Here is a 57,671-nt window from a genome sequence, read left to right as displayed (position 1 = left end):
AGGCGATGAAGCGTGTCGGCTGAATCGTTACCGCCGATGTAGAGCAGATAGCGGATCTCATAGCGGCGCAGCAGCGCTAAAGCATGCTCCAGGTCCTCATCGCGCAGCCGGTAGCGGCAGGTTCCCAGGGCCGCAGAAGGCGTCTCGCGCAGGCGTGGCCACAGCTCTGCCGGTTGGCGGCTCAGGTCGATCAGCTCCTCTTTGAGGAAGCCCTCGATGCCGTGGAGCATGCCATAGACATTGGCCACCCGCTCACTCGCCAGCGCGGTCTCCACAGCTCCAACCAGGCTGGCGTTGATCACAGCGGTGGCGCCTCCCGACTGGCCGATGAGCAGGTTGGCGCGGGCCATCTTCGTCAAGCAAACCCCCCAAAACGAGTTGTTCTGCGGCCATTATAGCAAGAGGAACGCGCGAAAGATACTCTTCCCAGATGGGCGACGGGCTGGAGGGCAGGCAGGCCGAGGCGGCCAGCTCCACTCGCTCCCGTCTAACTCCGCTCCTTTGTTGGAGGAAGTGGTACAATCGTTCTGTCCGCCGCAGCAGGAGGAAGGAAGCGGCAGCCGCTCAGCGTCCTGGAGCTGCTCCTGTGATGTGAGAGTGACGCTGAGCGAGCCGAACGAACGCTTTCGCTCTCCTGTGGTCGGTCGACGCGACGAAGAAGAGCGCGCCTTTGCGATAGGACAGAGAGGGGAACTGCGATGGAGAAGAAGCAGAAGATCATCCTCGACTGCGACCCGGGGCATGACGACGCGATCGCCTTGCTGCTGGCGGCGCGTCACCCGGGGCTGGAGCTGCTGGCTATCACCACGGTGGCCGGCAATCAGACGCTGGAAAAGACCACGCGCAACGCACTCAGCGTCTGCACTCTGGCACACATCCGTGATGTACCGGTAGCCAGAGGCATGGCGCAGCCGCTCGTGCGGGAGGCGCGTTATGCCTCAGATATTCACGGCGAGTCGGGTCTTGATGGGCCGGCCCTGCCACAGCCCGAGCGGGAAGCGGTGCCCGAGCATGCCGTCGATCTCATCATCGATCTGGTGCGCAGCACGGACGATGTGGTGCTTGTGGCCACGGGACCGCTCACCAATGTGGCCAGTGCCATCACGCGCGAGCCTGCCATTCTCTCGCGCCTCAAAGGTCTCTATTTGATGGGCGGCGCCATTGGCCTGGGAAATGTCAGCCCTGCCGCCGAATTCAACATCTACTTCGATCCCGAGGCGGCGGCCATCGTCTTTAACAGCGGCTGCCCGATCACTATGATCCCGCTGGAAGTCACCCATCAGGCTCTAGCCACCCCGGCGATCCTTGAGCGCCTGCGCGCCCTTGGGCGTCCTGTGCCGTCCTTCGTCTGCCAGTTGCTCGAATTCTTTGGAAACACCTATCGTCAGGTCTTTGGCTTCACGGCGCCGCCGGTGCATGATCCCTGTGCAGTAGCGGCTCTGATTGATCCGACCCTCGTCAGCCAGCACAGCATGTACGTTGCTATCGAGACGCGCGGCGAGTACACCCTAGGGCGAACCGTCTGCGATGTCTATGGGGTGCTGGGCCGACGGGCCAACGCCTGCGTTGGTTACGGCCTCGATGCGCCCCGTTTCTGGGAGCTGCTGATTGAAACCCTGGCCAGCTATGGGGAGGAAAGCGCCAGCGACGGCTAAGGTGAACGGTGAACGGTCTGCGTGGTTGATGTGATGCCACGGCTGGTCAGGGTGCCAGGATCGGGAGTCACAGCGACCCGGCCCGGGGAGCGGAAGAGGGAGGGAGGAAGGAAGAACGCGGGCGGGCCGCGGGTGCCAGGCCAGGCCCGCCCGCTGCAACAGGGAGAGAGAGCCTGTTTTCGTAGCGAGACTGCCTGGCCGGTCTGGCCAAGTGAGCCAGGACGGTCAGCCGATTGGTCGGATAGGCGGCAGACCAGACCTGACCAGGCGCACTGCTCGCGGTCGAACTTAAATCTGATAATCCATCTCCCAACCCTGGGTTAGTTCCTCGTGCTTGGCCAGGGGCTCGCCACTCTTCACCAGCAGCTCAGCTGGCTTGGCTGCCACCACGGAATTGGGCGGCACCGATTCGAGTACCAGGGCCATGGCGCCGATCTTGCTTCCACGCCCGATCGTAATTGGCCCCAGAATAGCGGCCCCCACGCCGATCGTCACATCATCCTCGATGGTTGGATGGCGCTTCTGCTTGCGCCCAGGACCTGGACGCCACCAGCCGGTGGCGCCGAGCGTCACCTGGTGATAGAGCATGACATTGTTGCCGATCTCGGCAGTCTCGCCGATCACCACGCCAGCGCCGTGATCGATAAAGAAACGCTTCCCGATCTTGGCGCCCGGATGAATCTCGATGCCACCGGTGACGAGGCGCGCGAACTGCGAGATCAGGCGAGGAATGACAGGGATATGCAAATTATAGAGAAAATGCGCGATGCGGTGAAAGAAGATGGCCCACAGCCCCTGGTAGAGCAACGCCTCAAAAATATTGTTACAGGCAGGATCTTTCTCAAAGATCACATCGATGGCATCCGGCCAGCGCGTCCGCTTGCGTGGCGTGCTGCTGGGGGCCGGAATCAGCATGCCAGGCGGTACTTCCGGCAACTGAGAGAGATCGGTTTCCCCCTCCCTGACCTGGTTGCTCTTGATCTCCTCTGACGTGTGATGAACCATGTAGCCACGTGCCCTTTCTGCTACAAAGAACCGGCCTGTTTGCTCTACTAGCGCCTTTGTTTGGAGTGTATGGCACGACCAGACCGATGTCAAGTCTTCTCCTGTTGCCAGTGGTGCCTGCGTCCAGGCATGCCCAGGAAAGGAGAAAAAGACAACCAGACTGCCTCTTGTCTCTCTGCTTGCCGCTCCCTCCCTTGACAGCGAGGGAGAAGCACAGGTACAATTGTCTAAAACAGGCTGCTTGCTCATAGATCATCGGGCCGGCGGAACATACCTCATCGGGCCAGAATGAACGGATTGTAGCAGCGTTGCTCAATATATTCTGGCTGATTGGCTGGCTGACAATGACAGCCGCGCCTGCGCCAGGGAGGGAGGCAAGTATGGCTTCCGAAGCAGGCAAGCCCTCGCGGCCCGTGAGTGGTGCCAGTAGCACAGCCGCTGCTGTAGTAGCGCGCCTGGACCGTATCCCCATCTGGGCCTTGCCCTATCTCTACATTGGTATCATCGGGGCTGGCTTCCTCTTCACCTTCTTCGACATTTTCGACATCAACGTCTCCTTCATCCAGACCTGTGTCCAGATCGTGCCTGGCTGTAGCCCTGCATCGGCGGCCAACTATCTGGGCCTGCCGGTGCTGCTCAACCTGGTGGGCTACGTGATTGGCACCCTCATCCTCAGTCCCCTGGCGGACCGCCTCGGGCGGCGCGATATGCTACTGGTCACGATGGTCATCACCGGGCTAGGCTCGCTCTACAATGCTCTTGTCAGTGATTATGTAAACTTTATTATTGCACGCACCATCACGGGCATTGGGGTTGGTGCGGACCTGGCCCTTGTCAATACCTATATCAATGAAGTGGCACCGAGCGGGGGACGGGCGCGCTATACCTCGCTAATCTTTATCATGTCCTCCCTGGGCGCCTTCCTCGGGGTCTGGCTGGGCCTGCTGCTCACTACCCAGCCAGAAGCTTTCCCGCTGGGACTGCCCTTTGCTCTCGCAGGCCCTGGCTTCACCTTCGGCTGGCGCCTGATGTATGGCATCGGCACCTTGCTGGCGCTGATCGGCATCCTCATGCGCTTCCAGCTTCATGAGTCGCCGCGCTGGTTGATCTCGCAAGGGCGGGTCGAGGCGGCGGCAGGCGTGGTCGCGCAAATGGAGGCGCAGGCCCTGGCCCGCGTTGGCGAGCTACCCACGCCTTCCGAGATTCCGGTCGAGACGCAGCCGGGCCGGATACCCTATGTCGAGATCTTTGGCAATCGCCTCTATCTGCTGCGCACGCTCTTTCTCTTCGTCGTCTGGTTCATTGGCTACATTACGGTCTATGCCATCGCGGCGGGCCTGACCTCGCTACTGGCGGCCCTGAAATTTCCGCCGCCCGAGGCCGGCCTAATCGTGGCCATTGGCTCAGTGGGCTTCGTGCTGGTGGCCATCTTCGACTATGCCTTTGGTGAGCTATTGGAGCGCAAGTACTGGCTACCGGTGGCGGCCCTGCTCACCCTGATTGGCTGCTTGCTAATAGCCCTGGGCGGGGCTGGCAATTTCGCGGTGGCGGTGCTCGGCTCGATCGTGCTCTTTTTCGGCTTCAATCTCTGGGTGCCAATGACCTACACCTGGTCAACCGAGCACTATCCTACGCGGGCGCGCGCCACAGGCTTCGCGCTGGTCGATGGCGTTGGCCATCTCGGGGGGAGTGTAGGCCTGCTGGTCATTCCGCCCCTGATTCCGACACTGGGTCCGCTGAGTACCTTCCTGATCATCGCGGGCTGTCTGATTGTAGCGGCGGTGATCGCTCAGTTCGGGACGGCCACGCGCCTGCGCCGCCTTGATGAGGTATCCCCTTAGCTCGTTGGCGGCTTAGCCGGGCTGCTCTCCTGGCTCTATGCGGGTCAGGCTCTCCTTGACAAACAAGCAGAGAGGTGGGCACTGCGCTGGCCTGTAAGTATTTGCAGGTCAGCGCCTGATTTTGGCCGCTGCCCTATTGACAGCCGACAAACTCTCCGCTATACTGGCTGTGCACGTAATCAAAGAAGCAACATGGTGGCCGTAGCTCAATCGGTAGAGCTCTGGATTGTGGCTCCAGCGGTTGTGGGTTCGAGCCCCATCGGTCACCCCTTTTTTATTGGCTTTGCGTTGGCTGTCAGGCGCGGGCATGACCCGTGCCTGCGCCGCCTCAGACAACGCTTCTACATGAAGAACGATGCTCTATGGTCTGCATCTCCCCAATTTTGGCCCCCTCGCTGATGTGCGTTTGCTGTGTGAGTTGGCCCAGGAGGCGGAGGCTGCCGGCTGGGACGGCTTTTTTCTCTGGGATCAGATTGCGCGCACAACCCTGGCGCCGACCAACGATCCCTTGGCGGAGGTCTGGGTAGCGTTGACAGCGATTGCTCTGCATACGCAGCGTCTGCGCTTTGGCCCTCTGGTGACGCCGCTGCCGCGACGCCGTCCCTGGGAGGTAGCCCGTCAGGCGGTGACGCTCGATCATCTTTCGGACGGACGTCTGGTGCTGGGTGTGGGCCTGGGTGGTGGCTACTTCGATTTTGCGGCCCTGGGGGAGCCATCGGACCTGAAGGTGCTGGGGGCCATGCTCGACGAGGGCCTGGCGATCCTCAACGGGCTGTGGAGTGGTCAGCCTTTCCATTTCGAGGGACGCTACTACCGCATCCAGGAGGCGCACTTTCTCCCTCCACCTCGTCAGCAGCCGCGTATTCCAATCTGGGTGGCCGGGATGTGGCCCAATCGTGCCCCGCTGCGCCGGGCGGTCCGCTGGGATGGTTTCATTCCTATTGGGCGCGATCTGGCTCTGACTGACATGCTCTCAGCCGAGACGATGGCTGAGATTGGGGCCGCTCTGCAGCAGCAGCGCTCGCAGCCGAGTCCCTTTGAGGTGGTACATTTCGGGATCAGCTCCGGCGAGGACCCCGAGGCCGATCGGACGCTGGTGGCCGCCTACGCCCGCGTCGGGGTGACATGGTGGGTCGAAAATATCGTACCAGAGCGCTGGGGAACCTGGCAGCAGTGGCCGCTGGAGGCAATGCGCCGCCGTATTCGCCGGGGGCCGCCCCGCTAGGGCCTCGCTTCTCGCTTCTTGGCGGCTTCGCCGGCGCTCCGCTCTGCGCTTTCCTCCTCCGCTCTCCGACTGGGCTGTCCTGATGCTCAGCTCCTGTCTCCCTCACCGCGCCATCGTGGTGCGCACCGCCTGGCTGTGGTCGCTAGCAGGCGGTTGCGACAGAATTGCGACAAAGATCGGATACGGCGATGACAACTCAGGATTAAGCTCTTCTCCTGTAATAGCTAGCAGCCTGCGTGTGCTCATTGCTGTGAGCGCGCCGGGCTGAGACCATGTCGCTGTGGCGCGAAGAGGAGAAAGGAGCATCGTTCTCGTGTTGGATGACAAAAGAAAGTATTATGCCACTTATGCCACTGCTTGGCAGACCAGGCCTCCTTCCGAGGGCCTGCAGGGAGAAAAGGGAAGCGTTCAGCAGCAGGAGCAGCTCAGGCAGGCAGCTGCTGCTGACTGGTTGCCTCTAACAAGCTACCACCCCGGGATTGAGCAAGCCTCAGACGAGCCATCATCCTCTACGAACGCCGATTCCGTCTTGGGCATGCTCTGTTACCTGGGGGGCTGGCTCTCTGGCCTGCTAGTCCTGTTCTTCGGGGGCAGGAGTCGCCTGGTGCGCTTCCATGCCCTGCAATCCTTGTTCTTCTTTGGACTGGTGACCATCATCGATATATTTATGATGATGACGCCTATCTATGTGAGTCGCCTCGCCTTGTGGTGGCTCCCACCCGAGATGGATACTCTTGCTGTGTGCTGCTGGCTGCTGCTGTTTGGAACGCTGCAGGTGGTGACCCTCACGGGCTGGCTCGTTGGCCTGATTCAGGCGACCCGTCGGCGCTTCTACCTGATGCCCCTGGTAGGCCGCCTGGCTCTGGCTCTTGTTGGGCAGAAGCAGGAGATCATACTGAAGTGATTGAAGAATGGCCATGAAGAAGCTCTTGCTTGTTGAGGATGCGCAGGATCTGGCGCAGCTTATTATTCGCGAACTGAAAGCGGACGGCTACGAGATCCTCTATGCCTCCGATGGGGTAGAGGCTTTGCGCTTGCATGAGGAGCAACGCCCTGCGCTCGTTATTCTGGACTGGATGCTGCCACGCATGGATGGTCTGGAGGTGCTGCGCCGCCTGCGCCAGCAAGCGCCCACCCCGGTGCTCATGCTGACGGCACGGAGTGAGGAGACCGATCGCGTGGTGGGCCTGGAGCTGGGAGCCGATGATTACCTGACCAAGCCCTTTAGCATGCGTGAGCTGTTGGCGCGGGTGCATGCGCTCCTGCGCCGTGCCGAGCTGATTCAGCAGATGCTGCAGCAGGATCTGGCGCGGGCCGAGCGACCCCTTATCGATGGACCGCTCTGCCTCGACGCCCAGGCCCATTTAGTGACCCTGGACGGCCAGCCGCTCGATCTCAGTCCGACTGAGTTTGAACTCCTTCATCTCTTCCTGCGCAGTCCCGGGCGGGCCTTCAGCCGCGCTTACCTCCTTGATACGATCTGGGGTGAGAGCTATGTCGGTGGCGATCGCTCGGTGGATAATACCGTCTTGCGCCTGCGCAGGAAGCTGGGAGCGCTAGGGGAAGCCATCGAAACGGTCTGGGGCGTAGGCTATCGCTGGCGTGCGCATAGCCCCTCAAGAACAGGAGGAGGGTGATGAAAGAAAGATGGGCGAGCCTCTGGTTGAGGGCCAGGCGCAGACGCGCTCTGCTCGAAGCTGTCTTGTTTGCTTTGCTGCTGAGCGGCTTGATCTGTCTGACGTCTGCTACAGAGACGGGACGTGAGTTTAGCCTGCTGCTATTGGCGCCTTTCGGGCTGGGCTACTTTGCCCTGCGCGCCGAGGTCGGGCCCCCACCCTGGTGGCGGCGCTGGACGCGCGATTTGGCCTGGGGACTGCTGCTTCTCTTGTTGCTCTGTGGACTGCCCTTTCTCCTGCTGAGCCTGGAGCATTGGCTGGGGGCCACGTTCTTCTTTCCCCGACTGGCCGCGTTCCCTATGGTCTTGTTGGGAATGGCGCTGGTCGCTCTGGTTGGTTATATTGTCTGGCGTGGCTTCCTATGCCTGCTCTCTCTGTGGAGCCGCCTGCGGCGCAAACAACTCTTGTGGGCCTTGACTCACGCTCACGCCATGATGGTCCTGCTAGCAGCGGGGCTGGTCATTCTCCTCTTCGACCTGCTGGCCCTCTCCAACGTGAGAGATCTGGCCCTGCTCATCTCGGTCACGATGATGCTCGGGCTGATGTCGTTCATCGCCTTACTGGCGGTGATTCCCCCGACGGCTTTCTTTTCCTACCTGGTGGTCCGCCGGACTACGGCCCGTCTGCGCGCGCTGACGGAGGCCGCCCATGCCTTGCGCCAGGGCCATTATGAGGTGCGCGTAATCGTCGAGGGTGAGGATGAGGTAGCTCAGCTGCAGGCCGATTTTAACGCAATGGCCGCCGAGCTGGAGCGGGCCCTGCGCGAGCTGAAGCAGGAGCGCGATACGGTGGCTGGACTGCTCAAGACCCAGCGCGAGCTGGTGGCCGCCGTCTCCCATGAGCTGCGCACACCCGTTGCTACCGTGCGGGGCTATCTGGAGGCGGCGCTGCATCGCCTGGACCGCGGCGAGCTGCCCGAATCGCTGCCGCGGGACCTGGTGGTGATGGAGGCTGAGGTGCTGCGCCTGCAACGGCTGGTGGAGGACCTCTTTGCGTTGGCCTGTGCCGAGGTTGGGCGTCTGACCTTGCGCTGCGTGCCGACCGATGTGGGAGAGCTGGTACGCCGCCTGGTAGAGGCACGCGCGCCGCTGGCCTGGCAGAGCGGACGGGTGCAGGTGGTGGCAGAGACTCCTCCAGTGGGGCCCCTGGCTCTGGTTGATCCCGAGCGCCTCGCTCAGGCCCTGCAGAATCTGCTGCACAACGGCATTCGCCATACGCCGCCGGGGGGCATTGTGGCCGTGGCAGTCTCTCAGAAGGAGCATGAGGTGGTGATTCTGGTGCGCGATACGGGCGAGGGTATCCCCCCCGAGGAGTTGCCGCGGATCTGGGAGCGCTTTTATCAGGCTTCCAGCAAGCTGCGTCGCGATGGCAGCGGCAGCGGCCTGGGCCTGGCCCTGGTCAAGGAGTGGGTAGAGGCGATGCAAGGTAGAGTGGCGGCAACCAGTGTGCTCTCGGAAGGCAGTTGCTTTACTCTCTACCTTCCCGCTGCTCCCCTCGATGCCGGCCCCGCCTCCCAGCGAACGACAATGGCTCCCCTTGAGCCGGAGCTGCCCCAGACGGGCGGGCTGAGGACGCAGATAAGGAAGACGAGCGAGCGTGAGGACCTGCTTGTTCTTCATGAGCGGGTGGAGCAGCAGTAGCTACTGCTTTTCTTGTAGCCTGCTTTTGCAATGTAACGCCTTGTTATGGAAATAAAGTGTGCGTTTGCCGTGTTTTTCTTAATGGATGGAGTGAATGCACTGAAACCGACGCCGGTAATGGTGCGTGTGGCTAGATGAGAGCAGGTTGTGCCCGGCTCGCTGACGCGCGCGAAGAAGGAGGGGGAAAGAGGCCTGTCGGGTGGATGCGCAGCGCACGGAGTGGGCGGGTGGGACTGGCCGGCTGCGAGTGCACAGTCTTCGTCAACAACCCCCGGCTCAAGCCAGGGGCTTGCCCGCAGCCGCATCGGCCCGGGCTTCAGGGCTGGTTGACGGCAGCCCACTGCCCCGCAGGACAGGAAAGCACTGTGGCTGGGTTGACCCGCCCCCCTGCCAGGTGAGACGAAGCCGTTGCTGACCGCATGTCAGTGCCTTTGGTCTCACGAAGAGTATGCTCCCACGGGGAGACTGAAATGTCAACGGCGCAAGCAGAGAGCCGTTTTCCCCCTGGATTCATCCAGGGGTCCCCGGCGACACGTCTTTATGGAGGTGCCTCATGCCAGAGCGTGTCCTGACCATTGCCGACCTCTGTACTGCCATTGCTGAAGGCCGAATCCCTGCCACGGTCAAAGGTTCCACCTATCATGTCAATGCCTTGGAGCTGCGTCGCTATCTGAACCGGTTGCGCCCGCTGCCTTTTATTTCGGTCAGGCATTCGCTTCGCTGCACCCCCGAGTCCGGTCGTTGCCGTACCTCTTAGCCCAGGCTGGGGGTGGGTCGCAGGCGCCATGCAGAGTTGAGCCTTTGCGCTAGCTGCCAGGTGACTGTCAGCAGAGTTGCTTTCCTGCCCAGGAGACACTATAATAAGGGCCGGTGAACCGAACGAGACGAGGCCTCAGCACGAGGCTGCCCATTTGGCGCCGCTGGTTCACCAGGAACTGAGCTGAGTGATGAAATCATCCGCTGCGGGCGCAAGTCGACGGCGCGGGCTGGACAAGATGCCGGTCCCTGGTGGCACGGCCTGCGTTCGCAGCCGTAGAAAGGCGTTTCATGGAGCCACTGGAGTCTGATTATACACCGCTACCGAGCCGGCGCCGGCGGGCCGCCGATCCAGCGCGGCGCTACAATTGGCTTTTCCTCTTCCCCATTGTGGGAATTTGTGTCGTCCTGCTCTTTGCCGCCGCCGGCCTCTTCCAGTTCAGCCTGGCCCCCATCGTTGACGGTCTGATGGGGTTCCTGGTGCTGCTGTTCGCCCTCTTTGTCGTCGTTATCTTCTGGGCCTCTGCGCCCAGGCGGGGCGAGCAGTCGTAGCGTGTGCCGGTCAACTGGCGCTCTGGCTCTTGCGCCTGCCGCTGGTACGCTCGCCAGCGACAGGAGGTAAGAGCACACAGCAAAGGGCCGCCTCTGGTGCTTGCCGTCTTCTTTCTTGCCCTGCGCGGGCTGATCCAATGCCACTCGGGTGAGGACGTTAGCCGCTTCCCGATCAAGAAGGCTCTGTTGGGACGGCTGGCAAGCCCTGGGGGACGGCCCTGAATTGTGTGTCTTTGCTCCACTCCACTGGTGGCTGACGGGCGACGCTTAACGCAAAGGTTGCCAGCCCTCTGCCGGCAGTGGTATTCCCGCGTGCTCCCCCCATAGCGCTCGGGCAATCAGTTCCGCCGACTCGACCAGGCGAGGCCCGGAGCGGTTCAAGTAATGGTTCCCATCGATGAGATACACGCGTCCCTCGCGCACGGCCCGCAGCTCCGACCAGGCGGAATGCTGTTCAAGCAGAGCGGCGTCTTGCCGCGTGCGCTCCACATCGAAGCCACACGGTGAGAGGATCAGCACCTCTGGATTGGCCTGGCGCAGCTCGTCCCAGCTGATCCAGGGCGCATGTTGCCCGCTGGCGCTCAACACTGGCTCGCCGCCAGCATAAGTGATCAGCTCAGGCGTCCAGTTGCCAGCTCCCATCAGAGGGTCGAGCCATTCCAGGACAGCCACGCGGGGAGCCTGGCCGCGCTCGGCGCTCAGGCGGGCGCAGCGCTGGCGCAGCTCCTCCAGGCGTTGCTGATAGCTGGCGATCAGAGCCTCAGCCTCTGCCAGGCGTCCGAGGGCGGCCCCGACACGCCGCAGATCCTCCCAGACATCGCTGAGGCGATAAGGGGCCAGAGAGACAATGCGTGGCTGCAGTCCGGTAAGCTGCCGCACGGCCTCGCTGACATCGCGCTCGCTGACGGCGCAGACCTCGCACTGAGTTTGTGTCAAGATGACGTCTGGTTGCAGCTCCTGGAGGAGGGCGACGTCGATCTGATAAATGCTGAGCGCCTGGAGGGCCGCCTCGTCTCCGGTCCGACGCGTGCCGGCAAGCTGGCGGACCTGGGCATCGATACCGGCGCTGTTGGTATTGATGTCAATCACCGGACGGCTCAGGGCTGGCAAGTGCTGGACTTCGGGCGGATAGTCACACTCGTGGGAGCGCCCCACCAGTTGCTCGGTGCAACCAAGGGCGGCCACCATTTCCGTGGCGCTGGCAAGCAAGGAAACGATACGCATCGTTGCTCACTCCCTTCTTCTGCCGGCGGCCTCCTCTCTGCTCCTGCCTGCGCCTGGACGGTTGCCTTCCTTGTGGATGGGAGCAGCCGGCGTCGCCGGGCACAACCAACAACAGGTCACGGCCACCATCTAGCCAACTGCGACAGAGCCTCCGTTGTCTGGTCTGGTACTGGCCTCTTTTCACGGCATCGCCGGGCAGTTCACCGGCTCTTCCTCGCCGCTGTGCCTGCTCTGCCCGGCCTGTCCGCCCCGCTCATGTGCCGGTCTCAGCAGTCGGAGCCTGCCAGGTTGTGGGTACCAGGACCCGCAGCCGCTCGGGGGCAATGCGTACAGTAATGGGGGTTTTTCCTTTGACCTCGCCATCCAGTGTCACCTCACAGGGTCCCGCCGGCGTGCTGATAGTGACACCGGAGGCCCGCCAATGATGCAGGCCCGGCAAGGCTGTCAGCTCAGCAGGGTGGCCAGTCGCTCCTTCGTCTGCCTCGCTCTGCTCGCTCTCGCCGCCAGCGAAAAGCTGGCTGATGGCCGCCGCAATTTCCTTCCAGTCCAGTCCCTGGACCACGACGATATCGAGTAAGTGATCGGTAACGCTGGCGCCTGGAATGCTCAACTGAAGCGGGCCGCCAAAGATGGGGGCATTGATCACCGCGACCTGCAGCACCTGATAGCGTAGCTCCGCCGCCGCTTGAGCTTGACCCTGGCACTGCTGTTGAGCAGCAAGAGAGCCAGAAGGCTCCTCAAAGCCGAGAATCACCTCTAGCGGTTCGTGCGCACGCAGAGCCTCCAGCGCCGCCAGCGGGTAGGTCATGGCGCCGAAGCGCTCGCGCATCTCGCTGCTGGTTGCAAGGCGCGCGAATTCAACATTCAGCCCAATAGTGAGAGTATGACAAAAGTAGTCGCTCTCGGCCTCCTCGTCGCCGGTGCCAGAGGCTGAGGAGGAGGCCGCTGCCGGAAGGACCATGCCGACGTCGATCGCCGCCTCCAGGCCGCCCACGATTACCTCAACGGCACCAGGCAGGTCCTGGGGAATGGCCAGCGAACGGGCCGTGTCGTTGGCGGTACCCAGTGGTAGGATGGCCAGCGGCGGCCCTTCTTTGATAACATGCCTGATCATCCCTCCAACCAGGCCGTCACCTCCTGCTGCAATGGCCAGATCGATGCCCTGAGCAAGCCAGGTGCTCCCCTGCGATGGTAACTCATTTAAATTCGTAATTGGCTCAACCCTCACTAGCTCGATGTCCGCCTCTTGCAAGAGCTTCAGGGCTTCTTCAAGCTGCGGTGCCCGTCCCGAATGGGGACTGTGGATAACGATGGCGCGGCGTTTGCCCGGCATTGGTTCCTCCCGACTCTCGTGTGAAGTCGCCTCCTGGTGGCTTCGCTGAGGAGTATATATCGTTGCTGCCTGTTCTGTAAACAGAGAGAAAATCTGTCGGGCACTCTGGAGCCAGCGACACCGGCCTGCATGGGGCTGGCTCTCCCCCATTGGGAAGGCGAGGCAGCCGTTGCTCTTGCAGCCCCCACATTTTTGCCGGATAATAGGAACATCATTTCAGTTTGGCACCGATGCCCACGCGCAGCGCCAGGCGCGCCCATCGCCTACCCGCCGTAGGGTTAGCATCATCCGCGGCTGCGATTCTCAGGAGGTTGAGTCACTGTGTCTGAGCATGAACAGACATTCCACGCGCCCACTCCTTCCCCATCTTCGGCCCCGCTTCCGCTTCGCCTCGTTCCGCTCTCGCCCGGCCTTGCTCTTGGGCCGGTCTGGCTCTACCGCTCTCCGGCCCTGCAACAGCAGTCCCAACCTCAGCCGACGGCTGCAGACAAAGGCCGCAGGCTGACGCCGGACCAGGTAGCCGAGGAGCAGCAGCGCCTGCGCCTGGCAGTCGAGCAGGCTGTGGCCGAATTGCAGGCTTTGACCGCCCAGGTTGCGCGCACGGTGGGCAAGGAAGAGGCCGCTATTTTTGAGGCCCATCAACTGATTCTGCAGGACCCTGAAATCCTGGATGCTGCCATTGAACGCATCAGTCAGCAAGGCCTGCCAGCGGAGCAGGCCCTACGCGAGGTCGCCGAAGAGAATGCCCAGCTCCTGGCTGCCCTCGATGATGAACTGCTGGCGGCGCGCGCCAGCGATGTGCGCGACGCCACTGGGCGAGTGCTGCGCCTGCTCTCGGGCACCTCTACCACTTCCCTGCTGCCCCAGGCCGAGAGCGTGCACGAGCCAGTGATCCTGGTTGCCGATGATCTGACGCCGTCTGATACCGCTACGCTCGATCCCAGGCTTGTGGCCGGTATTTGTACGGTGTTCGGCGGCCCGACAACCCACGCCGCCATTATCGCCCGCTCTCTGGAAATTCCCGCCGTCAGCGGCCTCTCTCCCGATCTCTTCGCCCAGCTGACACCTGGCCAGCATATTGCCCTGGATGGCGGGCGTGGCCTGCTCTATCTCAACTTGACCCCTGAGCAGGAACGTGAACTGCAGCAAAGGATGCAGCAGCAACAGCAGGAACGAGCAGAGCGGCTGCAGCAACGTGAGCGTTGGCGCGGGCGTCCGGGCGCGACCGCTGATGGCGTCCCAGTTGCCATCTTTGCCAACGTAGGTGATGAGGAGGGAGCAAAGCAGGCTGCCGCCTTGGGGGCCGAGGGGATTGGCTTGCTGCGCACTGAATTTCTCTTTGGTGGTCGGGAGCAGTTTCCCGACGAAGAGGAGCAGGAGACGGCCTATCGACGTCTCTTCCACGCCTTCGCCGCCGGGCAGCCGGCAGGCAAGACTATCATTGCCCGCACACTCGACGCAGGGGCTGACAAGCCCTTTCCAGCGCTGGAGGCCCTCATTGGATCGCTGCAGGAAGCCAATCCGGCCCTTGGTCTGCGGGGGGCGCGCATCCATCTCTGTCATGAGGAGCTACTGCGCCAGCAGCTGCGGGCCTTGCTGCGCGCCGCTCAGGCTACGGGCATTACCCTGCAGATTATGTTTCCTATGATTGCCACTCTGGAAGAGGTGCGACGCCTGCGTGCTCTCACTGAGGAGGTACTCGCCGAGCTGGAGGGGCAGGGGCTACAGCTCACGCCGAGGCCGGCGGTCGGCATCATGGTCGAGACGCCCGCTGCCGCGCTGATGGCTGATGTGCTGGCGCGCGCAGTCGATTTCTTTAGTATCGGCACCAATGATCTCTATCAATACGTCATGGCAGTCGATCGCACCAATGGGCGCGTAGCCTCGCTCTTTGGGCGCCTGGAGCCAGCGGTCTGGCGGGCCATTGCCCAGGTGGCGCGGGCCGGCCAGCAACATGGGCGCCTGGTCGCCGTCTGTGGCGAGCTGGCGGGCGATCCCCTGATCGGCCCGCTCCTGGTCGGCCTGGGTGTGCGTGAGCTGAGCATGAACCCGCCGGCGCTGCTGGCTGTCAAGGAGCGGCTCGCGCGTCAACCCCTGGCTTACTGGCAGGAGCAGGCTCAGCGCCTCCTGCAGGCTGAGACCGCCGCCGAGCTGCAGCATATGCTAGAATCTATAGCGTAAGCCGGGCAGGCGGCAGCACCAGAGCAAGGCGAGCCGATAGGCTGGCAGACAGATAAGCGGAGTCTCGTGCCCGCCACGCTGGCGCCGACGATGAAGCAGGCCCGGGCCAGGCGAGGCAGTCCGCCTGTTCTCTTCCTCAGTCTGGCCGTCAGACGGCCAGACTGACTGATGGCTTGCTCCCCTTAGTAGGGGTCGAATCGTGCTATGAGAGCCGCGAGCTACTAGTCATGTGATGAGCTGTTAAGCTGTGCAAGAGGAGTAGATTTGCATGGGTGTGATCCATCGTCTCCAGTCTCAGGAGCATGGAGAGCTACGCTGGGAAGGCGTGCCGGTACGCGCCTATGGGCCAGAGAATAGCCGGGCCAAAGATGCGACGCGCCAGATTCTGATCGGAAACGATGAAGGAGCGCAGAACTTCCATCTGCGCTATTTTGCTGTGCAGCCGGGCGGGCATACCTCGCTGGACCAGCATGCCCATGATCATGGCGTCTATGTGCTGCATGGGCGGGCACGCCTGCGCCTGGGTGATGAAGAGCACGAGGTGCGCGCGGGCGATGCCATCTACATTCCGGGCAACGAGGTTCATCAATTCTTTGCTCTGGGCGACGAAGCCTTCGGCTTCCTGTGTGTCGTCCCGGCCAAAAGATGAGCGGGCGGGGGCGAACGAGCGTGATGCGTGCCGTTGAATATCACAGCAATCAGGACGTGCGGGTCGTGGAGCTGCCGCAGCCGGCTATCGGCCCCGGCGAGCTGTTGGTGCGGCTTGTGGCCTGTGGCATCTGCGCCAGCGATGTCATGGAGTGGTATATGCGCCCGCGGGCCCCGCTCTATCCTGGTCACGAGCCGGTGGGCGTAGTCGAGGAGGTAGGGGAGGGTGTGGAGCAGTTCAAGGTTGGTGATCGTGTCTTTGTGCATCATCACGTGCCATGCATGGTCTGCCACTATTGTCAGCGCGGTGCCTTCTCGCAGTGCCCGACCTTCCGCGCGACGCGTCTCGATCCCGGCGGCCTAGCCGAATACATTCGGGTCCCCGCTGCCAACGTTGAGCGTGACGTTCTGCCGTTGCCCGCCTCGCTCTCGTTCGAGGCGGCTACTTTGATTGAGCCGCTGGCCTGCTGTATTCGCGGCATTGAGCGTGCCATGATACGTGCCGGTGATCGGGTCCTTATTCTAGGGGCAGGCAGCAACGGCATCATGCTTGCCCAGCTAGCGCGATTGCGGGGGGCTGTCCGTGTAATGGTTGTCGACCCAATTGCCTATCGGCGCGAGCGGGCCTTAGAGGCAGGGGCTGATCTGGCCTTTGATCCAGAAGGGGAGCCGCTGCTGCCGCGCGTGCTTGCTGCCAACGACGGACGCAAGCCCGATGTGGTCATCGTGACGCCGTCGAAGGTGCAGGCCATGCGTCAGGGATTGGAGCTAGTGGGACCGGGCGGAACGGTGCTGCTCTTTGCTCCGCCTCCACCGGAGGAGCAGCTACCGGTGACGCCCAATGAACTGTTCTTCCGCGAGATCACGCTGCGTACCAGTTACTCTGCTGGGCCTTATGAGACGCGGCAGGCTCTTGATTTACTGGCCACTGGTCGAATCCGTGCCGAAAGCGTGATCACTCATCGTTTCCCCCTGCATGAGGCGGCGCAGGCCTTCCGTCTCGTGGCCCAACCAGGCGAGGCGCTCAAGGTCGTGATCATGGCCATCGCTCCTGATGCTGATCGAACCAGAACAACGGCCTGATCAGAAAACCAGGCAGGGAAGGAGGGCGCGGGCCTGGCTTGAGCGAGCAGGCCAACTCCCATCTCAGTGGAGCGATCTGGTGCAAGGAAGCACTATAATTCTTCACAGGAGAGGGCGCAGCCCCAGGCGAGTGCTTAGCTCAGGGAGATCGAAAGCCGGGCGTCTCCTGCGGCATGGCAGTGTGAGCGAACGAAGGAACATCAGCTTGCCCGAGGGGGGCAGTTGTCCTACAATAGAACCGTATCTGTCGAGTAGCGAGAAGAGGACGATAAACACCCATAAGGAAGGCAAGAGGATTGGCTGATGACGACAACTCAGGCACAGACTCAGGTTGAGCAATGGACCAACCTTGCTCAGCAGTTGCGCGTAGATAGTATTCGCTGTACGACCGCGGCGGGTTCGGGGCATCCGACCTCCTCGCTCTCTGCCGCCGATTTGATGGCAGTCCTGCTGGTCAGCTATCTGCGCTATGACTTTGATAATCCACACCATCCGAACAACGACCACCTGATTTTCTCCAAGGGCCATGCGGCGCCGTTGCTCTACGCTATGTACAAGGCGGCGGGCGCCATTACCGATGAGGAGTTGCTGACTCTGCGCAAGCGTGGTAGCCGGCTGGAGGGGCATCCGACGCCAGTGCTGCCCTGGGTGGAAGTGGCGACTGGCTCCCTGGGTCAGGGTCTCCCGATCGGTGTAGGAATTGCGCTGGCCGGCAAGTATCTGGATAAGCTGCCGTATCGCGTCTGGGTGCTGCTGGGAGATAGCGAGATGGCCGAAGGCTCTATCTGGGAGGCCATCGAGCACGCCGCTCACTATAAGCTGGATAATCTGATTGGTATCCTCGACTGCAATCGCCTGGGCCAGCGCGGGGAAACGATGCTGGGCTGGAATACAGCGGCCTATGCTGAGCGAGCTGAAGCCTTCGGCTGGCGCGCTCTGGTCATTGATGGGCATAACTACGAGGAGATCGATCGCGCCTATGCCCAGGCTATGAAGGCGGAAGGGGCGCCGACGCTGATCATTGCCCGCACTATGAAGGGCAAAGGGGTTTCGTTCCTGGAGAACGCTGAAGGCTGGCATGGCAAGGCCCTCAGCAAGGAACAGGAAGAGAAGGCTCTGGCCGAGCTGCCCCACGTGCGCAGCCAGATCTTTACCGTGCAGAAGCCTGAGAATCTGCAGCCGGCTGCCGCGGAGCGCAAGCCTCTAGAGTTGCCGCGCTACGCCAGTGGCCAGGAAGTACCCACGCGCAAGGCCTATGGCGATGCTCTCAAGGCTTTGGGCGCTGCCTACCCCGAGGTGGTAGCCCTCGATGGTGAAGTCAGCAACTCGACCTACGCTGAGGAATTCGCCAAGGCTTACCCCGAGCGCTACTTTGAGCAGTACATTGCGGAGCAGCAGATGGTCGCGGCGGCCATCGCCATGAGTGTTCGCCAGCGCATCCCCTTCGCGTCGACCTTCGCCGCCTTTCTGACACGCGCCTACGACTTTATCCGCATGGGAGCTATCTCGCGTGCCAATATCCGCCTGTGTGGCTCACATGCTGGGGTCTCGATCGGCGAGGATGGACCATCTCAGATGGGCCTGGAGGACCTGGCCATGATGCGGGCCGTCTTCGGCAGCACGGTACTCTATCCCTGCGATGCCAATCAAACAGCGAAGCTGGTGGCTCAGATGGCGGAGCATGGCGGGATCGTCTATCTGCGCACAACACGCGAGAAGACGCCCGTGATCTACAGCCCCGATGACGAGTTCCCCATCGGCGGTAGCAAGGTGCTGCGCCGCTCGGAGAACGACCAGGCGACGATCGTGGCGGCTGGCATCACGGTTCACGAGGCCCTCAAAGCCTATGAGTACCTGAAATCCGAGGGCATCCTGGTGCGAGTAATCGATGCCTATTCGATCAAGCCGATCGATGAGGAGACGCTTTTCCAGGCTGCCGATGAGACGAAGCAGTGCATTGTGACAGTCGAGGATCACTGGCCGGAAGGTGGTCTGGGCGAGGCCGTGCTGGAGGCCTTTACGCAGCGCGCTGGACCGCTGCCGCGTGTGGTCAAGCTGGCTGTCCAGGAGATGCCCGGCTCCGCCAAGCCTATGGAGCAGCTGGAGGAGGCCGGCATCGATGCCCACCATATTGCCCAGGCAGTCAAGGCGCTGATTCACCGCTAGCTCTCTCCGCCCGCTTCGGCATGCTCATCTTGCCTGGAGCAAGACGAGCATGCCTGGACTGCGCCGGGCTGGAGCATAGCATAAGATCAACGAGTAGTGCATAGATCTGGGGCGAAGGAGGAAACCTGGTGCAGGAGATATCTCCTGGCCCACAGCAATCCATTTCCCGTCGACCAGAGGAGCGGCTGCGACCTCCGCGCGTGGTAACGCTGGCGCTGCTCTTCGACTGGAGCCTGCTGGTACAACTGCTGGCGATGCCGCTATTGGGGCGCTGGCTAGGGCTTCCTCCTTCGCTGCGCTTGCCCTGGCTCTCGCCTGCCCTCAATGCGCTGCTCTCCCTGCTCGCCGCTCTCCCTTTTGCCTTGCTGCTGGTGCTGTGCGGAGAGGGGATACGCCGTGGCCTTCCCTGGGCGCGCTCCGTGCAGGTGGCGCTCAATACGCTGCTCGCCCTGGCGGGCCTGGCCAGTATCTATACGCTCTGGCTCGACGCACGCGTAGGAAACTACTGGCCCCTGGTGACCCTGTTAACACTGGGAGGACTGTCGCCCTTAATTGCCTGGGGCTTGCAGCGGCCAGTGACGCGCCGCTGGTTTCATCCGCCGCGGGAACTGGCGCCAGGACTGAGACAGCGTCGGGCCAGCATACCGCCCTCCTGGCCCTTGCTGGGCGCCGCGCTGCTACTGGGCCTCCTGGAAGCCCTGGCGGCCCTTCATCGCTGAGCGCAGCGCAGAGAGAAAGAATCGCCGAATCGCAGACCGCCTGACTGTCCTGCCTGGTCCGGTCGTGATGCGTGCCAGCCGATCTGCCCGCTTGCTCTCTACGGCGACTGTCTGCTTGACGACGGACCATCCGGGGCCGTATCATGGGGCCATATTGTGAGCCATCGTCTAGTGGCAGCCGTTATCCCTTCCTCTCTCTAAGCTCGTAGGGTTGGATTTCAGCCCGGCCTGGATGGTGAGCGACTGACCTGAGAGTGAGACGAGTGGAGTGGGCGCGGCCTTGATTGATTATCAGGTTGAATGGTGCAGTGAGTGAGTCAGGAGACAGAATCGCTGGAGTGGCGTTCGGTCAAAGAGGCACTAGCTGGCTTTTCGGCTGAGGCAGTCCGCTCGACTCTCAGGCGAAAACCGGCGGTCGTCGCTTATACCGATGGAGCCTGCATCAAGAACCCGGGTGGTCCCGCCGGTTGGAGTGCTATCCTGGTGCCGGTCGAGCGGCTTGATGTGCCGCTGAGCGAGATCCCTGCTGAACGCATCGAGGCCCACGGGCATATTCCGCCCGCGGCCACAACGACCAACAATCGGGCTGAGATTGCGGCCTTGCTGGCGGCCCTGAGCCTGGCCCCGCCGGATCGCCCGCTCAAAATCTGGAGCGACAGTCAGTACACTATCAAGGTGGCGACCGGTGACTACAAGGCGCGAATGAATCCCGACCTCTGGCAATTGTTCCATTGGCTGGTCAATCATCGTACGGCGCCTTTGTCCTTTGGCTGGGTACGCGGCCATGCCGGGCAGGCTCTTAATGAGCGTGCCGATGAGCTGGCTGGCCTGGGTGCCTGGCAGGATGATCGTGCCGCCTATGAGCAGTGGCTGCGCTCGCAGCAGCCGGAGGCCCGTTCAGGGGCCGGTGCCAGGAGCGAAGCCGCTCAGAGCAGGAGCGGACGGCGAGCAGCGGACGACGAGGCGCGATCCTCGGCCTCGGAGCTGGCCCTCATGCGCGATCAGGTGCAGGAGCTGCTGACGCTTTTGGAGAGCGGACGCATCGTGCTCAAAGACAACGAGCGTCAGTTTCTCTACAACATGGCTCAGCGCCTGCGCTATCCGGACTTTGCGCCGACGGCGGGCCAGCGCAATTGGCTCAAAGGTCTCTCGGCCCGTGCCCGTCGAACGCTTTGAGGGAAAGACCTGGGTGGGGCTAGCTGTTCGCCGGTCACTGAGCATGAGCAGAGCAGCTCAGGCGTTTCTGTTTCTGGCCTTGCTTGCCTGTTGCTAGGAAGGACGGTTTTGTGTGATTGATCGCAATGTGGTAGAGCGTTTTTCGTCCTTGTTGGGGCTGGTCCGGCCCCCGGTGGGACTGGCCTTTGTCGATGAGATCCCGCTGGGAGTTGAGCGGACGACGACAGGTGTTCCTTCGGCTTGTACTTTCTGGCGCCTGGCCGAGCAGGGCGTCTTTTATGCGACTGCCAGTGATCATCAGCAGTGTCCCATCGGCATGATCACTATGGGCTTTCTCTCCCCCCAGGCTCTGGGCGAGCGGGGGCGCTCTCTCGTGCAGACAATGGCGAACGTCGGCTACTTCTCGCCCGAAGAGCTGCGCGGCCTGCCGGTCGTGGAGAAGAAGCACACGGCCATTGTCTATGGACGTCTCGATCGCTTCCCGCTGGAGCCGGATATCGTGCTGGCGCTCTTGAATGCCCAGCAGGCGATGCTAGTCGCCGAGGCACAGGGAGCGGTCAACTGGCTGGAAGGGGGCCAACTCGCCTTTGGGCGTCCGACCTGTGGTATCATTCCCCGTACGCTGCGTACGGGCCAGCCCTCGCTCAGCTTCGGCTGCGTGGGCGCGCGTACCTATGTGGGCATGGAGCCGTCGCAGATGGTGCTAGCTCTCGCCGGGAGCCACTTCGCTGAGTTGGTCGCGCGCCTGGAAGGAAGCGTGACCGCCAATGAATCTCTAGCGCCCTTCCATGCCCAACAGAAGGCGAGCTTCCCCGCCTGATCGCTGGGGACTAACAATAGCACGGTTTCTGTTCTTCTCTTCTCTTCTCTCACTGGCGCTCCGGGGGCGAGTCTGCCGCAGCGGAGCGCCAGCAGCTATATCAGACCACAGTACAGCAGGCCAGAAAGGACACGCAGCGATGCCTCTCTCGGTGTCGAATCAGGCGCGCGTGCTCTTCAATCGTCGCGTCCCGTTGCGCGATGGTATCACGCTCTCCGCCGATGTCTATCTGCCAATGCAGGGAAAGGGACCGTGGCCGGCCATCCTCCTGCGCACACCCTACTTGAAAGCCCAGGCCCAGATAGCTCAGCGAGCTTTGGCCTTTGTGCGCTATGGCTATGCGTTCGTGGCGATGGATGTGCGAGGACGTGGCGACTCTGACGGTGAGTTCGTTCCCTATCGCCATGAGGGGCCTGACGGCTACGATGCCATCGAGTGGTGTGCTGCCCAGGACTGGTGCGATGGCAATGTAGGCACCCTGGGCGCCTCTTACGCGGGCCGCATTCAGTGGCTCGCGGCTCTGGAGCAGCCACCCCATCTCAAGGCGATGGTCGTGCTGGTCGCGCCCTCCGATCCTTTCGTTGAAATACCGACGGGCCTCCCCAGTCCCATGCATCTCTGCTGGGAACACTACGTCAGCGGACGCGTCACTCAGCCAATGGATCTGGTCGACTGGGAGCAGGTCTACTGGCATCTGCCCCTGCTCACGATGGATGAGCGCGCTGGACGCTTCAATCCCCACTGGCGCGAGCAGATCGCTCACGCCGCGCTTGATGACTACTGGCTACCTCTCTGCTACCAGCGCCGCTTTGAAGAGCTGGCCGTGCCAGTCCTGCATATCTCCGGCTGGTACGATGACGAGCAAATTGGTACCCCTCTTAATTACATAGGCATGACCACGCGCGCCGCCACGCCCGAAGCCCGAGCCAATCAGCGCCTGCTCATGGGTCCCTGGGGGCACCAGGTGAATACGAGCCGCAAGCTAGGAGAGGTCGACTTTGGTCCCCAGGCCTTGATTGATCTCGAGGCCGAGGAACGACGCTGGTTCGATCGCTTCCTCAAGGGACGACGTCAGGAGCCGCCACCGGCACCGGTGCGCCTTTTCATCATGGGAGCCAACTACTGGCGCGATGAGCAGGAGTGGCCCCTAGCCCGTACGCGTTGGACGCGCTTCTACCTGCACAGCGGTGGAGCTGCTAACAGCCGTTTTGGCGACGGGCACCTCTCTCCAGAGCCTCCCGCGGCTGATGAGCCGTATGACAGCTACCGCTACGATCCTGCTCGGCCCATGCCCTTCATCACTGAGCCGACCTCTACGCAGATCGGCGGCCCCGACGATTATGCCGCCATCCAGCGCCGCGATGACGTTCTCGTCTACGTCAGCGAGCCGCTCAAAGAAGACCTGGAGGTGACCGGTCCCGTGCGCCTTGAGCTGTACGCCTCCTCGTCAGCGCCCGATACCGACTTCGTGGCCATGCTCCTCGACGTCTGGCCAAACGGCTTTCGTCAGCGCCTCTGTGATGGCATGGTTCGCGCCCGCTTTCGCGAAGGGATGGATCGCCCGAGGCTGATCGAGCCGGGCCGCATCTATCGATACGAGATCGATTGCTGGAATACGGCTCAGCTCTTCAAGGCTGGTCATCGTATCGGCCTGCAGCTCAGCTCTAGCGCCTTCCCCAAGTACGACCGCAATCTGAATACTGGGGCGGCGCTGGGCCTGACCAGCGAGATGGCGGTGGCCGAGCAGCGCATCTACCACGATCATGCTCATCCTTCGGCCCTGGTCCTGCCGGTCATTCCCCCGGCTGCTTCGTCCTCACCTTCGTTCCCGTCCGAGCCGTTGCGGCAGACGAGCAAGTGAGCGGCACCTTGACAAAGCCTGGCTCGTGCAAGATGATAGAGGGCAAAGAAGCGAAGGGAGCTGAAGCGAAGCGGGCCTTCGACTCAGGTTGGGCAACTGTTGGCGCTGGCGCGTCCAGTGAGAACCCGTCTGGGGCAGCGCTAGCCTGCAAGTGGCGCCCACCAATGTTATGGGGGGAAGAGCAGTGACTACCATTAAAAGAGAGCCAGAGGCGCAAGAGCAAAGCGTAAGTGCGCATCCAGAGCAGCAGCCCACGATGGCGCAGGGGCAAGAAGACCAGCCGCGGGATGAGCGTAATCCTGGTGTGCCGCTTGATCTGGGCTGGCTGCGCGAAGTGCGCGCCAATCGCAGCGCCGTCGAGCGCCGGGCGGCCACTCTGCCGACGCGCCGCACCGTCAAGCGCGAATGGCAGGCTGCCTGGCTGCTGCGAGCCATCACCTGTCTGGACCTCACCACCCTGGCCGGGGACGATACGCCCGGCACGGTGCGCCGGCTGTGTGCCAAAGCGCGCCATCCTGTGCGCAGCGAGCTGCTGGAGGCGCTTGGAGTCCCCGAGGAGCGCATCCAGGTAGCGGCAGTCTGCGTCTATCACAACCTGGTCCCGGTGGCTGTGGCGGCCCTGCGCGGTACCCAGATTCCTGTGGCCGCCGTTTCCACTGGCTTCCCTGCCGGCCAGATCGCGCTGGACCAAAAGCTGGCAGAAATCGCGGCTTCGGTGCGTGCCGGTGCTCGTGAGATCGACGTGGTCATCTCGCGTGCCCACGTCCTGACCGGCAACTGGCAGGCCCTCTATGACGAAGTGCGAGCCTTCCGCATAGCCTGCGGCGAAGCCCACATGAAGACCATCCTGGCCACGCACGAGCTGGCCACGCTGCGCAACGTTGGCATGGCCAGTCTGGTCTGCATGATGGCCGGGGCTGATTTCATTAAGACCTCTACCGGCAAGGAAGCCGTCAATGCGACTCTGCCGGTGGGCCTGGTCATGACGCGTGCCATCCGCGAGTACTACGAGCGCACGGGCTATCGGGTTGGCCTTAAGCCTGCTGGCGGCATTCGCAGCGCCAAGACGGCCCTCGACTGGCTGATCCTCATGAAAGAAGAGCTAGGCGATGAGTGGCTCAGCGGTCGCCTCTTCCGCATTGGAGCCAGTGGGCTGCTCTCCGACATCGAGCGCCAGCTCTCCTACTTCGTCACCGGCCATTACGCCGCTGCCCATTATAACCCCCTGGTCTAGTGAGCCACCCAGCTCGCCGACCTGACGCGGGGCACCCGACTGTCCCGCGTCAGGTGATCAGCGTCGTGTAGACGACAAGGCGGAGCTGTGTCTGATGCTCGCTGGCGATCCAGTCACCAGCGCAGGTGATCAGATTGAGGTAGTGGCCGCTGGTATCGGCAAAAATCTGTTGTAGTGGGGCCTGCGCCGGAGGATAGTAGGCCAGAGCATGTACCCGGAAAGACCACCACTCTCCCTGAGTATCGAGCACCTGAACGACGGCGCCTGGCTTCAGCTCACGCAGGCGCCAGAAGACAGCCGGTGCTCCCCCAGGACGGTCGAGATGCCCATCGATCACGGCGCTGCCGCGCTCGCCAGGGCGCGGACCAAGCCGGTACCAGCCCACGTCGTCCCAGGGCTGGCGCACTGGCACCTCCAGCTCGCCACTGGCCGTTACCCCCACTGCCTCAACGATGGCATCCACGCCGATAGCCGGAATGCGCAGGCGCGTCGGCACTCCTGGCTGGCCGCTCGTCGAGCGCGGAGAGCGATCGGGAAAGCGAGCCTCCCCCATCAGCAGCGGCTGACCGTCACGGACGTGAGTGGTGGCCGCCCCGGTCGAGCCGCAGCTGTTCAGCAAGAGCAAGACAGCCAACAACAGAGAGCAGGCCCTCAGCAGCAACTGCAACCCAGGTATCCTTCTGCCTGAGAGAAGACTCCTCAGCTGCCAACGTCGACCGCGATCTTGGACCTGTGACCGCGCCTTGCGCCTCCGTCTACTCTTAGCGTCGGCTACGCAGCAAGAGAGTTGTCGATCCACCGATCAAAAGCAAGAGCAGTGTCAGGACCAGCGGCAAAGCCACAGGCACGCCGACCTGAGCAGGCGGATTGGCAGAGGTTCCGGGGTCGCTACCGGTGTCTGGCAGACCGGGCGTGCCCGCAACCTGACGCGCTACCAGCTCCAGCTTTGGCGTCCCCAGCGGTAGCCCGATGCTGAAAATACTGGTAATCTGGTTGGCAGCCACCTCCAGCGTTGTCTGCTGAGAGATGTGCTGCTGCGCCAGGTCCACATCGAAGGTGTAGCGCCCTGGGGCCAGGAGGGTGTAGTCACTGGCCTGCAGATACTGTAGATTCTTAATCAGCGGGGCGCCATTGGCGGTCAGCGTGGCCGGCCCGCCCTCGGGCGAGAGGTGATAGAAGCGCAACTTGGCCTTGCCGGCGGCCAGACTATTATCCTCCTTGAAAACCACCAGCGATAAGCCAGTCGCCTGGACACCAATAGCCGCCACCGTATAAGCGAAGCCTGGCTCAACTGACAGGGTCTGCGTAATCACCGCTGCATCTGGTCCCTTGCCGATCAGTGCCACCTGCACCTTGTGTGGCCCTGGTGGGATGGCCAGATAGTCGGTGACCGTGCCGAACTGGAAGTTGCTCAAGGCCCGCTGCCCATCGAGAAAGACGTCGGCCACACCGATATCGGGTGAGGCATGCATGATGCGCACAAAGGCCGAGGGGGAGGCCGCCGCCTTCGGAGTAGCTCTTAGCCCTGGTGCCCAGACGAGCGAAATAAGGCAGAGTATGGCGAACAGCTGCAGAAGGCTGCCCATCTTGGGGCGACAACGCATGCAGTTTCTCATAGGCTCTCCTCTTGAGATCAACTTGTCCCTGCCTTTGGCTGGGTCCGCGTGGTTAGGTCCGAGACAGAAGCGCTTTCTGGTGGTAGAACGAACGAAGATGGTTACGAGTAAAGTGAAATTTTGGCATCAGGCATTCTCTCTGTAGCCCCTGACAGCTGCAATCTGCTCTGAAAATACTGCTCTGCATAGATCACTGTGCTCTCCCTATCAAGAATGTTGAAGAGGCAAGGAGGAGTAAGATCAGCGATTCAAAGATCATCGCAGGGCGCGAGGAAGGTGGTCCAACGATACATAGCAGGCCAGGAAGCAGAAGGATGCAGAGTGGGAGGAGACTTATCACAGAGAAGCGAGCGAAGATGGAGGAACCTTGCTCAGAGCGTAGGCTGAAGATGCTCACCAGATAAAGGCTTCCCCCGAAGAGAGAGAGCAAGAGGCTCACGGCGGCTCCCGCCTTCCGAGCAACGAGCAGGAGTGGACCCAGCACGAAGAGCGCTATGCTGGCGACCAGCCCCGTCGTCGCGAGGACTTGCGCCAGGACCAGGCTCGGGGGAAAAGCAGGCTTTCTCTCTCTGAGCTGCGAAAACAAGCTGCTGACAAAGACGAGCATGCCCAGCAGCAAAGGAACCAGACCGGGCCAGGGCTGCCAGAGAACCAGAGCCAGGCCCCAGCTAGCCAGGGCCAGGCCGCCTGGAAGGCTTCCCCACCTCAGTAGTGCAATGGCCGTGTCCAGGGCTGCTCTCAGGCTGCGCTCTTTTCGATGGTGTTGCCGAAGTTCTCGATATTCCGGGTGCTGTCGAAGCAAGCGCGCCCGTTCCCGGAAGCGTGTAGCCGGGGCTGGCAATCCCTGCTCCTGCAAAGCCTGGCTGAGGGACTCGTAGGAGCGGATCGCGCTCTCATACTGCCAGAGACGCTCGTATTCCTCCAGGCGCTTATTCAGAGCGCTCGGCTCGTCTCCGGGCTGTGATGGAGCAAAGAGCAGCTCTTCATCGCCCAGGATAGTGACCTGCTCCCAATCGATGGCTGCCAGCTTAACCTGCGACCAGTCGAGGCCAGCAAGCCGTGCGCTGCCGTGCTCAGCGTCCTGCAAAAGAACTCCCTCCAATCTGATACTTGCATCGAGCCAGGAGCCGCGCAGATCCGCGCCCGCCAGAAGGGCCTCACGTAGATCCGCGCTGCGCAGATCGGCAGTTACACGGGCCCGGCAGAGATTAGCCCGCTGGAGATTAACGTTGCGCAGATCGGCCAGAAGCAGGCTGGCACCTTTCAGATTGGCCTCGCTCAGATTGGCGCCGCGCAAATTCGTATGGTCGAGATTAATGCCGGCCAGGTCTGCTTCGCGCAGATCGGCGCCGCTAAGGTCTGGTCCCTGGCCGTAGAGAGGGGATGGCCTCCAAAATACCAGGGGCTGTGCCTGCTGACGCCAATGGTTCCAGGCTTGCACTCCCTGCCTGAGTATAGCTAAATGCTCTGGATCGCTCATCTGCCCGGTCTCCGTGCAGTGATAGTGGACGCCTGTCTACAAAAGCCCAGTTTTCTTTCCTGTCATCCTGGCGGAAGCATAGCAGAGCAGAGGGTGCAACTTTGTTATCTCTGCGGTTGCAATGTCGTGTTCATGATCACGAAGCTCACATTTTGCCAGGATAGCAAGTGAGCGTTGGAGAGCAAGATCATTGCATAACCCTTGTTTATCTATCGGGCGGTTCGTATAATGGAACAGATATTGTACCCAAGCGTGTCGATAAGCTGGAGTCAGCGATGCAGAGGACACAGACCAGGCTGAGAACGGGATCTATCATTAAAGATCCCACTCAGACCCGCTATCGTGTCGAAGCTTGTCTGGGCACAGGAGGGTTCGGTTCGGTCTACCTGGTGATGGAACTGCGTGGCTCCGGCAAGCTCTTTGCCCTCAAAGAAGTTGTTACGACCACCGAGCGCGAGCGGCGCAGCCTGGCCCTGGAGGCCAGTCTGTTGATGCGGCTGCAGCATCCGGCCTTGCCGCGCGTCTATCGCTTTTTCGACGATGTGCGCAATCAGCGCAGCTATTTATTGATGGATTATATCCGCGGCGCCAACCTGGAGGAGCTGCGGCGCCTCACCCCTGGCCGGCGCATTCCCTTAGCCCATCTGCTGACGACGCTGGAGCCGGTCATTGATGCTCTTGACTATTTGCATAGCCAGCAGCCGCCCGTCATCCATCGCGATATCAAGCCATCGAATATCATCGTCCCTGCGGCGGGACGCGGTGCCATGCTGGTCGATTTCGGTCTGGCCAAGCTCTATATTCCTGATGGCATGACGACAACGATTCGCCAGGGGACCCCTGGTTACGCGGCACCGGAGCAGTATGGGGGACGAGGGCGCACTGATATACGCACCGATGTCTATGGGCTGGGGGCGACGCTCTATACCCTGCTGACGGGCCAGTTCCCCTGCGATGCCTTTGAGCGCGTGCTTCTCCTCCAAAACGGAGCGGAGCGTGATCCCCTGCGACCCGCTCACGAGCTGGTGCCCGGCCTGCCGCGTGCCGTCAGCGAAGATCTCCAGTGCGCCCTGGCGCTGAACAGCCAGGAGCGCTTTGCCAGTGTGCGCGAGTTCTGGCGCGCTGTCGTCAGCCACGCCCGCCTCGATCCAGAGGCGACCACGGCCCCCGAGGAAGCAACGCCCTCGCTGGAGGCGATGGCAGCCTCGACCGAGTTATTCCCGGAACGCAAGGTCCAGGAGAATCTCCGGCAGGCACATCGTCGGCGGCGCCGCCTGGTGCTGAGCGCACTCATCCTGGCTCTGGTGCTGACACTGGTAGCAGGCGCGGTAGCGATTGGCCTGAGCAGCCCGCTGCACTCGCTCGTCGCGCGCTCCTTAGCGCCCCGGTCGTCGACAGCCCCAGGGAGCGCGCCGGCCAAAGCCACGTCGCAGGTGCCTCTGGCAGGTGATGCCTATCCCTATCCGGCTCTCTTTGCCGATTATGTAGGCACTGCCCAGGATCTGCTGACCAGCACACGCACTCTACTGGTGCTCTCGCACCTGCAGCAGCATCAAGGACGCTTCTCGGGCTTTTTCAGTGGCCTGGGACAGAGTGGGCCTTGCTCAGGAACGCTGAATCAGCAAGGTGTCATCCATTTTACGGTGTCTATTTACGGCGGCAAGGCTAGCCTGGTTTTCGAGGGCATGATCAAGGTCGGGAGCCAGATGGCTGGGAGCTTCGAGGTTCATGATGAGAACAACCGTTTTACAGGTGAGAGCGGCCTGTGGTCCCTCTCGCCCGGCTTCCCTCCCAGCCAGTAAGTAACCCACGTAAGAACCCTGGCTGTTCTAGACTCCTCTCTCTACCCTCTGTAAACATGGTCTGGAGAGAAGAGGCGTGAGGCTGCCGTCGTCATCTTGCTCGCGGTTGGCTGCCCGGGCGCCTGCTGTGGAGGACGGGCTGGTGTGGTGAGCTGAGGACTGCTGGGGACTTGCCGCCGGGGGGCGAGGCGGGATACAATAGCCCGTGCCGATGGCCTGTCGTCGGCTCTCTTGCGAGACGTTGAGGGAGGGGGCGCATCACTGCTATGAGTATCTTAGAGCTGTTCGAATCAATGGAGTATGGGCCGGCGCCCGAGACGGCAGAGCCTGCCCTGCAGTGGCTGGCCCAGCACCAGCCCTTTGACCTGTTCATCAATAATCGCCGGGTCAAGCCGGCCAGCGCTCAGTATCTGGAGACCATCAATCCGGCCACGGGCAAAGTTCTGGCGCGAGTCGCCGCGGGCAACGCTGCTGATGTCGATGCCGCGGTAGCCGCGGCGCGGCGGGCTTTCCCGGGCTGGAGCAAGACCCCCGGTCATGTGCGGGCGCGCTACCTCTATGCCATTGCCCGCCATATACAGAAGCATGCGCGTCTGCTCGCGGTCCTGGAGACGCTGGATAATGGGAAGCCAATTCGCGAGACGCGCGACATCGATATTCCGCTGGTTGCGCGCCATTTCTACTATCATGCTGGTTGGTCCCAGCTCATGGAGAGCGAGCTGGCTGGCTACGAGCCGCTAGGGGTCGTGGGACAGATCATTCCCTGGAACTTCCCCCTGCTCATGCTGGCCTGGAAAGTAGCGCCAGCCCTGGCAATGGGCAATACAGTCGTCCTCAAGCCGGCGCGCTACACTCCCCTGACGGCCATGAAATTCGCCGAGATTGTCGAAGAGGTTGGCCTGCCGCCAGGGGTTGTCAACATTGTGACCGGCGAGGCTGGGCAGGTTGGCGAGGCTCTGGTGCGTCATCCCGATGTCAACAAGATCGCCTTCACCGGCTCTACCGAGGTAGGTCGTGCCATTCGCCGGGCGACCGCCGGCTCTGGCAAGCGCCTCTCGCTAGAGCTGGGCGGCAAATCGCCTTTCGTGGTCTTTGAGGATGCTGACCTGGACAGCGTGGTCGAAGGCGTCGTCGATGCCATCTGGTTTAACCAGGGTCAGGTCTGCTGCGCTGGCTCGCGCCTGCTGGTCCAGGAGAGCATCGCCGATCGCCTGATCGCCAAGGTGCGAGCGCGCATGGAGAAGCTGCGCGTCGGCGATCCGCTGGATAAGGCCATCGATATCGGAGCGATCGTCTCGGAGGCCCAGCTGCGCGAGATCCGCCGCCTGGTCGAGCGCGGGGTCGAAGAAGGGGCCCAGCTCTGGCAGCCGTCGACAGCTTGCCCACGCGAGGGCTATTTCTTCCCGCCGACCCTCTTCACCAACGTGGCCCCGGCCATGACCATTGCCCAGGTCGAGATCTTTGGTCCCGTGCTTGTTACCATGACCTTCCGTACGCCGGAGGAAGCGGTGACGCTGGCTAACAACACGCGTTACGGACTGGCGGCCAGCGTGTGGAGCGAGAATATCAATCTGGCCCTGGATGTGGCCGCGCGCTTGCAGGCAGGCACCGTCTGGATCAATGCCACCAATCTCTTCGACGCCTCCTGTGGCTTCGGTGGTTATCGCGAGAGCGGCTTTGGACGCGAGGGTGGCAAGGAGGGCCTCTATGAGTATGTCCGTCCTCGCTGGGAGGGGGCCGGTGGGCGGGCGAGCCGGCGTCGTGGGCTGGCGGAAGCACCGGCAAGCGGCGAGAACAAAGCCCAGAGCGGCAATGGCCATGCGGAGCATAGAAGCAACGGCCTGGCCCTGGCCGGCAGCGAGGTCTTTGCCGATCTGGCGGGGCGCATCCCGCCGATCGATCGCACCCCCAAGCTCTTCATCGGCGGCAGGCAGGTCCGCCCAGACAGCGGCTACAGCCTGCCGGTGCGCGATCCCCAGGGCATGATCATCGGCCAGGTCGGCGCTGGCAACCGCAAGGACATCCGCAATGCCGTCGAGGCGGCCCATGCCGCCCGCGCCTGGAGCGGAGCCTCTCCTCACCAGCGGGCCCAGATCCTCTTCTACATTGCCGAGAACCTGGCCGCCCGCGAGCAAGAGTTTGCCCTGCGCCTGGTCCAGCAGACGGGCCGCCCCTATGCAGATGCCGCGGCAGAAGTACAGGCCGCCATCGCGCGCCTCTTCAGCTACGCCGCCTGGTGTGACAAGTTCGAGGGCAGCATTCACCGCCCACCGTTGCGTGGGATGGTCCTGGCCGTGCGTGAGCCAGTGGGAGTGATCGGTATTGCCTGCCCCGATGAGTTCCCGCTGCTGGGCTTCCTCTCGCTGGTGGCCCCCGCGCTGGCAATGGGCAATACACTGGTGGTGATCCCTTCGCCACAGGCTCCGCTGAGCGCCACCGACTGCTACCAGGTCTTCGAGACCTCCGATGTGCCTGCCGGGGCCGTCAATATCGTCACCGGCGAGCGCGAGCCCCTCGTTCAGGTCCTGGCCGAACACGAGGATGTCGAGGCGGTCTGGTACTTCGGCAGCGCCGAGGGCTGCAAGCGCGTTGAGCTGGCCGCGGCGAGCAATATGAAGCGTACCTGGGTCAACTATGGCCATCCGCGCGATTGGCTCGACCCCGTCCAGGGCGAGGGCGAGGAGTTTCTGCGCGAGGCGACCCAGGTCAAAAATATCTGGGTACCCTATGGTGAATAAAGTGGTGCCGCCGCTCACGCTGAGCGGCGGCGGCGGTGTCTCACCTGGCAGCTTGCTGATCAGCTCTAGCTTTCCCCTTGACAAGAATACATACATGTGGTATGTATGTATTTAGAGAGGTGAGAGGGAGCGAGCGATGAGGAGAACGCGGGAAGCGGCGGCCCAGACACGTGAGCAGCTGCTCCGGGCAGCCCTGAGCTGTTTTCTGGAACACGGCTATGCGGCCACTACTCTAGAGGAAGTTGCGCGCCGGGCCGGGACCACACGTGGAGCCATCCAGTGGCATTTTGGCAGCAAGGCCGATCTGTTCAATACCCTGGTGCGCGAGCAGTACGAGCGGGCCGCGCGCAAGCTGCTGCCGCTCTATCGGCGCGACAGCGCCCCGCTGGAGGCGCTACGAGCAATCCTGCTGGCCTGGCTCAGCTACCCTGAAGAGGATGCCGACTTTCGAGCTATGTTGGAGCTGACTACTATGCGCACAGGTATGCTACCCGAGCTGCAGAGCGGCATCGAGGAAAAGGTGCAGGCTGTTCAGGCCAGCATTGCCCACTTTGCCGCTCTGTTGCGCCGCGCCCGTGAGGCCGGCGAGATTCGCGCCGAGGTCGTTCCCGAGCAGGCGGCCACCGCCGCCTACAGCCTGATTGTTGGCCTGAGTAGCCTCTGGCTTCTCAATCCCAGCGCCTTTTCTCTGCGTGCCTACGCTACCGAGGCCGTCGAGATCTTCATTCGCGGCCTGCGTCGTTCCTGAGCCAGTTTTTTTTTAGCTCGTATACATACATTCGGTATGTATATAAAAGCGAAAGGAGAAGGCACAGCGATGTCTCTCATCAGTGTCAGCAACCTCTGGAAAAGCTATCGCTGGCGGGGTCGCAGCGTTGAAGCCCTGCGGGGTCTCTCTCTGAGCGTCTCGGAGGGGGAATGTTTTGGTCTTCTTGGGCCGAACGGGGCGGGTAAGACCACCCTGCTGCGGATACTGGCCACCTTACTCCCGCCGGACCGGGGAAACGTGGCCATAGCCGGCGCCGATCTGCGGCGTCATCCGGAGCGCGTTCGCCGCACTGTCGGCTATGTCGGTCAGCAGGGAGGTACGGATATCCAGGCAACAGTTTTTCAAGACCTCCTCTTGCAAGCCCATCTGTATGGCCTGCGAGGCCAAGCAGCGTGGCGGCGGGTGAGCGAAGTGTTAGAGCAGCTGGAGCTGAATGACCTGGCCGGCAGGCCAGTCAGCTCCCTCTCGGGAGGCCAGCGTCGGCGTCTCGATCTGGCGCTGGGCCTGGTGCATCGTCCTCCTCTGCTCCTGCTCGATGAACCGAGCCTTGGTCTTGATCCAGTCAGTCGGCGGCAGCTCTGGGACTGTCTGAGCGGTCTGCGGGCCCAGGGGGCCACCATCGTTCTGACCACCCACTATCTTGACGAGGCTGATCAGCTCTGCACGCGCGTGGCGATCATCGATAAGGGGAGCATCATCGCTGATGGCAGTCCTGCCCGGCTCAAGCAAGAGAGCGCAGGTGAGACCCTCATCCTCACCCTGGCGCCATCTGCGTCGGCCAGCGTCAGACAGCAAGCGAGCGATCTTCTGGGCACCTGTCCCTTTGTCCGGGCCGTTCACCAGGAAGACAGCGAGCAGCTCCGCCTCTCTGTCGAGCATGGGGAAAGCGCCCTTCCTGCTGTGCTACGTCTGTTAGAAGAGGCTGGTCTGACCGTCAGCAGTCTGGTTCTGGAACGGCCCTCGTTGGATGACGTCTTCTACCGCTATACCGGTCGCTCTCTGAAGAAGGCCCAGGCTGAGGCAGCCAGCCCTGGTGCCTGGTCTGCCTTCGCCTGGAAAGGAAGGTGAGCAGCATGTCTCTCTTCTCTAGTGTATGGTATCTCTGGCTGCGCCAGGCCCGGCAGACCTGGCGTCATCCTATCTGGGTCATCTTTGGCCTCTTTCAGCCACTGTGTTATCTCCTCCTCTTTGCGCCCTTGCTGCAGAACCTCAGCGGCATCCCGGCCATAGCGGCGGGAGAAGCCATGACCTTCTACGTTCCGGGACTCCTGGTCATGATGGCCCTCTTTGGGGCAGGCTATGTTGGCTTTGGGCTTGTGGTCGAACTGCAGGGCGGCTTCATTGAGCGCCTGCTTGTTACGCCTATGACGCGGGCGGCTCTCTTGCTCAGCCGCGTGCTGCTCGACATAATGACCCTGCTCATCCAGGTGCTTCTGATCTGTCTCATTGCCCTACCGCTCGGGCTGCGAGTCTCCCCTGGTAGCTTCTTACTGGCGCTCCTGCTGCTTGTTCTACTAGGTCTGGGCCTGGCGGCCTGCTCCTATGCCCTGGCCTTTCTCTTGCGCAGTGCTGAGGCCCTCTCGTCCCTGCTCAACATGGTCAGTGTCCCGCTTCTGCTGCTCTCGGGCGTCTTACTGCCCCTGACGCTGGCACCCCCTCCATTGCGGGCGATAGCCCACTTCAATCCCTTTGCCTATGTTGTGGATGGGGCGCGGGCCCTCTTCCTGGGTAGGCTAGGTGACGTAGCCGTCTGGCAGGGCTACCTTTGTGCCGGCGTCTTCGCGCTACTGGCCCTCTTCTGGGGTCTGCGCTCTCTCAAGCGGGCGGTCGCCTAAGCAGCGGACCTGTTCTATTCACCCTGCGGCGGCCTCTGCCCGTCCCGTTCCCGGGGCAGGCAAAGCAAAGACCTGGTCGCCGCAGGAGATAGCCACCGCCTCCTCTGAAAGGCAGGTTGCATAGAAGCCGCGCTGACCCTGGTCCAGAAACTGCAGAGCCGCCTTCAGCTCCGGCGAAGAGGCAAACCAGGCCTCTGGACCCAGAGCAAAGCGCGTAAACTCCAGGCAGGGCGTTGCCACACGCAGTCGGGTCAGCACGACTGGCTGTGCTCTAGAGGCTCTCACAATCAGGAGTCCGTGCTCGATCTGCTCCAGGCGTAGTGCTTGCTCAGTAGCGATCAAAATATTCTCTCCGGCGCAGCCATCCGTCAGATGCTCCCCGAAGCGGGCGCGCATCGCCTGATAATGGGCCGTAAAGCCCAGCGACACGCCATTCTTACCGCCACGGTTGCGCGAGCCTGGATAGTCCTGATGATGAACATCGAGCAGGCGGCTACCATCAGGCAGCAGAGCGAAAACGCCGTGCGCAGATAGCCAGAGCTGGGCCACTGACCGCAGCGGAGAGGGATCGTAGCGCAGCCCTTCCTCGCCCCCGGCGACCTTCAGCGGGGCCGTCTGCACCTGGAGGCGTACGATAGGACCAAGCGGCACCAGCTCGCCGGCCTGCTCTCCTCTGAACCGGGTGGACATCGGTCCCACCTCCTTAATTGTCTGGCGCTAACAAAGCGACAGGACGATCCCGCGTTCTCGTGGGCATCGTCCTGTCGCTGCTCTCTCGTCGAGCTATTCCACTGCGAGAAAAAGGAGCAAGCAGTACTGAGGCTAGCGGCCAACTACGCGGCGGAGCTGGCGCACCACCTGCTCCAGCTGTTCGGCGGCGTTCGTCGCCGAAGTCGCGCCTGCCGCGAGCTGCTCGCTCACCTGGGTGGTCACCTTGATGGCCGTCGCCAGTTTCTGATTACTTGTCTCCTGGTACTGGATGGCCTGTTCGATGTAGCGCGCCGTATTGGCCATCTCCTGCAAAGCTCGCTGGGCCGTGCGAGCGTCAAGCTGGGGCCAGCGCTGTAGCAGTTCCGTCACCATTGAGGTCAGCTGGCGAGCGGCCACATTACTGGCATCGGTATAATACTGTACCGACTGCAGACCCACCTGGGCGGAATCGATTACCCACTGCTGTTCGCTAGACGAGCTCTGCTGCTTGGCCGCCAGCGTCTGCAGCGACTCACTGCTGCGGCGCAGGTGGTCAACCGAACGCAGTATTGGCTGTGTGATGCGCTGACCGAGCCAGAGGCCGACAAAGGAGGCCAGCAAGAGCATGGCCGCTGCGATCACAATGGTGCTCACCATCTGGTTATTCACCACCGCCGTCACCGTGCTGACCGGGCTGAGCACGTAGTAAGTCCAGGGAACGACTGTCATCTTGTGCCGCAGGATCTCGTACGGCTCATTCTCGCTGGCGGGGGTGGCCTGGAAGGACGAAGACGTCTGGCTGCTACGCAGCGAGTCAGCTAGCGTGTTGTCGGCCAGCAGTGGCAGGCTATCCTGATTGCCCTGCAGGCCATAGAGGCCCTCGGTCTTGACATCCTGCATTTCCTGAGTCGAGAGAGGGGCCACCGCCTTGAAGCGGCGTGCGGGATTGGGATCGGCGATGCGCACCCCGCGCTCGTCAAGCAGGAAGGCATAGCTGCCCGGCCCATTGGCGCCGGTCTCGCTGTTGACCGTGTCCCAGATGAAATCGATATTCAGCGAGGCACGCAGGAAGCCGATCACATGTTTCTGATAGGTGATAGGAGCATAAATATCGACCGAAGCCTTATTATGGGCGCTGTCGTAGTAGACGCCGGAGATAAAGAGCTGGTTGGCGTCGACACGCCGCAGATAGGGGAGGGGTACGAGAGACTGGCCCCGGTTCTGGGGGTGGACGTTAGTCGGCCAGTACTGTACCAGGTGTCCCTGAGCGTCGAAGAGGCACCAGAGTGAATAGCGATTATCGCGGTTGATTCCTGCCTGTAGAGCATAAAGTGAGTGAACGCTAAAGTTTGGATCTTCGCGCTCAGCAGGGGGAGCGAGTAGGAACTGGATCACTGAGGGGACCTGGACGAGGGTCTCGGCGTCAAGCAGGCGTTCATTCAGATAGTTACTGATCAACTGCACGCGCTCGCTGGAGTCGGTGTCCAGAGAGGTGCGGGCCTGGGTAGTCAGCGCTGGGAGAGAGATGAACTGGCTGACGACGATGGTGATGAGCAGCGGAACGATAGCGACAAAAACCAGGAGTAAAGAGACGCGCGCGGTCAGGGAGAGGCCCCGCCGGCGATATGACGATATCGCTTGATCACGCATGGGAGAAAACCCGTCCTTTGGTATCCAGGGGGCGGCCAGCGGCGCCCCGGTCTACTGGCACTGACATACTGATGCTGGCGCCGTCCTACTGGATGAAGTGGCCTGGCCTGCCGCGAACTCGACCGCCGGTCCTAGCGGGGGCGAGTATTAGACAAGATCTCGGGCCTGGCTACTGGCAGGGTATTGGGTAGCTGCCAGGCTGGGCCGGAGGGCGGCCAGGGTTGGCGCTCGTCGAGCGCCACATCCTCTCTATTGCCTGATAAAAACCTATTTTTTATTAATAGGTATTCATCCTTGAATGAATTACTACGAAGAAGGGGCCACGAAGCCGGCGTGCTCCAGGTCGGAGAGCAGGCGCAGGACTTCTTCCTCACTGCGGCCCATCAGGCGGGCCAGCTCGGCTGGTGTGCGGGTACCATCGATCAGCAGATAGAGCCGGCGATGGGCGCGAGAGAAGCCGAGCTGTTCCAGGCGCTGCAAAGCGTCGTCGTAGAGCGGCACACGGCTTGGGGTGCGGGAGAAAGTCCCGCTGCCGGGCAGGGGCACCCTCCTGTCCGGTCTAGGCTCAGTCTGGCGCGGAGGCAGCGGTGGGGTGATCCGCGGGCCTGTATCTGGGCCTGTGCCCGACCCTGGAAAGGAGAGCGAGCCAAGTGGGCCCGAAGGAGAGGGTGCGGGCGTCCGGCGCAAGCGCGGATCGGTTCCCTGGCGCTGCGGGAGAGCCGGCAGTGAGCCGGGAGTAGCGTGCCCATCGAGCAAAGGCGGTAGTGGGGATGAGGGAGGGCTGAAAGGTACGAATGCAAAGCGGCAAGGACCCCAGAGCTTCAAGCGTCTGAGGGCTTCTGCGCCGCTATGTGGCCCGAGCCGTGCCTGCACAGGCTGTCCATTCACAAAAGTGATGGCACCCTCTTCCAATGCTGTACCTTCCCCACGCTCGACCGTCAGCAGGCCCGTCTTGCGTCCTAACTGAACGACCTCGATCACGTCGGCAAGCCGATTAGTGACTGTTTGTCGTTGCTGTGGCATGGGTGCCTCGCTCTGCCCGATGATGTCCGCTCTCCGCTCCCCATTGAGACGAATGTCGGCAGCAACCGTCAATCTATGATAGCATAGACGGGGTAAATGTACCATCCCTAGCGTATCTTCTGGGATATCTTTCTTAGCACGTCAGGGGCTGTTTCTGTTCCAGGTGCCTGCTGTGATAAAATCTGCATGGTTGGTATTTCGGGAAAGGCCTGGTCGATCTTAAGTATGCTGGATCGGTGTAGGGAAGCAGAAGGAAAGTAGGGGGGCGGACTACCGCCCGGCTCCAGGTGGAGCGGGCCGGTAGGCAGTGTGGGGAGGTACCTGCCTGCACCAAGACAGGCGGGCAGGAGTGGACACCTCGGGCTTGCCAGCCGTCGCGGCTGATGCTATACTGCAAGAGCGTTTGCACGCAGCCGGTCAGGTCCAGTAGCTGGCTGGGGCTGGCAAGCGCTCACTATGGCCTGTACCCAGAGAGGAGCGTCTGCTTATGGAGTCTCGCGGCTCATCTTCTCATGGCGAGACTGGGCCGCAGCCAGAGGTCGCAAGCGGCGCCGCGGCCCGGCCAGAGATGGATGAGCGCCTGTTACCCTTGGCGCAGTGGTCAGTTCCCGCTCTGGCGCGGGCCTGTGCCGAGGAGACGAGCCGCTTTCTGAAGCAGAATCGTGCTGACGAGCGCTACTGTCTGGAGCTGTTCCGTCGGGCTTTAATGCTGCGGGACGAGGAGGCCTGGGCTTGCCTCTATCAGCAGTATGCCCCCCTGGTCTTGGGTTGGGTACATCAGCATCCGGCGGCCTCCCCGGTGTTGGAACATGATGGGGGCCAGTCGGTAGTGAACCTGGTCTTCGCGAAGTTTGCCCAGGCGCTCACTCCGGGCCGGGTCCAGCAGTTCGATTCCCTGGCTGCGCTCTTGAAGTATCTGAAGATGTGCGTGCACAGCGTGGTAACCGATGAGAGGCGTGTGCACCAGCTTCAGCAGCTTGAGCAGACGCTAGAGGCTCTCGAGCATGAGCCGGCGGTCGCCGATCCTGCCGAGGAGGTGGTGGCTCAGCTCTCGGCTCAGGATCTCTGGCAGGCGATCCTGGAAGAGCTGCATAGCGAGGAGGAGCGCATGCTGATCTATCTGGCCTATGTTCAGGGATTGAAGCCTTCAGAGATCTGCCTGCGCTTTCAGCATCTCTTCCCGTCGGTGAACGATGTCTATCGCCTGAAGCGCAATATGCTCGATCGTCTGCGACGCAATCGCCGTTTGCAGGCACTCATGAAGGGCAGCTAGAGTGATCACTGATCGCTCAGGTCCCTCTCGCTCCACTCTGGCCGGTCAGAGGCGGGCTTCATTCACAGTCTGTGAAGGCCGGAGGGAGGCGCAGAGATGTTCAGGTGGTGAGGGGCTTCCCCGCCTGGCTCTTGCAGGCGGCTGCCAAAGGCGTTAAAATCGCAGGAGTAGCCGTTTATTGGTGGTGAAGTCAGGAAAGCAGACAGGTAGGCAGACGGCTTACCTCTCGACTCGGTTCCTAAAGCCGGTCGGGTCTGTGCTGGTTGCTCAAACCAGACGCAAGAAGGAAGAAAGAAGGCAGATAGCTGCTGCGGTCTCGCTGGTCCGGTGAGCTGAGAGCCTGGGTGGAGGTCTGGAGCCGTGGGTGAGTAGGGCTGTAGATGACGCCGCTGCCAGCCATTCTTATCCAGTTCAGTCAGAGGAAACGCTCATGGAATGTCGTCAACGGGGCGCTATCAGCGACGAAGAGATGCTTGCCTATCTGGCCGGCGAGGAGGTGCGACCTGCTGTGCTGGAGCACCTGGCTACTTGCCCCGCCTGTGCAACCCGGGTGGAGAGCTATCGCCGCCTTGAGTTAACTTTGCTCCAATCCCTCTATCGTTGGGACTGCCCCCCGGCTCAGGTGCTTGGTGAGTATTATCTCGGTCTGCTCAACAAGGAGGTCGCTGTGGCGGTGCGTTTCCATCTGGCCACTTGCCAGCATTGTGCGGCGGAGTTGGCGGTCCTCTCCCACTTTCTCGCCTCGGAGACGCGACTGGCGGAAGCCTCCCCGCTCTCTGAGTTGGACCTTGCTGAGTTGGAGCTGGCGGCCTCGCTGGCCCTTGAGCAGGAGGAAGAGGCTCCGGCAGAGGCCGAAGTGGGCGAGATGCTGCCCTGGCCCTCTTCGTGGTCCCTGGATGATGGCCCTCCTCCCCAGACCCATCCCCTGGCGTCGGCCCGTCCGGGCCGTCCGTCGCTGGGTGAGCAGATGGCTGCCAGCGCACGCCGGATTGTGGCCACGTTGCTCGCTCCCCAGCCCCGCCTGGCCTACCAGCGTGATCTGACCCCATCAGAACAGGCTGAGGCGCTCTGGCCGCGTCGCTATAGCGCCGAGGATTTTAGCATTTCACTCCATGTAGAACATGGTTCCTCGCGTCAGGATGGTCTGGAGTTGATCGGCTTTGTGACGCGCAAGGGAACAGCTCTGGAGGCCCTTCAGGGAACGCCGGTGCGCCTGACTGCCGCCTCGGGGACCGTGCGCTCTGGTCGCATCGATGAGCTGGGCAATTTCCTCTTCTCCGCTCTGGCCCCGGAAACCTATACCCTCGAATTGCAGTTCCCTGAAGGAACTGTGGTCATTGAGTCGCTGCAGCTCGCTCTCCCAGAGTAGCGCGTTCACGCTCTCTCTGCGCCGCTCACTTCTGCCGGCTTTTGCTCAGCGACCTCTCTCTCTGCCTCCCCTGGCTGGCATTGCGTGATTTTTTGGCCATCCAAACGTTTGGAATCTGGCTGAGGGAGAGAAAGAAGGGGGGCAATGGCTCGCTGTCAGGTTTTTTCTCTCCATCCCTTTGGGGTTTCTTTTTGGCTTCTTCTTTGGCATTGTCTGTATCATTGTGGGTCTTGGTGATTGGGATCGGCCTGGTCCAGGAATGGAACGTTCTGTATGGCATACCGGGGCAACACTGGGGCACATTGGGAACTGTTGGCTGAGCTGCTTGTGAGTGCAGACGAGAGTGAGGGCCAGCGCTTGCTGAGGGAGCAGCTGCCTTTACTGGACCCCTCGGCCCTGGCTCACCTGGTCATGTGGCTGAAGCGGGAGGCCGACCGGCGTTGGCACGATGAGCCGCAGCTTTCTTTACGCCTGGCTGCTTACTTGCTATTGATCGGCGAGTGGACAGGGAGGTGCGACTATTGTGGGCTTGGCTTGCTGACTCGGGCCGAGGCCCTGCGGCGCCTGGAGCGCGATGAGGAGGCGTTGCGGGACTTCGATGCGGCTGGGGCCGCATTTCTAGCCTGCGATGACTACCTCGGCTGGGCGCGCACGCGCAGCGGACGGATTGCGGTTTGTCTCCAGCTGGGCCGTTTCCAGGAGGCGTTGCAGGACGCTGCGGCGGCACGCGCGATCTTCCTACAGCAGGGCAATTGGCTGCGCGTGGGTCAGATGGATGCCAATGCGGCCATCGTCCACTATGAGCTTGGTCACTACGACCAGGCCCTCAGTCTTTTTGAACGGGCTATCGAGGCTTATCGACGCCACGGCGAGGGGATTGAACTGCCTCTGGCCCGCGCCTGGGCCAATAAGGCTGTCACCCTGGCCGCCCTGGGACGCCTCCGTGAGGCGCTGGCGCTGCACGAGCGGGCGCGGGCTATCTTCGCCTCCTATCGCGGTCAGGAGCTGGCGGTCGCACGTCAGGAGTTGAATATGGCCCAGATCTATGCAGCTCAGGGCCATTTTAGCCGCGCCCTCGCCCTCTTTGAACGCAGTCGGACAACTTTTCAGCGGCACGCTCTGGCGCTGGCCGCCGCTGAAGTGGCCTGCGAGACCTGTTACTGCCTGCTGCGTTTGAATCGCGCTCGTGAAGCGGCTGAGCTGGCGGAGGAGGCGGCGGCTTTTTTCCGCACGGTTCCTGGTGGTCGCGGGTGCCACCACCTGGCGCTGGCGTTGATGTGGCAGGCGCAGGCAGCCCTGGCGATGAAAGAGCTGCGACGCGCCGAAACGCTGTTAGCGGAGGCGCGCACGCTTCTGGAGACCAGTGGCCTGGAGGTACCGGCGGCCTCGCTGGCGCTGTTGCAGGCAGAACTCTTGTTTGCCAGTGGACAACTTGAGGAGAGCCTGGCGGCGGTGCGTCTGGCGGCTACAGCCTTCTCCAGACAGGCAGCCCTCCCCCAGTTGGCGCGTGCCCTCTTGTTGCAGGCTCAGATTGCGATGAGCCGCGGCGACGAGGCGCTGGCTGATTCGCTCTGTGCTCAGGCTCTGAAGATGGCGCAGGAGCAGGGCCTGCTGGAGCTGGTCTATCGCTGTGAGGATTTACGCGGGCAGCTCGCGGAGGGCCGTGGGGAGTTGGAGGAGGCTGCTCGGGCCTATGCACGGGCGGTCCAGGGGATCGAGGAAATTCAGGCCCGCCTGGTCTTTGATGCGCGCTCCAGCTTTCTGGAAGATAAGCGAACGCTCTATGAAAGGGCGGTACGCCTGGCCTTGCTCCGTGGAGATGGGGCCCAGGCTTTGGGGTATGTTGAGCAGGCCAAGTCACGGGTGCTCGGCGACTATCTGCGCAATACCGTTGAGATTCGTGTCCACGTCGAGCGGGCGGGGCAGCCAGAGGTTGAGGCGCTGCTGGAAGAGCTGGCGCGCCTGCGTGAGGAACAAGCCTGGTTCAGCTCGCTCGTCTATGGCACGGAACGGGCGGTTGAACTGAGCGATACGGCCATCAGGCGCCTGCCTGCGCTTGACCCAGCCTGTGCCCGTCAGGAGATGCGGCAGCGCGAGCGACAGATTGAGCGCTTGCTGGAGCGGCTGGGCCTGCCAGCTATAGGCAGCACCTATCCCTCGCGGGCCGCGAAAAAAGTGGAAGAAGGCTGGCTGGAGCGCCTGGCGGACCTGCAAGGCTCGCTGGAGCCGCGGACAGTGGTGCTGGAGTACTTTCTGGCTGGAGAGGATCTGTATGTCTTTTCGCTGGCAGCGGGTCACTTGCGCTGGCGCCGTCTGCGGGGAGCTGTGCCTGAGCTGGAGCGCCTCTATGCCCTCTGGCGCCTGAATCTCGATCTGGCAGGCCAGGCAGCGGCCCCGGCTGGGCAGGCGATCCTTGATCTGGCGGCGCTACAAGAGAACTGCCTGGGTCTGTTGCAGAGGCTCTATCACCTCCTACTAGATCCGGTGCTTCCTGTCCTCTACTCCTGCGAGCATCTACTGGTGGTCCCCTATGGCCTGCTGCACTATCTACCGTTCCACTGCCTCTTCGACGGGGTGCAGTTTCTGGTGGAGCGTGTGGCAGTTTCGTATCTGCCCTCTCTGGGGCTGCTGGAGGTCTGCCGACGTCGCGGTCGGCGCCGGCGGACAACCCGTCAGGCGCTGCGCCAGGCACTGGTGCTGGGTCTCTCCGATCGCGGACGCCTGCCGTGGGCGGTGAGCGAGGCGCAGGCCGTGGCCCGCTTGTTGGGTGCTCCTTGCTATCTTGATGCGGAGGCCACCAGTACGCGCTTACTGGAGGAAGGTCCGCTGGCGCCGCTGTTGCATATCGCGGCCCACGGTCTCTTCCGTCTCGATGCTCCCAATTTCTCCTTTATCCAGCTCGCTGATCGCCAACTGAGCACCATTGAGGTCTTTAATCTTGACCTGGCCTCTTGCTCGCTGGTGACCTTGAGTGCCTGTGAGACGGGGCGGGTGGCCCTGGGAGGGGTGGATGAGGTCATGGGCCTGGGGCGGGGCTTTCTCTATGCGGGAGCTGCTTCGTTGCTGCCAACGCTGTGGAAGGTAGACGACGCCAGTAGTGCCGAACTGATGACGCTTTTCTACGAAGGGTTACTGGCCGGTCGCTCCAAGGTCATGGCCCTGGCCGAGGCTCAGCGCGCCTTTCTGGCCCGGACGCGCTCTTCGGCACATGCTTGCTATGCTCATCCCTATTTCTGGGCGGCCTATCAGCTGATTGGCGACCCGGGTCCTCTACTCCAGTGAACTGGCCATCGCTGGAAGATTGGCAGTAGGATATAATTTGGGCCGGATGGAGCATAAAAGAGGAGCGCGTGACAGTAAGCGGGGAGAACCGCCGCCGTGGCTCGTCTCCTCGCCAACGCGCGTGCTGCAAGGAGCGGATCGATGCAAGAAGAGCGCGATGTTTTTCCCACGTCCTTTCTGTTGGATGACCAGCAGCGGCGCCTGATCTTGAGCTGGAGTGACGGGCATGAGAGCATCCACTCCTGGGAGAAGCTGCGCCGGGCCTGCCCCTGTGCCTTCTGTGCTGGCGAAGGCGGGTCGCCGGGCATGTTACAGCGCCGGCAGCAGTTGAATAGAGAAGAGACAACGCTGGTCAATCTGGAGCCGGTGGGACGCTATGGGCTGACTCCTATCTGGGAAGATGGCCATCGAACGGGCATCTTTACCTTTGAAAAGCTGCGTCAGCTTTGTGAATGCCCGCAGTGTCGTCCCAGCGGCAGGTAGGACAGGAACAATCCAGAAGTCCTGTCCCTCTTAACAAAGACGGCGCTCTGAGCCATAGTAGTAAATGTAGTGCATCTAGACAATGGCAGACATGCATATCTCGCTGCAGAAGAGTGAGCGCCGTCTTTGTGAAAGGAGGTTCTCCATGAGCGGAGGAAGCTCACCTGCGCACGAGAGCGCCTCAGCACGCCGCCATGCAGGGCGCCTGCTCTCGGGGTGGACGGTTCGCCTGCTGGTGGCTTTTGTGATAAGCTGGCTGCTGCTGCTGGCGTTCTTTGCAAGTGGAGCTGTCTCACACTAGCATGGAATAGAGGTCTGCCGCGCAGGTACCTCTTGGTTGGCCCGGTGGCTGGTGGTCGCCTGCGCTTCTGGCCCCCTCGGTTGATCCCCGCGCCCGGCTGGCAGCCAGCGGGATCTGACCGGCCAGGAAGCTGGCTCCTTCCCGGCCTGGACAGGTCGCCGCTTGCTGCTTGCGTTGTTGCCTACCGTCAGACCTGGCTGCTCTCTGCCAGCCCTCTCCTATCTCTCCCCATTCATTCAGGACCGCCGACCGCCGCATCTCTTCAGCGCCGACTCTGGTTGGTTTGTCGATCCTCCCATCTCCCCTACTCAGGTGCGCTTGTGCCCCTGTCCGCTTGGGCTTGAGATCTCAGGCTGAGGCGCGTGCTTCGCGTATCGAGCGGGCGTAGGCTTGCAAACGGGCCGATGAGAGGCGGCGTTCGATGATGTGCTGCGTCACCGGCAGGGTGCGCAGCCTGAGCGGCAGATGCGGGAGCGTGCTGCGCAGTCCCTGCATAACCAGGTCAAACGCTTGCTGATGCCAGGGTCCCCAGGGATAGCCGTAGAGGCTACGCACCCGTTCCGGCAGCAGACCGCAGGTGATCAAGAAATGGAAGTGCAGCACAGGACGAAAGACGGTCGGTAGGGGCGGAAACAGCACAGTATGGGCCAGACGGCGTGCTTGGGGTGTAGCCGCCAGCTGATCGCTCTGGACCATCTCCTCGACGTAGTGCTGCAGCTCAGCCAGCGACGCTGGCATATATCTGGGCTGCAGTCCAAGCAAGCGCGCCTGGGCCTTACTCTCCTGGTAGTAGCGCTCCTGCTCGTCGGCTGTCAGCGGTCCGATCAGGCTGGTATAGAGTAGCAACGCCGTGTCTACCAGGGTGGCGTGCACCCAGAGGAGCAGCTCCTGGTCACGGGCGCGGTAGAAAGTGCCGCGGCGATAGGCGCCGGCGTCCTGGGGCAAATGGCCGAAGACGCCGGCGTGGAGCCGGTTAATGGTGCGGGCCGCCTCATGGGCCTCGGGTCTGTCCCCAAAAGTCAGAATCTGGCCGAGCATGAACGTGTGTAGGGTACGTGCCGCCGGATCAGTAAGATAGCTGCTGTGGGTATAGACGCCCTCGGCCACCAGCGGGTGGGCGATCTGCAGCAGCACCGCTCGCGCACCTCCCAGCAGAATGGCGGCCTCGCGTGTAACTTTCCAGGTCACACTCTCGGGGCCGTAGTAGCCGTGAAGGCCAGCCTCTGCTCGTCCTGGCTCCACTTGTCTGGCCTCTCTCATGTGTGTTCTCCTCGTTTGCTCCCGGCTGGGCCCTGCCTCAGGCTTCCTCCTTCCTCACTCTCGTGATATTCTAGAGCTATGTCTGCCTTTTATGCTGGCTCCTGCTCCTGATGAGTCCTCTGGAGCTGTGCCAGACGCTGCTGGAAGGCGCGTCCCATCAGCTCCTCGGCCTTCTCAGGATCTTGCTCCATGACTTGCAGAATCAGAGCCGTGTCGCGATCCGGCGCCAGCGTCAGATCGTGCTGGTCGTGCAGGGCCGCCTGGATCATTTCCTCGGCAACCTGCTCGGGTGTGAGCAGGGCCTGAATGTTGAGGAGCTGCGAGTCGGCCTCGGCCTGCTGCACCATGGGGGTGTCTACCCAAGAGGGATAGACCGTTGTAATGCCGATGCCGCTGCCATAGAGTTCCGCCCGCAGCGCGGCGGCGAAGCCGCGCACGGCCCACTTGCTCGCGCAGTAGCCACTGAGGGCGGGCACTGGCAGCTTGCCAGCGACCGACGAGAGGAAGATGAAGTGGCCACGGCCCTGGCGGCGCATGGTAGGTAAAGCTGCCTTGACACAGTGGAAGGTGCCCATGAAGTTGATGGCCAGCAGCGCCTCCATGTCGCGGGCGGTGAAGCTGTCGATCGGCCCACCCCGTCCGATGCCAGCGCTGGTTACTACCAGATCGAGATGACCGCCGTCAAGGGCCACTGCCTGGTGCATTAGCTCCTCGACCTGGGCTTCAACGGTGACGTCGGTGACAACAGTCAGGACCTTGCCCCGCTCCTGCCTCGGACCGCTGCTCTCCTGCTGTAAGCGCTGGGCGGCCTCCATCAAGCCGCCCTGGTTAATGTCGGCAAGCACAACATGTGCGCCTCGCTCGTGGAGGGCGCGGGCCGTTGCCAGGCCGATGCCGCTGGCTGCCCCTGTGACGACGGCCACGGCGTTCGCAATCGCTGTCACTGTCATTGCTCGCAGCTCCTCTCGCTTTCGCTCTGCTCTCTTCGAGCTGTGCGCTCTCGGGCCTTGTTCTGCCACTCTACGGGGCAGAACAAGGCTCCTGTGCGGATTCTACCGCGTCCGAGAGTGAGCTGCAAGGTCAGGCGGGGACGGGCCTGCGCTGCGGCCTGCGGCTCAGCGCGACTGCGGTGGCAGGACCTCGGGACTTGGGGGGGGTTCTTCGGGGTAAGAGACCAGCGGCTGGGTGTAGCGCCTGGCAGAGGAGGCCTTTTCCTCTGGGGCGGGCATGGAGGTATCGGACGGCATACCCCCGGCGGCCTGCGTCTGCGCCGGGTAACCCTGATGGTAAGGCGTGTAGGGCGGCTCGTCGACTCCGCTGGTGGGTGCCTCTGGCGCTGTAGCTGGTGGATTGACAAAGGGTGGTGGGGCCGGCGTAGGCCCTTGCATCCCAAACAGGCCCGTGAGACTCGATCCCAGGCTGCTGATGATGATGGAGAAGAGCAAGGCCAGCAGGAGCCAGCTCCAGGAGCCATTTACCATCAGCAACGCAATAGCTAGCAGCCAGACAAAGCCGTTCAGGCCAGCCATCAACCGTCCCCGGGCCAGAGACTGGAAAAGACAGCTCACAGCTAAACCGGCGAAGAAAAGGGGAAACAGCAGGCCCCAGCGACCGCTAAAGAGCGCATAGGCGGCTCCGGCAAAAGTTATGAGCATTACTACTGTGCCCAGACCGGCCAAAGGACCGGCATAGAGACGCTGTTGCCAGCGATAGGCGCGCGCCTGCTGACGCACCTGTTGTCGATAGAGCCGTGCTTGCAGGCGCGCCTGCCGGCGAGCGGCTTTCATCTGCTGACGCCAGTCTGGAGAATTGCCCATCATGACCCTGTTCCTCGCTTCACTAGCTCTCCCTGGCCCCAGGCGAGGGGGACGTAAAGGGAGAGGATGCCCTCCTCTGTGATAGACGCGGCCACAAACCCGTGCTCCAATGCCCCTATGTTCTTCCGCAAGCTGAGGCTGCCATTCCTTAAGAGAGGCGCCCCACGCGCGTTCGGGGCAGCGTTGCCTCCAGAGTGCGCTTGATGGCCAGCAGGGCCATCTCAATGTGAGAGCGCTCGATGCCATAGTGGGTCACGGCGCGCAACAGGCCATTACCCATGCTGCTCAGGAGCACACCTTCGTCTTTCAGGCGAACCAGAAATTCGGCGCAGCGCTCCTCGGGTAGAACGCGCTCGCCATCCTGCAGGCGGAAGATTACAATATTAGTCTGGACGCGCTGAGCATCCAGCCTGACCTGGGGCAAATCAGCCAGACCCTCGGCCAGAAGACGGGCGTGGGCATGGTCCTCCGCCAGGCGCTCCACCATCTGCTCCAGGGCCACAATGCCAGCAGCCGCCAGTATTCCGGCCTGACGCAGTCCCCCACCAAGAACTTTGCGCACCCAGCGCGCACGTTCAATAAAGTCCCGACTGCCTACCAGCAGCGAACCGACGGGGGCACTCAGCCCCTTGGAGAGACAAAACATCACCGAGTCAGCCTCAGCCACAAGCTGCCTGACAGGCACACCGAGAGCTACCGCTGCGTTAAAGATCCGTGCTCCATCGACGTGCACTTTCAGCCCACGAGCATGGGCCAGGCCACAGAGGGCCGTCATCTGCTCCAGCGAGAGCACACGGCCACCGCAGCGGTTATGCGTGTTCTCCAGGCACAGTAGAGCGGTCGGGGGCGTATGCTCATCGCTCTCGTCGGTAATGGCCGCCGCCAGCTGCTCCTGATCGAAGCCTCCATCTGGCTGGTTCGGCACTACCCAGAGCTGGATACCGCCCAGGCGGGCTGCCCCCCCGCCCTCGTAGCGGTAAATATGGGCCTGATCGCCGACGATGGCCGCCGCGCCGCGTGGCACGTGCGTCAACATGGCCGTGGTATTGCCCATCGTCCCGCTGGTCACAAAGAGCGCCGCCTCCTTGCCAAGGCGCTGCGCCGCCAGCTCCTGCAAGCGGTTCACCGTTGGATCTTCGCCGTAGACATCATCGCCTACCTCAGCACGATACATCGCCTCCCGCATGGCCGGCGTTGGCTGAGTCACGGTATCGCTGCGCAGGTCAATTACCATCGTACTCTGTACTCTCCTTCTTTCCTGTTCTCTCTGCTACCAGCAGAGGCGGTGCAGGAGCATGCTCTTTCAGTATATCGCACAGGCCACAATGGTGTAGGCAATCGCCCGGCAACCCGGCAATGCAAGCCAGAGGCTCCATGCGGACCGTGCTGTGCCGATCGGCATGGAGCCTCTGGTAAAAATCAGGCGGAAGGGCCTGCGCTATTTGCGTTATGGATAGGTATTGATCAATGTAAGGCCCCGAAGAGGCGGATCATGGCGAAGGTAGAAGCGCCGGTGGTTGCATCCTGGTGGACCTGTAGCATCACCAGGGCCTTATCGCTTGGGTTCCCTAGCGAATCGAAACTGATGCGCCCGCTGGCGCCATCGAAGGCTGGCAGGGGACCGTTCCCAAGGGCATCGAGCATGGCGCGCACATTGGCGCCATTGAGCGAACCCTTGACATAGGAGGCCGCACGAGCAATCACACGCACCGCGTCGTAGGTCATGATCGCGTTCTGATCGGGGGGCGGTGCGTTATTGGCGCTCTCCTTCTGGTTCTGGAAGATTCCGGCCCAGTCAGTAAAGAGCGTCGGCTGCTCCAGGGAGGGCACATTATTCCACTCGCTTGGATCGGCATAGGCCAGTACATAAATCCGCTGCATATCTTCAGGGAAAGAGCGTGCCAGCAAGGCGTCCTCGCTGTCCCCTTCGCCCAGGAGCAAGCGAGTAGCGACCGCCGGACCGGCCAGGACCTTCAAGTTGGCCAGCGCCGTATTAGCGGGCTGTGCGCGTGACAGGAGACCGATCTCATGGGCCAGGCGTACCGCATCGACGTCGGTGCCGGCCAGGAAGATCACGTTGGCCTGGTGGGCCAGCGCATCGGCGATAGCCGTGCTATAGCCCTCCACCGGCGTCGTCTGAGTGACGAAGGTGTCACGCGCGCTATCGACCACATGACCATTCAGCACCTGGACCCGAGCCTCGAAAGCATTGGCCAGCGCCGTACTGGCTGCATCTGTTGGCGAGCGCATCACCAGGATGGCGTTGGCGTGCAACTGCTGCAGCGCAAACTCGGCGAGGGCGTCGCCCTGGACGTTGTAGGGAGGACTGATGCGGAAGAAATACGGATTGCCCACCAGATTCACATCGGGCGCCAATTGGGACACCAGCGGCAGATGGGCCGAAGCGATCAGATCGCGCACGGCCTGAGTCTGGCTGCTGGAGGGCCAGCCGACCACCCCGATGATATGATCCAGGTTATCCGCCTGCGTCACGCGATTGACAATATCGTGTGCCACTTCGGTCACACTGGCCTTATCGGGAGGCGAGCCAGCGATCAGGATACGCAGCTGATAATTATGAGGCAACCAGGCGAACTCATTGATCTCGTATTGAGCCACATAGATGCCCTGGAGCATAGAGCGTGTGGCCGCCAGGGATTGTGGATCGTTGGGGTTGAAGCTCAGGCCCACCACGATGGTCACGAACGGCTGGCCATTCTGCTCGATCAGCAGATTCTGGCTGTAGATCAGCGCCTCCGCGTCGGTGGGATCGAGGGCGATGGCGGAGCTGAGGGCGCTGGCCGCAGTGTCCAGATCACCCGTCTGCAGGGCGCGAGCGGCGGCCTGTTTTTGTTCGACGTCCTTGCGCCCGGCGTAGGAGTCCAGCACAAAGCGTCCGTCGCTGACAGCAATGCCGCGTGTCTGCCAGCTCTGCTGTTCATGGTTCAGCTCCTGCTGCCAGGCGGCCGCTGCCTGGCGAGCCTGCTGAGCTGTGGCGGTCTGCTGAGCCAGGGAGGTAGCGGTCGCTGCGGGATTGGGGGCCCCTGTTGACTGCGGAGCACGCTGGGCGGCCACGATAATGCCTCCCACCAGTAAGGCAAAGACCAGGAGCATGACCGCGGCGAAGGTTAAGGTAGAGCGGCGTGTACTAGAGCGACGTCGGGGCCGAGCTCGGCCTGGCGGTAGCGCCTCTGTCGAAGGCGAGAGTAGCGCCTCCTCGCCTCCTCGTCGTGGCGAAGCGGCTGCAATGGCTGCCAGTTCCTGCAGCATCTGGGCCGGGCGCAGATAGCGCTGAGCAGCGGCCACGCGCAGGCCACGCGCCAGAGCAGCCTCCATGCGAGCCGACACCCGGGGGTTCAGCCGGCGGATTGGCGGATAGAAAAAGGCCATGTGCTGGCGCGGATCGTAGGTCGTCAGAGCATAGTAGAGCGTGGCCGCAACCCCATAGAGATCGGTGCGGGTATCGGTCACACCGTGGAACTGCTCGGGGGCGAAAAAGCCGGCGATAGCTTTGCCCTGCATCTCTGGGGGGAGGCGGGGAGGAAAGAGTGGCATCAGAATCAAAGAGACCTGACGGCCATCCGGGCTGATGATCACCGTCTCCGGGCTGATAGCTCCGTGGACCAAAGGTGGTTCCTGCGAGGCCAGAACCTGGACCAACTCGCAAAGCTGTCGCCCGTACTCAGCAACCAGACGTTCGGGCAATGGCTCCTCCTGCTGCTCGACGAGCTGGGTCAGGCTCTGCCCCTCGGGATGCTGAAGCACAATGTAGTAGCAGCCGCGCTCGCTGAACATGTCAATCAGGTGAGGGAAGCCGCGGTGCTGGCCCAGCTCAGCCAGACGCTGCGCGGTCATGCGTAACTCTTGCTCCAGCCGGGCAGCCTTCTCGGCGGTGGGGATCACCTCGCGAATCAACACCAGCCGGCTCACCGACTGCGCATCCCTGGCCAGCCATGCCTTCCCTTGATCATACTGGCTACGCGGGAGGGGCAGCTCCTCGACAATACGATAGCGTCCCTCGCGTAGAACATCGCCGCGTAGCACCGGGCGCGTGGCAACCAGACTGAGCGGCCTCGACACCGTGGTGACCAGCTCACGGCTTTCCTGACCTGACGATAGCGGGCGGCTCCCTCTGTCGGGCAGGCGGCCATAACCACAGCGTGGACACCCCCCATTCAGCGGTTCCCCTTCAAAGTGGCATTGAGGACAGCGCATAGGTCTTCCTTCCAACTAAGGTCTGTTGACAGACGCACAGTTGTTCCTTCGTGTGCGCTTGGGAATGGACTGCATTGCATACACAAGACAAACGGGCGGAGCTGGCACCCTGTCCTTCGCTCGCTTCTCTCTGGCTTGCCTATGCCTGAACAGACACCTCTTTTCTCTCATGCCGCAGGTAGACGGAGAAGTCACAAGCGAGGCCACCCTCTTCGGGGGCTGCGCTTGTGCCCTGCTGGCTCACTCGACTGCCAGGTAGGCAGAACGAGGCTAAACGCCCTGGTGGTCCTGCCCCCCTTTGGGCGGGACTGGCCGCTTGTCTTATGTACGCCTGGTCTGGCTACGCTTCTGCTCTTGTCTGTCTTGCTCTGTCTCCAGAGAATATCGTGCTCAGGCTTATCCTGTCAAAATGGTAAACCCAAGGCCCTACCTTCTTCATGGGATAGGAGAAAATGGCCATCGCATTGCTGGTTGAAACAAGGGAGCGGTTTATGGTACCATTCTCTCTGGCAGAGAAAGGACTCTCCCCTTCTTGTGCCTGTCCGGGATTGTGTCATGGCATTCCCGGCGGGGACCACGTCAGAGCAAGCGTGGAAGGATGCCGCCAGGCATGCCGCTCGCTCGGCTCGGCCCAGGCCATCGATCGAGCACGACACGCGAGGGAACCAGGGGTGCCATTTCTGGCGTGGTTATAGTGGATATAGAGGTTGTTCCTCCAGGGGTTGTTGAGTTTAGTCTAAGGAGCTGTCATGAGTGAGCTGATTCTCTCTGCTATGCTCCCCCGGCGGCAGGGACCTGTCGTAGAGCTAAGCGCCGAAGAGCGCGCGACCTTGATCACCATCCTTGATCTCCTCATTCCAGCAGATGGTGACTTTCCCCCGCCCTCCAGTCTCCATTTGATTGACGAGTTCCTGCGTTACCTCCGTGCTGAGGCATTCCGTTACCCATCGCTCTCCCTGAGTCTGCCCCGTTTGCGCGCTGTGTTGCGCGACCTCAATCTCGCCGCCGACGGCAACTTCTGCGAAGCCAGCCCCGAGCTTCAGCAAACGATTCTCTGGCAGCTGGAGCAACGTGATCCGGCCTTTTTCCAGGCTCTGTGGACCCTGGCCAATCACAGCTACTATGCCCGTCTCGCCATGCGAGGCCGTGCCAGTGCCCCGGCCCCTCTCTCGGCCCCTGCCTCGGCGCCGGCGCCAGCGGCAGAGCGCTGAGCAAGAGATCCCAGGGCCATCTATCGGGCTTCTCATCTCTTGTTTACCAGCCTGACTGATTGACTGATTGACTAACTGACTGGCCCTGCTACTCGCCGTTGCCCTTCTCCTCAAGAGCAGGCGTGGTGGGTGCGAGCGAGCCTGGAGATGAGCGTAGATAGTGTGGCCGGTAGAGGAAGGAATGTCTGGAACGTCGGTGGCGGGCCCGGCAGAGGACGTCTCTTCTCATGGCCTGGTTCCTCCCTGCGCTGGCGCAAGGACCAGCGGGACAGCTTCGGCACGGGCCACGCCCCTCCATCGCTGCCTGATTCCCACAAGGGATCAACTGCTATCCCAAGGGGCCTTCCGTCATGCCCCATCGATCGCCTCAGATCTCTGTAGCCTCTTTCCCTGACCTTCGAACGAAGGACTCCAACGTGCCGGGCTCTACCGTTGGATGATTTCCGCGGGCCTCCCGCTTTTCTCGGGCAGCGCTGCATCTCTGCCGAGGCCGCCGAGGCCGGGTCAGGCGTCGCTCATGGAGTGCTGTGCCGCAGGCGTTCCAGCTCAGCGGCGTCGGGGACGGCGGCGCTTCCTGTTAAGGCCGTCGTGGCCAGACTGCCGCAGATGGTGCCGCAGCGCAGGGCTTCGGGCAGCGAGTAGCCGTGGAGCAGAGCATAGATAAAGCCGGCATCAAAGGCATCTCCTGCCCCGGTCGGATCAATCACCTCGCTTACTGGCCAGGCCGGGCAGTGCCATAGCTGCTCTCCCTGGCAAGCGAGCGCACCCTCGGCCCCTAACTTGATCACTACCAGCGGGGCCAGTTGAGCCAACTGGCGGGCGGCGGTCTCGGGATCGCGCGCCCCAGTCAAAGCCTCCGCCTCCAGACGATTGGGGAGAAAGACCGTGCACCGTCGAAGCACCTCGGGCACCCGCTGGTCGCCTAGTAGCCTGGGATGCCAGCCGGTGTCAAGAAAAACCTCGATCCGCTGCTCGGCAAACAGCTCCAGGGCAGGCCCCAGGGCTGGATGCAGATGGAGAAAGACGGCTCGCCAGCGATAGCGTTGAAGCAGAGCGCGCAGCTCGGGGAGCGAGAGCGGGGGCAGCAGCTCCGTCGCCGGTGCTGGAGCCTCCTCTCGACTGGCAGACCCGGCTGAGGCGGCGCTTGGGGAAAGAGGAGCAGCTGCCGGGCTGGAAGGGGAAGGGCGCTCAACGTAGGAAACGAAACCACGCTCGTCGTCGTGGACCAGAGCCACGCTCAAGGCAGCAATGCGCTGCTCGCGCTGCCGCACCAGATCGCTGCAGATGCCGGCTCGCCTGATCTCTTCGAGCAGATAGCGACTCAAACAATCGTTTCCCAGCTCGCCGAGCAGGGCTACTCGCAGACCAAGACGGCTCAGCGCTGCTGCCGTGTTAAAGACCGCTCCGGCACCGATCGCGAAGCGTGTCGCGTAGACCTCCTTGCCGGGCGCCGGCCAGTGAGGAAGGCCGCTGAAGATGAGATCTACGCAGGGATTACCGATTACCAGTACATCAAAGTCCTTGCATTCCACTGCCAGATACACCTGTTCCATACCCGTCGTATGCTCGTGATCCACCCGCTACCTGCCCGCCACTGGCTCTCTGGCTGACAGCTCAGACCAGGCGAACACAGGCAGATGGCCTGAGCTGTAGAAGCCGGATCAGGCTATCGAGCTACTGCATGAGAGCTGCAAGCGCCGAAAAGATCAGGCTGCTGACCGTATGCTAGGGCAGGGGCCTGGTGCTGTCAAGAGGAGATCTGCTAGCGCTATGGGGGGAGAGGGCTGGCGCTCTATCTACACGAGTTGGGAAGCGCGAGAGGAAGGCACCGCAGCCTGAACCAGCCCGGCGAACCTTCCCGCAGCGCGTGAAGCAACAGCGCCTGGCAGGTCAGGCACTGATCCCCAGTAGGGGCAAAGCAGACGCTGAGAGCACGGGAGGAGAAACCATGCCCGAGCTATGCCTGTGCCTGGCCTCTCCTTCCTTTCTAAGCTTGTCTTGAATCCGCCAGGCAAAGCTTGCTTGCTGATTGCTCATTTTACCGCCGATAGAGCGTCTCAGGGCGGTGGGTGGGGTGGCTCCTCTTCCGTTTCCTGTTCCTGTCCCTTCGTCAGGTTGCCCGGCATGCGTCCATGCTTGACCACGAAACCGTGGGGGTAGGGACGGAGATCGATCAGGTTCACCTTTTGGCCGTGGCGTGTCAGCAGCTGTCGGCACTGCTCTTCTGCCTCAGCGCGCGAAGAAGCGTAGATGGGTTCCAAATGGTGATACTGGCTATCGCCAAGCGTGTATTCCACTATCCAGAGGATCTTCTGTGGCGTTGACTGGTCAGTCATAGCAGCGTGCCACCCTTTCGGCAGAAGTTGTGCAGATTGACCACCCCAAGGTCCCGCACCTGGGCGAACGGCAGGCCGCGGTTCTTCCTGGCTGCCTCTAATATGACGAATGCCGCTCGGAAGGATCAAACGATACCGTCGATTTTTTACTAAACTACTAAAAAACAGGGACGGATCTCCAAAGTTGCAGATGCTGCACAACTTCTGCGGCCAGGCTGCGCGGATGTTGGAGTCCGGAGGCAATCAAAGCGGCGCCCAGAGCGGCCTCGAAGCCGTGGGGTTCCTGGGGAGCATAGGGGAAATAGTAGAGCTGATAGACCTCACCAAGGCGGGTAGCCAGCGTCTCGCTGCGCCGGCCACTGATCACCACCTCATCCAGGTGATGGATGGCCAGCAAACCGGCCAGGTCGCGCAGCAGTCCCTCCCAATAGGCCTGTTCGAAGAGGCCCTCGGTCGGCGCTGCGGCCAGAGGCAGCAAAGGCAAGGTGAGATCCTGCGGTTTCCCATGGACACCGTTAGTCAGGTAGCCATCCTCAACCACCAATACCTGCCAGGAAGCGCTGCGGGCCTCCAGCACCAGGAAGCGCATCTCCGGCCAGCTGGCCTCACGCTGACGCAGGCGATAAAGCAGCGTGACCACGCGACAAACCGCTGCTGGGCTGCTGGGCAGGCGCTCCAGCAGCAGACGATAAGCGGGTACCGTGGGCAGGTGTGCCAGGCTGGGTAGCACATAGCTATGGAGATTCAGGCTGCGCAGCGTCTCCAAGAAGCTCGCCAATACCAGCGGAGGACTCTCCTGTGTTTGCGGCAGAGTCTCGCTCACGGCGCTGGCCGCTGGCGTGCTTGGGGGAAAGACTGGCTCATCGTAGCCTGCCGTCAAAGCGTCGATCTGCTCAGACACCAGGCGATCGAGCCGCTCAAGGGGCAGGCCATTGCCCGCTGCCAGCGTAATCACCGGTTCGGGGAAGAGGGCACAGAGGCGAGTCAGGCTAGCCAGCAGCTCGGCGGGAGACGCGAAACAGTGGTATTCCGGTGGCTGGGCCTCATCCAACAAACAGAGCTTCCAGCTTCTGCGACCGTAGTCGATGCCAATGCTCAGGCTCATAGTTAGTCTCTACTCCCACGTCCCACTCCGCCAAAGAGCGGTGCACGGACAGGCGTACTCCGTATTCGTCCTCGCTTGCCCCTCTTCTCCGCCATCCATAGCTCAGTTTGGTCTTTGCCTGAAATTATAGCATGCCGCGACGCCCTCGTGCATCCTCTTCGGGCCGTTTGTCTCTGGAGCCGGCGGCAAGAGTGGGGAACAGTGGGTTGAAGCCAACAGAGAAAGGAGGCAAGCGTCAACACGTGCAGGGAACGGTTCCCGAGAGGGACAGAAGTTTTCACCCGCGCTCTTCAGCCCCTTGACAGATATTCTTAGTGATGGGACAATAAGAGCATAAGATACTAGCAGACGAGTACCATGAACGTGAAGCCGGCAGCTTGCCGGCTTCAGGGCCTGGCTTGTGCGACTGGCCCCTGGCCACCATCGTCTCGCCTTCAGACGCTTGCGTGCCGGCACAGGTGGCAGGCCGGCGAAGCTAGAGCCTGTGCCCCCAGTGGCAGGATACTGAGGTCAGGGTCTGCGGTAGGTGGACGGAAGCCGCTCTGTGCCGAGGCCCAGCCAGCGCTCGTACCCGTGCGCCTGTCCGTCGCCTGGTTCCACGAAGGCTGGTTGCCGCGAAAC

General features: G+C 62.1%; 46 protein-coding genes and 1 tRNA gene (1 of these 47 only partly in view). 29 read left to right on the top strand and 18 right to left on the bottom strand.

Going from position 1 to position 57,671, the window contains the following annotated elements:
- Positions 1-350, bottom strand: the 5' portion of a protein-coding gene (locus KTAU_RS07550; protein WP_151728210.1) for a 6-phosphofructokinase. 847 nt of this gene lie to the left of the window's left edge; the window shows 350 of its 1,197 coding nt (coding positions 1-350); it begins with the start codon at positions 348-350; its stop codon lies off the left edge, out of view.
- Between the two features lie 348 nt (positions 351-698).
- On the opposite strand from KTAU_RS07550, the gene KTAU_RS07545 reads away from it, so the two are divergent.
- Positions 699-1,655 (top strand): nucleoside hydrolase, encoded by a 957-nt coding sequence (locus KTAU_RS07545; protein ID WP_151727807.1) that lies wholly within the window; start codon positions 699-701, stop codon positions 1,653-1,655.
- A 288-nt stretch (positions 1,656-1,943) separates the two neighbouring features.
- Here the strand turns inward: KTAU_RS07545 and epsC are convergent, their stop codons facing one another.
- Complete coding sequence (gene epsC, locus KTAU_RS07540) at positions 1,944-2,660, bottom strand: serine O-acetyltransferase EpsC (RefSeq protein WP_228026355.1); 717 nt, start codon at positions 2,658-2,660, stop codon at positions 1,944-1,946.
- 380 nt (positions 2,661-3,040) lie between these two features.
- On the opposite strand from epsC, the gene KTAU_RS07535 reads away from it, so the two are divergent.
- The 8 genes from KTAU_RS07535 to KTAU_RS07500 all read left to right on the top strand — a co-directional run bounded on the left by KTAU_RS07535 (position 3,041) and on the right by KTAU_RS07500 (position 10,350).
- Entirely contained in the window at positions 3,041-4,501 is a 1,461-nt protein-coding gene (locus tag KTAU_RS07535; RefSeq protein ID WP_151727806.1) for an MFS transporter, read from the top strand.
- Between the two features lie 195 nt (positions 4,502-4,696).
- Positions 4,697-4,769 (top strand) — tRNA-His (locus KTAU_RS07530).
- Positions 4,770-4,856: 87 nt separating this feature from the next.
- Positions 4,857-5,726 (top strand): LLM class flavin-dependent oxidoreductase, encoded by an 870-nt coding sequence (locus KTAU_RS07525; RefSeq protein WP_151727805.1) that lies wholly within the window; start codon positions 4,857-4,859, stop codon positions 5,724-5,726.
- Between the two features lie 313 nt (positions 5,727-6,039).
- A complete protein-coding gene (locus KTAU_RS07520) occupies positions 6,040-6,630 on the top strand; it encodes a DUF4870 domain-containing protein (RefSeq protein ID WP_151727804.1) in 591 nt (196 codons plus the stop codon).
- Between the two features lie 7 nt (positions 6,631-6,637).
- The gene (locus KTAU_RS07515; protein WP_228026354.1) at positions 6,638-7,363 is read left to right on the top strand and encodes a response regulator transcription factor; all 726 of its coding nucleotides are present in this window, start codon (positions 6,638-6,640) and stop codon (positions 7,361-7,363) included.
- Positions 7,363-9,042, top strand: coding sequence for a sensor histidine kinase (locus KTAU_RS07510; protein WP_151727803.1), 1,680 nt, complete (start codon positions 7,363-7,365; stop codon positions 9,040-9,042). The genes KTAU_RS07515 and KTAU_RS07510 overlap by 1 nt, the downstream gene beginning before the upstream one ends.
- A 553-nt stretch (positions 9,043-9,595) precedes the next feature.
- Positions 9,596-9,799, top strand: coding sequence for a hypothetical protein (locus KTAU_RS07505; RefSeq protein ID WP_151727802.1), 204 nt, complete (start codon positions 9,596-9,598; stop codon positions 9,797-9,799).
- A gap of 290 nt (positions 9,800-10,089) precedes the next feature.
- Positions 10,090-10,350, top strand: coding sequence for a hypothetical protein (locus KTAU_RS07500; RefSeq protein ID WP_112433461.1), 261 nt, complete (start codon positions 10,090-10,092; stop codon positions 10,348-10,350).
- A 267-nt stretch (positions 10,351-10,617) separates the two neighbouring features.
- Here KTAU_RS07500 and KTAU_RS07495 read toward each other — a convergent pair whose 3' ends face one another.
- Positions 10,618-11,574 (bottom strand): cobalamin-binding protein, encoded by a 957-nt coding sequence (locus KTAU_RS07495; RefSeq protein WP_151727801.1) that lies wholly within the window; start codon positions 11,572-11,574, stop codon positions 10,618-10,620.
- Positions 11,575-11,827: 253 nt separating this feature from the next.
- Positions 11,828-12,907, bottom strand: coding sequence for a diacylglycerol/lipid kinase family protein (locus tag KTAU_RS07490; RefSeq protein ID WP_170293137.1), 1,080 nt, complete (start codon positions 12,905-12,907; stop codon positions 11,828-11,830).
- Between the two features lie 321 nt (positions 12,908-13,228).
- On the opposite strand from KTAU_RS07490, the gene ptsP reads away from it, so the two are divergent.
- The 9 genes from ptsP to deoC all read left to right on the top strand — a co-directional run bounded on the left by ptsP (position 13,229) and on the right by deoC (position 24,795).
- Positions 13,229-15,088, top strand: coding sequence for a phosphoenolpyruvate--protein phosphotransferase (gene ptsP, locus KTAU_RS07485; protein WP_151727799.1), 1,860 nt, complete (start codon positions 13,229-13,231; stop codon positions 15,086-15,088).
- A 268-nt stretch (positions 15,089-15,356) separates the two neighbouring features.
- Positions 15,357-15,737: a cupin domain-containing protein gene (locus KTAU_RS07480; RefSeq protein ID WP_112433469.1), complete on the top strand. Its 381-nt coding sequence runs from the start codon at positions 15,357-15,359 to the stop codon at positions 15,735-15,737.
- 23 nt (positions 15,738-15,760) lie between these two features.
- On the top strand, positions 15,761-16,819 hold the full coding sequence (locus KTAU_RS07475) for an alcohol dehydrogenase catalytic domain-containing protein (protein ID WP_170293136.1): 1,059 nt from the start codon (positions 15,761-15,763) through the stop codon (positions 16,817-16,819).
- A 303-nt stretch (positions 16,820-17,122) separates the two neighbouring features.
- Entirely contained in the window at positions 17,123-18,985 is a 1,863-nt protein-coding gene (locus KTAU_RS07470; protein ID WP_151727797.1) for a transketolase, read from the top strand.
- Between the two features lie 128 nt (positions 18,986-19,113).
- Positions 19,114-19,704: a hypothetical protein gene (locus KTAU_RS07465; RefSeq protein WP_151727796.1), complete on the top strand. Its 591-nt coding sequence runs from the start codon at positions 19,114-19,116 to the stop codon at positions 19,702-19,704.
- Between the two features lie 312 nt (positions 19,705-20,016).
- Positions 20,017-20,880 carry an RNase H family protein gene (locus tag KTAU_RS07460; RefSeq protein WP_151727795.1) on the top strand — a complete coding sequence of 288 codons (864 nt, stop codon included), beginning with the start codon at positions 20,017-20,019 and terminating at the stop codon, positions 20,878-20,880.
- Between the two features lie 112 nt (positions 20,881-20,992).
- Positions 20,993-21,700 (top strand): DUF169 domain-containing protein, encoded by a 708-nt coding sequence (locus tag KTAU_RS07455; RefSeq protein ID WP_151727794.1) that lies wholly within the window; start codon positions 20,993-20,995, stop codon positions 21,698-21,700.
- A gap of 139 nt (positions 21,701-21,839) precedes the next feature.
- Positions 21,840-23,561, top strand: coding sequence for a CocE/NonD family hydrolase (locus tag KTAU_RS07450; protein ID WP_151727793.1), 1,722 nt, complete (start codon positions 21,840-21,842; stop codon positions 23,559-23,561).
- A gap of 256 nt (positions 23,562-23,817) precedes the next feature.
- On the top strand, positions 23,818-24,795 hold the full coding sequence (gene deoC / locus KTAU_RS07445) for a deoxyribose-phosphate aldolase (RefSeq protein WP_151727792.1): 978 nt from the start codon (positions 23,818-23,820) through the stop codon (positions 24,793-24,795).
- Between the two features lie 49 nt (positions 24,796-24,844).
- Here the strand turns inward: deoC and KTAU_RS07440 are convergent, their stop codons facing one another.
- The 3 genes from KTAU_RS07440 to KTAU_RS07430 form a co-directional block, all read right to left on the bottom strand.
- Positions 24,845-25,462 carry a class F sortase gene (locus KTAU_RS07440; protein WP_151727791.1) on the bottom strand — a complete coding sequence of 206 codons (618 nt, stop codon included), beginning with the start codon at positions 25,460-25,462 and terminating at the stop codon, positions 24,845-24,847.
- Between the two features lie 94 nt (positions 25,463-25,556).
- On the bottom strand, positions 25,557-26,411 hold the full coding sequence (locus tag KTAU_RS07435) for a DUF4397 domain-containing protein (protein ID WP_151727790.1): 855 nt from the start codon (positions 26,409-26,411) through the stop codon (positions 25,557-25,559).
- A 190-nt stretch (positions 26,412-26,601) separates the two neighbouring features.
- A complete protein-coding gene (locus KTAU_RS07430) occupies positions 26,602-27,891 on the bottom strand; it encodes a pentapeptide repeat-containing protein (protein ID WP_151727789.1) in 1,290 nt (429 codons plus the stop codon).
- A gap of 275 nt (positions 27,892-28,166) precedes the next feature.
- Here KTAU_RS07430 and KTAU_RS07425 point away from each other — a divergent pair, with 275 nt between their 5' ends.
- The 5 genes from KTAU_RS07425 (at position 28,167) to KTAU_RS07405 (ending at position 35,035) form a co-directional block, all read left to right on the top strand.
- Entirely contained in the window at positions 28,167-29,693 is a 1,527-nt protein-coding gene (locus KTAU_RS07425) for a serine/threonine protein kinase (protein WP_151727788.1), read from the top strand.
- 266 nt (positions 29,694-29,959) lie between these two features.
- Positions 29,960-32,431 carry an aldehyde dehydrogenase family protein gene (locus KTAU_RS07420; RefSeq protein WP_151727787.1) on the top strand — a complete coding sequence of 824 codons (2,472 nt, stop codon included), beginning with the start codon at positions 29,960-29,962 and terminating at the stop codon, positions 32,429-32,431.
- A gap of 136 nt (positions 32,432-32,567) precedes the next feature.
- Positions 32,568-33,179 carry a TetR family transcriptional regulator gene (locus tag KTAU_RS07415; RefSeq protein WP_151727786.1) on the top strand — a complete coding sequence of 204 codons (612 nt, stop codon included), beginning with the start codon at positions 32,568-32,570 and terminating at the stop codon, positions 33,177-33,179.
- 69 nt (positions 33,180-33,248) lie between these two features.
- The gene (locus KTAU_RS07410; RefSeq protein WP_151727785.1) at positions 33,249-34,268 is read left to right on the top strand and encodes an ATP-binding cassette domain-containing protein; all 1,020 of its coding nucleotides are present in this window, start codon (positions 33,249-33,251) and stop codon (positions 34,266-34,268) included.
- A 5-nt stretch (positions 34,269-34,273) separates the two neighbouring features.
- Positions 34,274-35,035 carry an ABC transporter permease gene (locus tag KTAU_RS07405; RefSeq protein WP_151727784.1) on the top strand — a complete coding sequence of 254 codons (762 nt, stop codon included), beginning with the start codon at positions 34,274-34,276 and terminating at the stop codon, positions 35,033-35,035.
- Positions 35,036-35,053: 18 nt separating this feature from the next.
- Here the strand turns inward: KTAU_RS07405 and KTAU_RS07400 are convergent, their stop codons facing one another.
- The 3 genes from KTAU_RS07400 to KTAU_RS07390 all read right to left on the bottom strand — a co-directional run bounded on the left by KTAU_RS07400 (position 35,054) and on the right by KTAU_RS07390 (position 38,503).
- Positions 35,054-35,725, bottom strand: coding sequence for a hypothetical protein (locus KTAU_RS07400; protein ID WP_151727783.1), 672 nt, complete (start codon positions 35,723-35,725; stop codon positions 35,054-35,056).
- Positions 35,726-35,857: 132 nt separating this feature from the next.
- A complete protein-coding gene (locus KTAU_RS07395) occupies positions 35,858-37,375 on the bottom strand; it encodes a cache domain-containing protein (protein WP_151727782.1) in 1,518 nt (505 codons plus the stop codon).
- A gap of 306 nt (positions 37,376-37,681) precedes the next feature.
- Positions 37,682-38,503 (bottom strand): DUF4388 domain-containing protein, encoded by an 822-nt coding sequence (locus KTAU_RS07390; protein ID WP_151727781.1) that lies wholly within the window; start codon positions 38,501-38,503, stop codon positions 37,682-37,684.
- A gap of 382 nt (positions 38,504-38,885) precedes the next feature.
- On the opposite strand from KTAU_RS07390, the gene KTAU_RS07385 reads away from it, so the two are divergent.
- The 5 genes from KTAU_RS07385 (at position 38,886) to KTAU_RS21515 (ending at position 45,106) form a co-directional block, all read left to right on the top strand.
- Positions 38,886-39,671: an RNA polymerase sigma factor gene (locus KTAU_RS07385; RefSeq protein ID WP_151727780.1), complete on the top strand. Its 786-nt coding sequence runs from the start codon at positions 38,886-38,888 to the stop codon at positions 39,669-39,671.
- 430 nt (positions 39,672-40,101) lie between these two features.
- Positions 40,102-41,040 (top strand): anti-sigma factor family protein, encoded by a 939-nt coding sequence (locus tag KTAU_RS07380; RefSeq protein ID WP_151727779.1) that lies wholly within the window; start codon positions 40,102-40,104, stop codon positions 41,038-41,040.
- 273 nt (positions 41,041-41,313) lie between these two features.
- A complete protein-coding gene (locus KTAU_RS07375) occupies positions 41,314-44,322 on the top strand; it encodes a CHAT domain-containing tetratricopeptide repeat protein (protein WP_151727778.1) in 3,009 nt (1,002 codons plus the stop codon).
- A 141-nt stretch (positions 44,323-44,463) separates the two neighbouring features.
- Positions 44,464-44,805, top strand: coding sequence for a gamma-butyrobetaine hydroxylase family protein (locus tag KTAU_RS07370; RefSeq protein WP_151727777.1), 342 nt, complete (start codon positions 44,464-44,466; stop codon positions 44,803-44,805).
- 145 nt (positions 44,806-44,950) lie between these two features.
- Positions 44,951-45,106 (top strand): hypothetical protein, encoded by a 156-nt coding sequence (locus tag KTAU_RS21515; protein ID WP_170293135.1) that lies wholly within the window; start codon positions 44,951-44,953, stop codon positions 45,104-45,106.
- A gap of 348 nt (positions 45,107-45,454) precedes the next feature.
- On the opposite strand, the gene KTAU_RS07365 is transcribed toward KTAU_RS21515, so the two are convergent.
- The 5 genes from KTAU_RS07365 to KTAU_RS07345 form a co-directional block, all read right to left on the bottom strand.
- A complete protein-coding gene (locus KTAU_RS07365; RefSeq protein WP_151727776.1) occupies positions 45,455-46,366 on the bottom strand; it encodes an oxygenase MpaB family protein in 912 nt (303 codons plus the stop codon).
- Between the two features lie 89 nt (positions 46,367-46,455).
- Positions 46,456-47,316, bottom strand: a complete 861-nt coding sequence (locus KTAU_RS07360) for an SDR family NAD(P)-dependent oxidoreductase (RefSeq protein ID WP_151727775.1) — start codon at positions 47,314-47,316, stop codon at positions 46,456-46,458.
- 165 nt (positions 47,317-47,481) lie between these two features.
- Positions 47,482-48,186 carry a hypothetical protein gene (locus KTAU_RS07355; RefSeq protein ID WP_151727774.1) on the bottom strand — a complete coding sequence of 235 codons (705 nt, stop codon included), beginning with the start codon at positions 48,184-48,186 and terminating at the stop codon, positions 47,482-47,484.
- 145 nt (positions 48,187-48,331) lie between these two features.
- Positions 48,332-49,417, bottom strand: a complete 1,086-nt coding sequence (ltaE, locus tag KTAU_RS07350; RefSeq protein ID WP_151727773.1) for a low-specificity L-threonine aldolase — start codon at positions 49,415-49,417, stop codon at positions 48,332-48,334.
- Positions 49,418-49,647: 230 nt separating this feature from the next.
- Positions 49,648-52,398 carry a hypothetical protein gene (locus KTAU_RS07345; RefSeq protein WP_151727772.1) on the bottom strand — a complete coding sequence of 917 codons (2,751 nt, stop codon included), beginning with the start codon at positions 52,396-52,398 and terminating at the stop codon, positions 49,648-49,650.
- A 749-nt stretch (positions 52,399-53,147) separates the two neighbouring features.
- On the opposite strand from KTAU_RS07345, the gene KTAU_RS07340 reads away from it, so the two are divergent.
- Positions 53,148-53,609 (top strand): hypothetical protein, encoded by a 462-nt coding sequence (locus KTAU_RS07340; protein WP_151727771.1) that lies wholly within the window; start codon positions 53,148-53,150, stop codon positions 53,607-53,609.
- Positions 53,610-54,124: 515 nt separating this feature from the next.
- Here the strand turns inward: KTAU_RS07340 and KTAU_RS07335 are convergent.
- From KTAU_RS07335 to KTAU_RS07325, 3 genes are all read right to left on the bottom strand, one after another.
- A complete protein-coding gene (locus KTAU_RS07335; RefSeq protein ID WP_151727770.1) occupies positions 54,125-55,162 on the bottom strand; it encodes a carbohydrate kinase family protein in 1,038 nt (345 codons plus the stop codon).
- A 504-nt stretch (positions 55,163-55,666) separates the two neighbouring features.
- Positions 55,667-55,945, bottom strand: coding sequence for a hypothetical protein (locus KTAU_RS07330; RefSeq protein WP_151727769.1), 279 nt, complete (start codon positions 55,943-55,945; stop codon positions 55,667-55,669).
- Positions 55,946-56,102: 157 nt separating this feature from the next.
- Positions 56,103-57,050, bottom strand: a complete 948-nt coding sequence (locus KTAU_RS07325) for a DUF1464 family protein (RefSeq protein ID WP_151727768.1) — start codon at positions 57,048-57,050, stop codon at positions 56,103-56,105.
- Between the last annotated feature and the right edge of the window lie 621 nt (positions 57,051-57,671).

It is taken from the genome of Thermogemmatispora aurantia, assembly GCF_008974285.1.
GTDB lineage: Bacteria > Chloroflexota > Ktedonobacteria > Ktedonobacterales > Ktedonobacteraceae > Thermogemmatispora > Thermogemmatispora aurantia.
Note: the sequence above shows the minus strand (reverse complement) of the source record. Positions and strands in the feature narration are given on the sequence as shown.

Bases quoted from the DNA above. Each gene is read 5' to 3' on its own strand.
- KTAU_RS07545 (WP_151727807.1), top strand. From the start codon at position 699: ATGGAGAAGAAGCAGAAGATCATCCTCGACTGCGACCCGGGGCATGAC.
- epsC (WP_228026355.1), bottom strand. From the start codon at position 2,660: ATGGTTCATCACACGTCAGAGGAGATCAAGAGCAACCAGGTCAGGGAG.
- KTAU_RS07535 (WP_151727806.1), top strand. From the start codon at position 3,041: ATGGCTTCCGAAGCAGGCAAGCCCTCGCGGCCCGTGAGTGGTGCCAGT.
- KTAU_RS07525 (WP_151727805.1), top strand. From the start codon at position 4,857: ATGCTCTATGGTCTGCATCTCCCCAATTTTGGCCCCCTCGCTGATGTG.
- KTAU_RS07515 (WP_228026354.1), top strand. From the start codon at position 6,638: ATGGCCATGAAGAAGCTCTTGCTTGTTGAGGATGCGCAGGATCTGGCG.
- KTAU_RS07510 (WP_151727803.1), top strand. From the start codon at position 7,363: ATGAAAGAAAGATGGGCGAGCCTCTGGTTGAGGGCCAGGCGCAGACGC.
- KTAU_RS07505 (WP_151727802.1), top strand. From the start codon at position 9,596: ATGCCAGAGCGTGTCCTGACCATTGCCGACCTCTGTACTGCCATTGCT.
- KTAU_RS07500 (WP_112433461.1), top strand. From the start codon at position 10,090: ATGGAGCCACTGGAGTCTGATTATACACCGCTACCGAGCCGGCGCCGG.
- KTAU_RS07495 (WP_151727801.1), bottom strand. From the start codon at position 11,574: ATGCGTATCGTTTCCTTGCTTGCCAGCGCCACGGAAATGGTGGCCGCC.
- KTAU_RS07490 (WP_170293137.1), bottom strand. From the start codon at position 12,907: ATGCCGGGCAAACGCCGCGCCATCGTTATCCACAGTCCCCATTCGGGA.
- KTAU_RS07480 (WP_112433469.1), top strand. From the start codon at position 15,357: ATGGGTGTGATCCATCGTCTCCAGTCTCAGGAGCATGGAGAGCTACGC.
- KTAU_RS07475 (WP_170293136.1), top strand. From the start codon at position 15,761: ATGCGTGCCGTTGAATATCACAGCAATCAGGACGTGCGGGTCGTGGAG.
- KTAU_RS07470 (WP_151727797.1), top strand. From the start codon at position 17,123: ATGACGACAACTCAGGCACAGACTCAGGTTGAGCAATGGACCAACCTT.
- KTAU_RS07450 (WP_151727793.1), top strand. From the start codon at position 21,840: ATGCCTCTCTCGGTGTCGAATCAGGCGCGCGTGCTCTTCAATCGTCGC.
- deoC (WP_151727792.1), top strand. From the start codon at position 23,818: ATGGCGCAGGGGCAAGAAGACCAGCCGCGGGATGAGCGTAATCCTGGT.
- KTAU_RS07435 (WP_151727790.1), bottom strand. From the start codon at position 26,411: ATGAGAAACTGCATGCGTTGTCGCCCCAAGATGGGCAGCCTTCTGCAG.
- KTAU_RS07430 (WP_151727789.1), bottom strand. From the start codon at position 27,891: ATGAGCGATCCAGAGCATTTAGCTATACTCAGGCAGGGAGTGCAAGCC.
- KTAU_RS07425 (WP_151727788.1), top strand. From the start codon at position 28,167: ATGCAGAGGACACAGACCAGGCTGAGAACGGGATCTATCATTAAAGAT.
- KTAU_RS07420 (WP_151727787.1), top strand. From the start codon at position 29,960: ATGAGTATCTTAGAGCTGTTCGAATCAATGGAGTATGGGCCGGCGCCC.
- KTAU_RS07415 (WP_151727786.1), top strand. From the start codon at position 32,568: ATGAGGAGAACGCGGGAAGCGGCGGCCCAGACACGTGAGCAGCTGCTC.
- KTAU_RS07410 (WP_151727785.1), top strand. From the start codon at position 33,249: ATGTCTCTCATCAGTGTCAGCAACCTCTGGAAAAGCTATCGCTGGCGG.
- KTAU_RS07405 (WP_151727784.1), top strand. From the start codon at position 34,274: ATGTCTCTCTTCTCTAGTGTATGGTATCTCTGGCTGCGCCAGGCCCGG.
- KTAU_RS07400 (WP_151727783.1), bottom strand. From the start codon at position 35,725: ATGTCCACCCGGTTCAGAGGAGAGCAGGCCGGCGAGCTGGTGCCGCTT.
- KTAU_RS07395 (WP_151727782.1), bottom strand. From the start codon at position 37,375: ATGCGTGATCAAGCGATATCGTCATATCGCCGGCGGGGCCTCTCCCTG.
- KTAU_RS07390 (WP_151727781.1), bottom strand. From the start codon at position 38,503: ATGGTACATTTACCCCGTCTATGCTATCATAGATTGACGGTTGCTGCC.
- KTAU_RS07385 (WP_151727780.1), top strand. From the start codon at position 38,886: ATGGAGTCTCGCGGCTCATCTTCTCATGGCGAGACTGGGCCGCAGCCA.
- KTAU_RS07380 (WP_151727779.1), top strand. From the start codon at position 40,102: ATGGAATGTCGTCAACGGGGCGCTATCAGCGACGAAGAGATGCTTGCC.
- KTAU_RS07375 (WP_151727778.1), top strand. From the start codon at position 41,314: ATGGCATACCGGGGCAACACTGGGGCACATTGGGAACTGTTGGCTGAG.
- KTAU_RS07370 (WP_151727777.1), top strand. From the start codon at position 44,464: ATGCAAGAAGAGCGCGATGTTTTTCCCACGTCCTTTCTGTTGGATGAC.
- KTAU_RS21515 (WP_170293135.1), top strand. From the start codon at position 44,951: ATGAGCGGAGGAAGCTCACCTGCGCACGAGAGCGCCTCAGCACGCCGC.
- KTAU_RS07365 (WP_151727776.1), bottom strand. From the start codon at position 46,366: ATGAGAGAGGCCAGACAAGTGGAGCCAGGACGAGCAGAGGCTGGCCTT.
- KTAU_RS07360 (WP_151727775.1), bottom strand. From the start codon at position 47,316: ATGACAGTGACAGCGATTGCGAACGCCGTGGCCGTCGTCACAGGGGCA.
- KTAU_RS07355 (WP_151727774.1), bottom strand. From the start codon at position 48,186: ATGATGGGCAATTCTCCAGACTGGCGTCAGCAGATGAAAGCCGCTCGC.
- ltaE (WP_151727773.1), bottom strand. From the start codon at position 49,417: ATGGTAATTGACCTGCGCAGCGATACCGTGACTCAGCCAACGCCGGCC.
- KTAU_RS07345 (WP_151727772.1), bottom strand. From the start codon at position 52,398: ATGCGCTGTCCTCAATGCCACTTTGAAGGGGAACCGCTGAATGGGGGG.
- KTAU_RS07340 (WP_151727771.1), top strand. From the start codon at position 53,148: ATGAGTGAGCTGATTCTCTCTGCTATGCTCCCCCGGCGGCAGGGACCT.
- KTAU_RS07335 (WP_151727770.1), bottom strand. From the start codon at position 55,162: ATGGAACAGGTGTATCTGGCAGTGGAATGCAAGGACTTTGATGTACTG.
- KTAU_RS07330 (WP_151727769.1), bottom strand. From the start codon at position 55,945: ATGACTGACCAGTCAACGCCACAGAAGATCCTCTGGATAGTGGAATAC.
- KTAU_RS07325 (WP_151727768.1), bottom strand. From the start codon at position 57,050: ATGAGCCTGAGCATTGGCATCGACTACGGTCGCAGAAGCTGGAAGCTC.